Source organism: Desulfovibrio sp. (assembly GCF_034006445.1).
Classification (GTDB): Bacteria; Desulfobacterota; Desulfovibrionia; order Desulfovibrionales; family Desulfovibrionaceae; genus Desulfovibrio.
Genome location: NZ_JAVESS010000001.1, coordinates 114926 through 172596, shown reverse-complemented (window position 1 = coordinate 172596; position 57671 = coordinate 114926). Strand labels below are relative to the sequence as shown.

Below are 57671 nucleotides of genomic sequence, written 5' to 3'. Positions count from 1 at the left end.
GGGCCGAAGGTAGGGATTGACTTTTTCCGCCAGATCGCCGGGCAGAAAACCCAGACGTTCCCCTGCTTCCACCGCTGGACGGGTGAGCACGATACGTTTGACCTTGTGCTGCTGAAACATGGACAGGGCCATGGCCACAGCCAGATAGGTTTTGCCCGTGCCAGCCGGGCCAACGGCAAAAACCAGCTCATGACGCCGTAAAAGATCAAGATAGGTGCGCTGGGCCACATTGCGGGCTGTGACCGTTTTGCGGGGCGTGTTCACAAAAACCGCGTCGCGGAAAATCTGCGACAGGTTCAGCCCGGAGTCCGCCCTGAGCATCTCGTACGCGCGCGCAAAGTCCTGCTGACTCAGAACAAGCCCGCCCCGCAGCAATTCATACAGTTGCACAAAAACATTGCACAAGACCTGACGAACATCCGCATCCGACGATTCGATCAGAATGCGGGCTCCACGGCTTGAGATGCGCGCCCCGCTGGCCACAGCCAACAGATCCAGATGCGCATTGTGGGGCCCAAATAGCTGATTCGCCAGAGCTGAATCGTCAAATTCAACGGTTTCATTCATGGACGATTGTACTGCCATGCTCGCTCTCTAGCCTATTTTATGTGGGCTGTCCATCATTGCAAGGGATACGCGCCATCTTCCCGTACGGCAAGTTTTTCCTGCGCACGCGCGCAGCGTCCCATTTGCGTGGCCATACATGGTAAAAGCTCAAAATGGCCCATATTATGCATCAGATTCAGGCAGATATTATACGGCAAGCATTACCGGGAGGAACCATGAGCATATCCAGCATCAGCAGCTATAACACGGCCTTACTGCAATGGCAGGGGCAGCAGTTGAAGAGCACAGGAACCAGCAGCTCCTCCAGCAGTTCGTCCAGTAGCCTGAGCAGTCTCCTCAGTTCCAGCAACTCCATGACCAGCCAGCTTTCCAGCATGGTTGAACTGACCAAGTACGCCATGGAATCCATGGGGCTTTCAGACAACAGCCGCGTGACGTTCAGCCAGATAACCAAATATCGTGAACAATTGCTTTCAAGCTTCAACGACAGCGTCAAGAGCGGGCTTTCGGAAATTGGGGTCAGCAACCCCGAAAACATTACCTTCACGCTGGATAAAGACGGCAAGCTGACCGCCTCAAGCTCTGACGCTTCTGACCAGAAAGCAGCCCAGGCATGGCTTGACGCCAATCCCAGCATCGGCACGGACCTGCGCTCGGCCCTTACTTCCGCCGGTGTTGACGCCAGCACCTCTGTGAATATGAAAGTAAGCAGCACAGGCAAGCTTACTGTGCTCAACACCGCTCAGACCGCCATACAGACGGCCCTTGATTCAAGCAGCGACCTGAGCACGAAGCTGCGTGCCGCCTTGAAAGAAATGGGCGTCGACCTGTCCACTCCCATGAATTTTACGCTTAATGCCGACGGACAGCTTGAGGTCAGCGGTGAAAGCGAACAGGCCGACGCAATCAATGAATGGCTTAAAAAAAATCCAGATCTGGCTCAAAAACTTACGGCCCAACTGAAAACACAGAATGTGGATTCTTCTGCCGTCAGCCTCAGGCTGGGCGCAACGGGCAATGTTCAGGTCTCGGTCAGCAATAGTGAACTCACGAACGCCCAGGCGGTACTCAGCAAAAGCACCCTGGGATCCACTATTAACAGCGGCCTGAACAGTCTTGGCGTGGACGCCGATGTCAAGTTCACCCTTCAGGTTAATACCGACGGCAGCGTCACCGTTGTCAGCGACAGCGCAGACAAGGCAAAGATACAGCAGTTTTTTGACGACAACCCTGCCCTGGTCAAACAATATCAGCAAATCGAGGCACTTTCCGGCCTTGATGACGCGCGTAAGGCCATGCAGATAGCACCGTCAGAAATGCGCAAACGCATAGAGGTGGAGTCCATGGCCGCCTGGTGGTCAGGTTCGGATAGCTCAAGTTCATATTTCGGCAGCTATTCAGACGGCAGTATGAGTGTTCTTGCAGGTCTCAATCTCAGCGTGTGACCCAAAAGCGCCCCTGTCAGTCTTTCAGGCAGCAGCGCCAGGCAAAATGTCTGGCGCTTTTTTATGGCTCGAGGTGCGTTGCCGCCCCCCATGCGCACTCTGATTTTCTTGCGCTTTGCTGGATAATTACGGCCCGATTTGCCGGTCAATTTCATAACTTGTTGACAAGAGGTTCATTATTTATAAAACTAACTAGGTTATAAGGGGCGATAACACAGATTTCTTGCCAATTTAACCTGTGCTCTTCATGGGCGGCAGCCTGCGGACCCCCCCCCGAACAAGCCGTCAAGCAATGAGGCCATGCCGACAGTGCCTGCCATGGGCGCGCTGCCGGCAGCGGACGTCTTTCCTTTTTTGAAAGCACCCTCAGCGCTTGACCGTGCAAATCGGCAGCCCTCTATATTGGTAATTTCCGCCAGTTTCCGGCCGTGCGCCGACGCTGACGGTTTACATTGGTTAAGGACCACAACTTTTCCCGCAAGGGATTTTGGGGACGTTTATCGAACAAATCCAAAGTTTGCTCCCTGCAATGCACCTTTTTAGGAGGAAACCATGACCCTGAAAAAAATCCTTTTGTCCGCGCTGGCAGGCTTGTTGCTGCTTACCGCCACCCATGCCTCTGCTCAGGCGGAAGAACTGACCGGCACCCTGAAAAAAATCAAGGAAACCGGCGTAATCGTTGTAGGGCATCGCGAATCCTCCGTACCTTTTTCGTACTATGACTTGCAGCAGAACGTCATTGGTTATGCGCAAGACTACTCCAACAAGGTTGTTGACGCTGTGAAAAAGCAGCTCAACATGCCCGACCTGAAAGTGCGTTTTGTCCCCATTACCTCGCAAAACCGCATTCCCCTGCTCCAGAACGGCACCTACGACTTCGAGTGTGGTTCAACCACCAACAATCTTGACCGCCAGCAGCAGGTGGATTTTTCCAACACCTTCTTTATTGTCGGCACCCGCCTGCTTACGCACAAAAACTCCGGCATCAAAGACTTTGACGACCTCAAGGGCAAGAATGTGGCCGTCACCGCCGGCACCACTTCCGAAATGCTGCTGAACAAGATGAACGACGAAAAGAAGCTCGGCATCAACGTCATCAGCGTCAAGGACCATGGCGATGCCTTCCGCACGGTGGAATCTGGCCGCGCCGTGGCCTTCTTTATTGACGATGCCCTGCTGGCTGGCGAACGCGCCAAGGCCAAAAAACCTGCCGACTGGGTCATCGTGGGCACCCCCCAGAGCTTTGAAGCCTACGGCTGCATGGTTCGCAAGGGCGACGCCCCCTTCAAGAAGCTGGTGGACGGCACCATTGCCGAACTGCAACTCAACGGCGAGGCTGAAAAGTCTTACCAGCGCTGGTTCAAGCAGCCCATCCCCCCCAAGGGCATGAACATGAACTTTGACATGTCCGACGAAATGAAGAACCTGTTCAAGGCCCCCAACGACAAAGCCCTGAATTAATCTTTATTTTACCTTTGATTTGCGATGCGGAGCGCCAGCCGGACATCCCGCTGGCGCTCCGCTATCAGACTTGCCGTATGCCACGCGGCAGAATGAATCACGCTTTATCTTTATGGATGGAACTTTCTGATGCAGGCTAACTGGAACTGGGGCATTTTTTTTGAACAAGCGCCGTTCGGAAACGTCACCTACCTCAACTGGTTGATTGACGGTTTTCTCACTACTGCGGCTCTTTTTATCTGTGCCTGGATTGTAGCCTTCATAGCAGGCTCTTTTTTCGGTATACTACGCACCTTGCCCAGCAAATTTTTTCGGAGCGTGGGGGCCACGTATGTTGCCATTTTTCGCAACATCCCCCTGATCGTTCAATTTTTCATCTGGTATCTGGCGGCCCCCGATCTGCTGCCGTACGACCTCAGCGTCTGGTTCAAGTCCGAGTTGAACCCCAATGCGCAGTTCTTCATTCTTTCCACCTGTGCGCTCGGGCTGTTTACAGGCGCACGCGTCTGTGAACAGGTACGGTCTGGCATTCTGGCTCTTTCGCGCGGGCAGCGCTACGCGGCCCTTGCCCTGGGCCTCACCCTGCCCCAGACCTACCGCTACGTGCTGCTTCCCAATGCCTACCGCATTATCATCCCCCCTTTGACCTCAGAAATGCTCAATATGGTCAAGAACACGGCTGTGGCTTCCACAATCGGACTGGTGGAGCTCACGTCACAGGCAAACCGTCTGCTGGAATTTTCGGGCTTTGCCTATGAATCCTTTATTGCCGTTACCCTGGCCTATGTATTTCTGAACTTTATCGTCATGCGTCTCATGAGGATGCTTGAAAAGAAAATGCGGCTGCCCTCCACAGGCATGGGAGGCAAAAATGTTTGATTTTGACTGGAGCATCATTGATCAGAGCCTGCCCCTGCTGGGTCAGGGCGTTATGGTCACGCTCAAGATAACGCTGACTTCCATTGTGCTTGGCATGGTCATCGGCACCCTTCTGGCGGTGGCGCGCATATCCATTTATGCCCCCCTGCGCTGGCTTTCGGCGGCGTATGTCAACTGCTTCCGCTCTGTGCCCCTGGTCATGGTTCTGTTGTGGTTCTACCTTATCGTACCACAATTTCTGACCAAATTTCTCAATCTTTCGCCCTTGACGGACATACGCCTTGTTTCGGCCATGGTTGCCTTTACCGCGTTTGAGGCCGCCTATTACGCTGAAATCATTCGCGCGGGCATGAACAGCGTGTCCAGAGGGCAAAACTATGCGGCCCTTGCCCTTGGCATGACCAAGTCGCAAACCCTCACCTATGTCATCCTGCCGCAGGCTTTTCGCGTCATGACGCCCCTGCTGCTGACCCAGGGCGTGATTCTGTTTCAGGATACGGCCCTCGTATACATTATAGGCCTTGCAGATTTTTTCCGCACTGCCACCAACATTGGCAAGACCACCGGCTATGAAATAGAAATGGTGCTCTTTGCGGGCGCTGGCTACTTCGTGGTCTGCTTCTGCGTTTCCCTGGCCGTAACCGTGGTAAAAAAGAGACTCAAGCTATGAATACTCCTACCGAAGAAGCAATGATTGTTTTGAACAACGTATCCAAGTGGTACGGTGATTTTAATGTGCTGCGCAACTGCACCACCAGCATCCACAAGGGCGAGGTGGTGGTTGTATGCGGGCCTTCCGGGTCGGGCAAATCAACGCTGATCAAGACTGTCAACGGGCTTGAACGCGTGGAGAACGGCCAGATATTCGTCAATGGCACTGAAGTGACCAGCAAGCGCACCAACCTTGCGGAGCTTCGCAGCCGCGTGGGCATGGTCTTTCAGCACTTTGAGCTTTTTCCCCATCTGAACATCATTCACAACCTTGTTCTCGCGCAGGAAAAAGTGCTCAAAAGAAATCGTGAAGAAGCCAGAGAAAAGGCTCTTGCCCTGCTGAGCCGGGTGGGGCTTGACCAGCATACGGAAAAGTACCCCTCGCAGCTTTCGGGCGGCCAGCAGCAGCGTGTGGCCATTGCGCGCGCCCTGTGTATGGACCCCGTGGCCATGCTTTTTGACGAACCGACCTCTGCCCTTGATCCTGAAATGATCAATGAAGTTCTGGATGTTATGGTGGAGCTTGCCTACGAGGGCATGACCATGATGGTGGTCACGCACGAAATGGGCTTTGCCCGCAAGGTTGCGCACAGGGTGCTCTTTATGGAAGAAGGACTCATTCTTGAGGACACGCCCAAGGAGCAGTTCTTTGACAGCCCGCAGACCCAGCGCGCCAAAGAATTTCTTGCCAGCATCATCTCGCACTGATTTTCGTAGCGGCGCAGCCCGTTCATGACGGAATGCGCCATATATCCAAGAGTTTCCCTCAATTACAGGAAGGCCGCCCCTCACGGGGCGGCCTTCCTGCAATTTTGTTGCGGCGCGCTGCACTCACGAGCAGCGCAAAAGCACAATAAGAGTTTTAGGGGGGGCATGGGGGAGGAGACCCTTTTGCAAAAGGGGCCCTCCCCCACAAAGACTGGCCTTTCGCCGTGAAACGACGCTAAGCCACGCTAAGCCACGCTAAGCCACGCTGGGCTTGCGGGCCTGGGGATTCAGGCAGTTTTGCGGCAGCCTGCCGTCCAGAGCGTCAAATATTTTTTGCGCCGAGGACTCGCCCATATCCACATGCGAGTCGATGGTGGCAACGCCCCGGTGCGGGGTCATGAGCACTTTGTTCATGGTTCGCAACTCTGGATGCGCATGCGGTTCGTGCTCAAAAACGTCCAGTCCGGCTCCGGCAATGCGGCCCTCTTTCAGGGCGACCACCAGCGCTTCTTCATCCACTACCGGGCCGCGCGCGGTATTGATCAAAATGGCATTCGGACGCATGAGCGACAGCTCCGGCGTACTGATGTAATGCCGCGTTTCATCGGTCAGGGGAATGTGCAGGCTTACAAAGTCGGACGAAGCCAGCAGTTCTTCCTTGCTCAGGTACTGCGCGCCGGTGGCGGCTTCAAATGCTTCATTTCTGTGGCGGGCCGTATAGCTGAGGCGCATGTTAAAACCCTGCGCGCGCTTTGCCACAGCAAGGGCTATGCGCCCGCTGCCCACAATGCCCAGAGTCTTGCCGCTCACCCGCAGGCCCATATGAATGGTGACGCCCCAGGGAGTCTCGTCATTGCGTACCGTCATATCCCCATCGCGCAGCTTGCGGGCCACGCCAAGCATCAGCGCCCAGGCGAGATCGGCCGTATCGGTGGTGACGGCATCGGGGTTGTGCGTCACCCATATACCAAGGCGTGTGGCCTCTGCCACCGGGATATGGTCATAGCCAACGCCATAGCTGGAAATGATTTTGCACGTGGGAGCAAGGGCTTCCATAACGTCAGTGTCAAGATGCTGCAATGTGGCGACAACGGCGTCCACCCCTCGCACGGCGTCAATCAGCGCTTTTCCGGACAATCCTTCCGCAGGCCCCACATCCACCTGGCAACGTGTGCGCAAAAGGTCCAGAGCTTCAGGCAGTACACTACGGGTTACAAATACGCGAGGTTTAGTCATAATTTCTCCATTCTTGGCAAAAAGGCATGAAGTACCGTATTAGGCGGCTTTGAGAGGAAATGCAAGATTTGGGGGGGGGCGCTTACCCATTGATGGGTCCAGCAAAGGGGGCAATGAGGGCAATAGCGGTGGCTAGGGCATTTTAACTTTGAAAAAGTGTAAATGCGCTAAAATACAATAAAAATTTTAGGGGGTGGGGGCGTGGGGGAGGAGACCCTTTTGCAAAAAGGGTCCCTCCCCCACAAAAAAACTGTTTATCCACGCAGTATGACCTAGGGGCTGTTTCTAATTAATGATTTTGCGCCAAGGGCAAGGAAAAAGGCTTTTTTACGAAAGGAGTGTACTTTTGCGGTACATGACAAGAGTAAAAAATGGCCTTTTGACGCAGCCAATTGGACAAAAGAATTATTTAGAAACAGTCCCTAAAGAGATCTCCCCAAAAGCGGCCTGGTGCTTAGCGATTCCATATCCGCCAGCATTTTGTTTTTCAGCGCCGTGGCCCTGTCTGTCTCCAGCATGATCATATCCACCTGGCGTGTGTGGATGAGCAAATAGCCCAGAAGGCGCGTCTTCATCAATGTTTCTGTGGCGCTGTAGCCTTCGGCCACGGCAAAGACCGAGTCGTCCTTCACATCGGCGCGGAACCCGTGCTGCTCCAGCAGGTCAGCCACCATGCGGGCGCGCAGCCGACGGCGTTGCCTGTCCGCAGCTCCGCCCTTGAACTGAAAGTTCACGAAATTTTCGTGGCTTTGCTCACCCGCAAGGCTTTCTACTGTGCAGAAGTGATAGCCATAGCGAGCCTGCAAGATCATATAGTTATCAGAAATGATAAAAAAGTTTTTGTTGGCCATGCTGTTGGGCGCGGTACTTTCAAGCTCTGGCTTCATGGTGCTCTCAAGCATGATGGTCATGAATCCCGAAGCGCTGGCCGCAGGCGGCCCGGCCCACGGCACTGCGACCATACCGTCCCAAAGGGCAAGCATGGGCGCACTGGCAATCACATCAATATCCACGATGGGGCCGGTCACGCGGTGCTTGAATCCACCGCCCATGTCCACAATCCAGTATTGCAGCTTGGCTCCGGCCCGCAGTTGTTTGCCCATGCGCCTGCTGACGTCGGCGTCTTCCTCTTCAAACATGAGCCGGACGGACTTTTCATGACAGAAGCGGGTAATGTCGTGCAGGGTACGGCAATGGGCAGGCGTGAATTCCGGCGCGTCGGGGTCCAGAAGATGCAGGGGCACCATGAGCTGGCTCAAAGCCTGGAGTCGTTGATGCACGGGACTGCCAGCCATGAGATTGGTCGGCTCCACCGCTGTGGAGGCAAGTTGCGGCTGCCTATCGGCAAAAACGGCGCAGCGCCCGGCATCCAGCGTGGCTTCGCCTGCGCCGTGCAGCAAGAGGCAGGCGTCGGGCAGGCTGAAGACGGCTGGCAGCTGGTATTCGCGCGCTACCGATGCCAAATGCCCGGCCATGCCCCCTGTTTCACTCACGAGCCCGGAGGCGCGCGAAAGCAGCGGCGCCCAGCGCGGCAAAGCCCGTTCCACCACCAAAATGCCATCCTGAGGAAAGGAAAGCATGTCCGCTTCCTTGCGGGCCACAAAGACCGGCCCCATGCCAACGCCGGGGCTTACGGCCACTCCGCCTGCGGCCAGCACCTTGAGCCCGGCGGGCAGGTCAGCAAGCACAAAGGCTTCGCCTGCCTCCTCTCCTGCCCCCTGATGCTCGACAGTACTCTGCTCCGTGGCGGAATTGGCCTCACGCAGTGGGCGGCTTTGTAAAACAACGATGCGCCCGTCCTCGGCATCAAGGGCCCACTCCACATCCTGTGGCTCGGTATAGTACGCTTCAAGGGCTATGGCCACTTTTGCGAGGTCAGCCGCCTGTTTGTCGGTAAGACTTGGGGGCGTGCCCTCGGGCCCGGCCAGCCGTTTGTGGATCAGTTCCGGCGGAACCTTGCGGCTGAAAATATACACGTCAGGGGTAACCACACCGTCCACAACGGCTTGCGGCAAGCCGGGAACGGCATTGAGAAGAATCTGCTCGCGGCCACGGCTGGCGGCCACGGGATCGCGGCTGTAGGCCACGCCCCCGGCTGCGGCGGGCACCATGGCCAGCACCCCCACGCACATGGGCGCTGCATCGTCTGGAATGCCGTGCTGGTATCGGTAGCTCATGGCCGTAACCGCATACTTGCTGGCGATGATCTCCTTCCACACTTCACAGGCTTCTTCAGGCGGCACATTGAGTTCAGACCTGTACTGCCCGGCAAAGGTGACGCCCAGGGAATCCTCGCCCACTGCGCTGCTGCGCAGGGCCAGTTTTAGCCCTGGCCCGGCCTTGGCGCGCATGGCGTCCACGGCTTCGGTGATGCTTTTTTCAAGCTCGGGCGGCAACGGGGCCGTGAGCACAGACTTTTGCAAGGCGGCGGCAAGGCTGAAGACTTCATCCAGGCTCTGCATGTCCGTGGCCTGAATGCGCCGGTTCAGTTCGCTCTGCAGGCCGTTATATTCCATAAAACGGTAGTAGGCGCTGACGGTTACGGCAAAACCGTCCGGCACGGTAAGACCAGCATTGGCGGCGACTTCGCCAAGATTGGCCATTTTGCCGCCAACCAGGGTGAGGTCGCTCAGGCTGATCTGGTCAAGGTGCAGGATGAGGGGGCCGTCCTGATGGGGCATTTCCTCCAGCATGGATTCCATTTCTGAACGGATGCGGTCAAAGGAATCCTGCAGGGCGGCATAGGCGTTGTCGGAAAGTGCGTTGAGATCGCGCACCATCTGAAAGACGGCGGTAACGGCGCGCGTGCTGACGGCATGCACATAGTCCATGCCAAACGGCCTCGCGCCCGTAAGGCGGTCTTCCACCTCACTCATGGCTTCAAGGGCGCGCTTGTTGGCCGAGAGCAGACGGCGGAACCGGGCGCAACGCTCGCGCAGCCGTGCCTTCAGTTCTTCCTCCCGGGCCAGTACCGCCGGATCCGGCTCCGAGGGCTGCTCACGCCCCAGCCAGTGTCGCAAGTATTTGAGCAGAGCCATGCTACACAGCGGAACGAACCGCTTCCTCCATCTTGATGATGAGCTCGCTGATGGCAACGGGCTTGAGCATGTAGTCGTACGCACCAAGGTCAAGCCCTTCCACGGCCACTCCCATGCAGGCATGTCCGGTCAGCAGAAGGACGGGCAACTTGGGCGCTTTCTGCTTCATGTGGCGCAGGGTTTCAAGGCCGTCCATACCGGGCATGCGCACGTCCATAACAACGATGTTGAATGGGTCCCCACCGGGGGCCAGCGCTTCATCGACCATGTTGAGGGCGGTCTGCCCATCGGGCGCAGTGGCGACCTCCATTCCGCGCCTGACAAGACGCTTCTGCATCAACTCCAAAAATTCCAGTTCGTCGTCCACAAACAATGCGCGCATGGGGCCTCCTCGGTTACAGGCAGTGCCGCGGCCAGGCCGGGCAGGTTGCCGATGCGTTGTTTCTTGCCGCCGGTGGCCGCCGGAATGACAATTTTTCCGCGCGGCCATTCAATCAATATGCTGTCTGGCGCGTACACGCCCCAAAATCAGGATTCAAGCCACATGCGCCTTGCGCTGCCCAGGCGCGTGCATGTGCGCCTGCATGCGCAACGCCGGAGCGCTCTCAAAGGGGTACTGCTCCTGTGCGCTCAGGCTGTTCGTCAGCCTTGCCGCGCCCCGTCTTTTCGCGACCGCGCCAGATCGCTCTAGACCGCGCCCCCGTCTTCCGTCGGCAGCTGCGGCGGCTCTGGCGGCAGGGTTACGCTGAACGTGGTGCCCTGCCCAACCTGGCTCTGCACTTCAATGCGCCCGCCCAGTTTTTCAAGTATGGTATAGCAGATGGCCAGCCCAAGCCCTGTTCCCTCGCCAACCTTCTTGGTGGTGAAGAAGGGATCGAAAATACGCGACATGGTTTCCTGATCCATGCCGGGGCCGGTGTCAGTAAACAGTATGCGAACGCCCTTCTTCCACGCAAGCGTGCGGATGGTCAAAGTGCCGTTTTTGCCAATGGCGTCAACGGCATTGTCAATGATATTGATAAATATCTGCTCAAGCTGCGCCGGATCGGACAGGATAACCGGAACTTGCGGATCATAGTCCCTGACAATGGAAATACTGCGGTTGGTGGCTTCGGTTTTGAGCATCTCCGCAGCCTGGTCAGTCAGGGAATTGATGAGAATTTCGGTGCGCCCCGGATTCATACGGCGGCCAAAGCCCAGCATGCGTTGCGTAATCCCCTTGGCCCTTTTGACATGCTGGTCTATTTTCTCGGTACTTTCGAGAATTTCCTGATAATTTTTCATGCTGGTCTCGTCTTCGTCTTCCAGCAGGTCGCGTATCCACCCGGCATTTTCCTGAATGAGCATCAGGGGATTGTTCACCTCGTGCGCCACGCCAGCGGCCATCTTGCCGAGAGCCGCCATCTTGCTGGACTGGAGCATGCGGGCATCAATATGGGCCTGCTTCTGATCCGACTCTTCCAGCGAGGCCACAAGCCGCCGCGTACAGAGGTCAGCCCCCATACAAACAAGCCCGCTGCCCAGAACCATAAAGAAAATGATCAGCGCCTTGAGCTGGCGTAAAGGCCGCAGACTGTCGCGTACATCATCCAGCACAACAAGCCGCCAGGGCATGGACTCCAACGACATCACGGCGGCCAGCATTTCCTGTCCTTCGGGCGTCTTGAGGTACTGGGTGACAACAGTTTTGCGCGTCAAATCGGGCAGGGCAACATCGAACGTATCCATGCTCTTGCCGTGATAACGCGAATCTGTTTGCAGTTCGCCCTTGGCGTTGATCAGAAACGCATCGCTGTGCGGCCCGGAATACACGCGGCGCAACAGAGCCACCACGGCGTCCATATCAATGGTGGCCCGCACGATGTAACTGCGCCCGCCCTCATGCCGCAGCACGGCAATGATGAAGTGCGGCTCGTTTCTGTAGCCCATGAACACATCGCTGACATGCACGCCCTTGCGCAACACCTCCCTGAACCAGGGAGTATCGGAATAGTTGTTGTCCCTGAGATCGTACGGCCCCACATAGGAGACGTGCCGCCCGTCCATGCCGATAACGCCCACATCCACAAAGGAACGGCTGTTATTCTGCATGACGCTGAAAATTTCACTCAGGCGCGCGGGATTGCTCAGGTCGGCATACGGATGGGTAAAGGCCAGATTTTTGATCTGGGCCACGCGCTCCACCATAAAGGTGTCCAGCGCGCGGTGCTTGCTGCTGGCCACAGCCTCAATGCTCGCACTGATCTTCTCGTCATAGATGACGCTCAGCCTGTCTATGCAAAAAAGGCCCAGGGCCACCAGCGGCGTCAGCGCCATGAGCAGCAGGGTAAGCAGCAGGCGACGGTAGATGGCCTTGTAGCCACGATGTGGTGTGGGCGCGGTTACGGACATGCTTGCTTCTCCTCCACACCGGGCGCGTCCTGTGCCAGGCTCTCGCCCCGGAACAGCATACGGCAGTGGTTCAGCATTTCTTCACGTCGTGCGGCCACCTGCGCTGCGTCCTGCATGATCATGTCCAATTGCCTGGTGTGGATTGTCATATACCCGGCAATGGCCAGCAGCAGTTCGCCCTCTTCGCGGTCCATGCCCTTGAGGGTGGCGCTGACGGCGTCGTTGCGCACCGTGGGAGCGAACCCAAATTCCCACAGGATTTCAGACACAAAGCGCACGCGCAAAATGCGCCGCTCAATGTTGGCCGCTCCGCCGCGCAGATGGAAGGTGAGGTAGTTTTCCGGAGTGCGCTCGCCAAGGCGTGCCTCCACGGACACAAAATGAAAGCCGAAGCGCGAATGCAGGCTGCAATAGTCGCGTGAAATCATGAAATAGTTTTTTTCTGAAAAATACGCCGTTTGCGCCGCAGGGTCCAGATTGGGATTGGCCGTGGCCTCGAAGAGCACGGACAAAAATCCCTTGCCGTCCACGGGCGGCGGCCCCTGCCAGGGATAGGCGTTCATGCCGCGCCAGAGCGCGCGCATGGGTACGGACGCTATCTGGTCAATATCAATCACAGGGCCGGGAGGGGTCACGGCGAAACCGTCACTGAGATTAACCACCCAGAACTGCTTGAGCACCTTGTCGCGCAACTGTTTTACCCGCTGCGGCGCGTATTTTTTTTCCGCTCCAAGGGAGAACATGGCGCTCACGGCCCTTTCATGGCAATAGCGGGCTATGTCGTGATAGGTCTGGCAATTGGCCGCCTTGAATTCCGGGCTGTCCACGTCCATGGTCAGGGGCAGGATGCGGGCCGAGGCTTTTTGCAAAATACGGTACACCGGGCTGCCCGGCATATAGTCGCGCCCGGGCGGCACGTTGGGTAAAAGCGACTCCTGCCTGTCCGCATACACCTGGCAGATGTCGGAACACAGGGTGATGCTCTGCCCGTTTTCCAGCGTGTCCAGTGCCCCGGCCATGCCAAAAATGGCTGGCTTGCCGAATTCCCGCGCCAGCGAGGCCAGGCGCGAACCGGCCAGCCCCTCTTTGGCAATGATGCCAGCAACGCGGTCCATCAAGGCGCCCCAACGATAATTGTCATCAGGCACAACCAAAATGCCGCCAGGCGGAAAGCGCCGGGCGTCCTCCCAGCGGCGCGCCACGCAGACAGGCCCCGCCACCCTGCCGGGACTGACGGTATACCCGCCCGAAAGACGCAGGCTGGGGCCGACTTCAGGCAGCACTGGCGGCATGTCCACGGCGTCCACCGGCAGGGGAATGGGCCGCACCAGCAGCAAACGCAATTCTCCTTGCGGCGTCCGCACCCAGGAAAGGGAAACCGGGCATGCCAGAAGTTCTTCAAGCTCAAGGGCCAGAGCAGCCACATCCCTGGCCGTGTCGGCGTCAAGAACAAGACATGCCGCGTCATCGGGGCCGGCAAGACTGACGATTTCGCGGGGCGGCTGCCTGTCCACCGTGGCGTGATCGGCAGGCAGCACCGAATAATCCAGTTCTTGCGGCAGGCCCTGGCAGGCATAGACGTGAACCAGTTCTCCGTGAGCGCGCACAGGGCTGCACGAATGGGCAAGTCCGCCCCAGGAGCCTTCTTCCACTGCCATGCAGGTTATGCACACGCCCGCCCCGGCATCGGTGAGGCCCCGCGCGCGACGGTACACAAGAGCCTGGGCGCGCTGCTTGCGCGCCAGCGTCAGCTGTACCGCGTGCAAAATTTCCTCGTCAGACGCGTCCAGAGGGACGGAAGGCCCCCAGAGGATCAGGCCGGGATCGTCGCTGCCACGCGCTTCAGGCGGCCACAGCCGCCCACGCAGCACCAGCCGCATGGACTCGTGCTGGCAGGAGGCGCGCAAATGTGCCAGCGCTGCACGGATTTCCCGTTCCAGGTCAGGCGGCAAGGGCGTATCTTCAACCAGTTGGCCGAGACTGCGCGACAGCTTGGCCAGATGCTTTGGCGCAAGCCCCCCTGCCGCCTGAATACGGCGGTTGACCTCGCTTTGCAGGTCACCACTCTGTAAAAAATGCTGGCACCCGGCCATGGTGATGACAAAGCCTCGGGGCGCCAACTGGGGATGCCGCCGCCGCACCTCTTCAAGGCGCAGGGTTGCCGGGTCCACCAGAGGAAAACCGCCCTGGCCGGAAAGCGCCTCGAGATCGGAGTCCTCACCAAGGGGCAGCACCAGCGGGCCAAGAAGGCACACTTCCGGCTCGTACACATCCTCGGCCACTTTTTTCTGAAGCTCGCCAAAACGGGCGTACAAGGCCTGGCACGGGGCCGGATCGAGCCTTTCAAGCTGCTTGACGCACTGAAAAACCTGGGTGGCCATGCTGGTGCACAGAGCGCGCACCCGATACAGCCCGAAAGGATGGTCGCAACACAAGGTGTATTCAAGGGCGGTCATGGTTTCCTGAAAGGTGTTCCATGCCGTTAAGAAGAGCTTGAAGGAATGGTGCCGCAGTGCAAAGAAGTGCTCGGCCTCGCTGTCGGAAGCCGTGACACTGGCGGCGGCGCGTCTGGCGGACCGCGTAAAAAAGCCCAGAAGGCGTGAGAGAGACATGTCGGCTCCAGAACTCGTGACAAAGCCCCGGATACATACGGGACCTGTGCGCCAGCGGCGGTATCGCCGAACCGCAGACACGGAAATACGGCATATGCCGGAATATCGCCCCGATATGGCCGCCCATTCCCGGTTGTTGCCGCTGCCAGATGGCAACGCAGGCAAAACGGGGGCCTGCCAGAACCAGGGCCAGCCGGACACAGCCACACGCCAGGAGCATACCGGGTACAAACCGGGCGCAGGCGCTGTCCATGCGGATATTCTGCGGATTCCGGCTTGGGCGAAAAGCAGGCTTTCTATTACGAAAAAGCGTGCTTTACTGGCGCATTACAGAAACAATAAACACCGTTTTATTCAGCCGCAAGTCAAAAACGCATGTCAATTCAGCCTAGCATAAGCACATACAGCCTTCAAGCCGCATGTGACAGAATTCGCAAATATAATCCGCGCGGCTGTTGCTGGAGCATTTTAACTTTGAAAAAGTGCAAATGCTCTAACGCTGCACTTTCGTGCAGCGCGCCACAACGTGGCGTGGATTCAGCCGGAAATCGTATTTTTCGGCTGAATGAAAACTTTGAAATGCTTCTCATTTCAAAGTTGATCTACTCTAGAGGTCAGCCCCGCTGCGGGGCCACGCCGTTCTGGCCGGAGGGCACGGGAGGCTCGCCCTGCTGGGCTGCCGCCCCTTCCGCCAGTTGGGCCAGAGCGCGCAGTTGCTGCATGCTCTGCTCCAGAAACTGCGGGTCGCCAACGTCCTGGCGCAAAAAGTTGTTAATGGCGGGCATGCTGGTGATGGCAGCGTCGATTTCGGCATTGGTGCCCCGCGCGTAGGCTCCGATATTGACCATATCTTCAACCCTGCGAAAGGTGCTCATATTGCGCGTGACCACGCGCCCGGCCAGGATGTCCTGCCGCTCGCAGATGTCCGAGCGCAGACGGCTGATGGAGCGCAGCACGTCAATGGCGGGAAAGTGCCCCTGGTCTGCCAGATCGCGCGTAAGCACAATGTGGCCGTCAAGAATGGAGCGCACGGCGTCGGCAATGGGTTCGTTAAAGTCGTCGCCGTCCACAAGGACGGTGTAAATGCCTGTAATGGTTCCCTTGGCAGAACGCCCGGCCCGCTCAAGCAGCTTTGGCAACTGGGCGAAAACTGTGGGCGTATAGCCCTTTGTGGTCGGCGGCTCGCCCACGGCCAGGCCGACTTCGCGGGCGGCCATGGCAAAACGCGTCACCGAGTCCATCATGAGCAGCACGTCCATGCTCTTGTCACGAAAATATTCGGCCACTGCTGTGGCCGCGTAGGCAGCGCGCATGCGCACCAGCGGCGACTGATCGGAAGTGGCGATGACCAACACCGAGCGGGCCATGCCCTCGGGGCCAAGGTCGCGCTCCATAAATTCCACAACTTCGCGGCCGCGTTCGCCTATGAGCGCTATGACGTTGACGTCGGCGCGCGTGTACCGCGCCATCATGCCCATGAGGGTGGACTTGCCGACGCCGGAACCGGCCATGATGCCCACGCGCTGCCCCTTGCCAAGAGTGAGCAGGCTGTTGACCGAGCGAACGCCGACATCAAGGATGTCCGTAATGCGGGGGCGCTGCAAAGGGCTGGGCGGATCGGCGTAAATGGGCGCAAGCTCGGGATGCCACTGCTGGCGGGCCGCCTCCGCCCATTCCGGCACAAAGGGACGCTGCTCTTCCACCTGACGGGCAAAATCGGCCTTGGCATTGTCGCCCATGGGCAAGGGAGAGGAATAGAGTTCCGTACTGACAGGCGGGCCCGCGTCCAGGGGCGTGCCAAAAGCGTCAAAGGCGCGGCCCAGAAGCTCCGGCCCCACGGGAAAAACCGGCGGCAGGCTGGTATTGCGGATGCGGCTGCCGGGACGGATGCCGCGCATATCACCATAGGGCATGAAGAGCAGGTTTCCGTCGCGAAAGCCCACCACTTCGGCGGCGATGCCGTCGTCCGCATCATCGGGCAGCATGTGGCAGACAGCCCCCAGAGGGGCGCGCAGGCCGCTGCCTTCAGCCACAAGGCCCACGACCTTGTTGACCTTGCCATACAGGCGGACGGGGTTGCTGGCTTGCAGCAGCTTGATGCAGGCTTGGGGGTCAAGTTTCATGGCAGAACCCCGGATCAGCGGCCTTTATCCGCACCGGGCAGAAAACCGCCCTGCGAAAAAACGTCCTGGTCGTCATGGCCGCCCTTTCCATCAGGCCCGGCAGTCCCGGAAAGCCCGGAGCCGTCAGAGGGGGCAAAAGCCCGGGCTGAAAGATGTTCCGTCAGGCCGGATTCCTCCGCTTCAACTTCAAGGGGAAAAAGCTCGTCTTCCAGTTCCGCCAGCGTCGGGTTTTCGGCCTGGCCGGACGGGTGAGCCTGGGCGGCAGCCGTCATTTCCTGGCTCGCATTTTTTGGGCTCGCATTTTTTTGGCCCGCATTTTTTTGGCCCGCATGTTTTGGGCCAGCCGGGGCTTGCATGGGGGCAGCGCCGTGAGAGGATTCGGCCGACTGCGCGGGTGCGGCGGGGGCATAATCTTCGCCTTGCTGTCCGGCAGGCGCGGCAGTTGCTGCGCCCGGCTCCTGACCAGGCGATTCGGAGCCTGCCTGCTGATTCACGTCCGCAGCGCTTGGCACATGCCTTTCTTCAGAGGGCCAGCGCTCCGCCGGGGCAGAAGCGTCGGCCTGCGCGGCAGTCCATTCCGGCTCCTCCACCATCAGGGCGTCGGCGTCGGATATGAGGCCATGGTGATCTTCCGTCAGCGCAGGTTCGTCCGTGGCGGGCAAGTCCTGACGCGGGCTGTCCTGAAATGGGCTGTCCTGAAATGGGCTGTCCTGGCCCTGGGGCGCGACAGCGGTTCCGCCAGCCGGTTCGCCTGCCCCAGTTTCGGGCACGGTTTCGGGCACGTGAGTGGCCTCGGCGGCAGTCAAATCTTCGGGCAAATCAGCAGGCAGGTCGCCCGGCAGCCCTTGCGACAAATCTTCCGGCAGATCTTCCGGCAGATCTTCTGGCAGACCAGGGGGAAGTTCGACATCCAGAGGGTCAGCATGGGCAGGGCCTGCGGGCTGTTCATCGTATCCCGCTACGTCCGGTTGCCCAGCGTGCCCATCCACATGCGCCCCATGTGCTGATGCCTGCTCCATCTCGGGAGACAGGGCCGCAATGCGTTCGGCCTCCTGACGCACCAACTGGCTGACAGCCTCACCCTGGCGCGGGTCATCCTGACCTGGCCCCAGAGTGAGGCAGGACAAAACACCGTTGACCAGTTCCGTATAGAGTTCGCGGCGGCAATCAACGCTGCCGCTGACGCTTTCGGCCAGCAGACCGCCCCGCCCCACCGAGGGATCGCCGCTGACGACCCACTGTTGCAGTTCGGGCACGCGCTCGCGCGCTGCCATAAACATGTCGCTGACGGTTTCTTCGTCGTCGGGGTGCACGCGCAGGGTGATGGTGGCACGGTCTTCAAGAAGATTCAGCGCTTCAAAGACCAGAGACTGCAATATTTTTTTGTGCTCTTTTTCCAGCATCCAGCCGATGCCAGCGGTAACGGCCTCCTGCGTGAGCAGGGCCAGTTGTTCACGCCAGGATTCGCAAATGGCGTGACGCTGCCTGTCCAGAGCATGAAGCACCGTGCCAAGGGCCTGCCCTATTTCAGCACGAAATTCCTTGAGTTCCTGCCCGGACTGATCCATTCCGGCCTGAAAACCATCGGCCTGCCCGTTTTCACGCAAGACTTGCGCTTCTTGCCGCAAGGCCTGTGCCTGCGCCAGTTCCGCTTGCGCCTGGTTTCTTTCTTCCTGGGCCTGCGCCTTTATGGCTGCGCTTTCGTGCGTGAGCCGCTTATTCAGTTCTTGCGCTTCAACCCTGGCTTCTTCCAGCACTTTCTGGCGCTCGGCATAGGCCGCGCCAAGTATTTCGCGCGCACGCTCCTCTGCCTTGGCCCGCACCCGGTCAAAATAGTCTTCCTGCTGCTGTTGCTGCATACGTTCGCGGCGCAGGGGCTCCTGCATGGCGTCAAGCTGCTCCACGGTGGCTTCACGCTCACCCATGAAGACAGTTCCCCATTTTTTGCGCAACTGATCTGACGCCATGACTTTTTCCAGCTTGCAGTTTTTACAGAAAACGCGGTTCGGGCAAGAGTGCCGTCATATTTCTCAAGGGCTTCAGGCCGCCAGGCTTAGACGAAAACTTCGCCCGCGCCCCTGCTGACAACCAGCTTGCTCTCGGCCTCAAGGCGGCGCACGATCTTGACGATATTCTGCTGTGCGGCTTCCACGTCCGAAAGCTTGGTGGGGCCCATGTACTCCAGTTCTTCGCGAATCATGTTGCCCGCGCGCTCGGACATGTTCTTGAAGAACTTTTCCTTGAGATCGTCAGTGGCGCCACGCAGGGCCAGCGTAAGATCCTCATTGGAAATTTCCTTGAGCATTTCCCGCACGCCCCTGTCGTCAATATTCTTGCAGTCCTCGAACACGAACATGAGGTTGCGGATATCTTCGGCCATCTGGGCGGAATCTTCTTCGATCTCGGACAGGACTTCTTCTTCGGTGGCGCGATCCACGGCATTGAGGATTTCGGCCACGGACTGGACGCCGCCCACTTTTTTGCCTTCCTTGCCGCCCATGGCGATAAGCTGGCTTGTGAGCACCTTGTCCACTTCCATAAGCATGTCTTCAGGCACGGCCTCAAGGCGCGCCAGACGCATGAGTACCTCGGCGCGGACGCCCGCAGGCAGGCTTGTCAATAAATTGGCAGCCTGGTCGGGATGCAGATGACCGAGAATGAGGGCCAGGGTCTGCGGATGCTCGTTACGCAAAATCTGTGAAAGAAGGCGGGGGCTCACCTGCTCCAGTTCGCGGAAGGGCGCTGGCCCGGTTTCGAGACTGAGCGAGTCCATGATGTACTTGGCGGTTTCAGGATCAAGGTTCTTGACCAGCATGCGCTTGAGAATATCACTGCCGCCTGCGATCATGTCCACGCCTTCCACAAGGGACTCATGAAAGTCGCGCAGCACTTCCTCCACATCCTCACGCGGCACTGGCTCCAAGTCCACAATGGCTTTGGAGATTTCGGCTATTTCCTGCCTGTCCATGCGCTTGAACACGTCGGACGTGAACTTGTCGCCCATGGCGAGCAGCAGCACCGCTATGCGCTGTTTGCCGGTCAGCTCCATCTCAACTCCTTCACCTCGGCCCTGGGGCAGAGGGATTTTAGAAAACTCTGATTAAAGATCCTCTTAAAAACGCGCAGGTATTTCCTTAACAAGGCCCGATCTTTTAAGGCGCGATCTTTTTATGAAGCAGGAGTGGACCCTTCCGCCCCCGACTGTTTCAAAAAAAGTGAAGCAAGGCCGCCAAATGGAATACATCAGCGTTTTCTTTAATCCTTGTCAGAAAGCCAGCGCTTGATAAGCCGCACGGCCTGATCCATATGCTGCTCCGTAATGCGGAACAGCCGCAGCTTCAACTCTTCAACCCGTTGATTTGTCTCTCTTTGCGCCCGGCGCAAGGTCTTGAGCTGGGCGAGGGAAGACGACGCGGGGCCGCTTTCATTCCCTGTCTGCAGGCTTGGTCGTGACGGGCTAGGCTTTAACTGTTTCATCTCTCTTCATCCAGCCGCGCACCAGGCTTACCACCTGTTCCATATGGTTGTCCGACAGGCTGAAGATGTGCGCTTTCAGTGCTTCAATGTCCTTGAACATCATATCGTCCTCGTCATCCCCACCGCCCAGCAACGATTCGTCTTCAGTTCTGGCGGCCTCTTCCAGCGCCTCATAGAGAGCAAGCTGCTCTTCGGCGGCAGGCAGACCTTCCAGACCTTCGACCATTTCGCCCGCTTCGACCTTGGGGCGGATAAGCGCCAGCACCACAGGCCGCACAATGAGCATAAGGAACAGGAACGCCAGCAGCGCATTGAGCAGGGGCTTGCCCAGGCGTTCGGCGTAGTCGGCCAGCATGTCGGCGAAGTTGGGATCCTTGGGCGGCTCCGAGTCGGTAAAGGGCGCGGAGCTGACCTCCAGGGCATCGCCCCGGGCCGTGTCCAGACCCACAGCGTTGTGCACCAGCTGGCGCACCCGCTCAAGCTCTTCGCTCTTGCGCGGCATAAAGGTCCAGGTGCCATCGGTCTTTACATACGTGCCATCAATGAGGACTGCAACCGTCAAACGACGCAATTCACCCACATTTGAAACAATCTGCTGTTCTTCTTTGTTGATTTCATAGTTGGTGGTACGTGATTCACGTGTGCCGGTCTGGTCTGAAACCGAACCGGTGATGCCGTCGCCACGAAAATTCACATCCGGCGCGCCCGCTTCAAGGTTGGCGCGGCCCTGCTGGCTTTCTTCCTGACGGTATTCGCTGCGAACCGCTGTTTTTTCAGGATCAAAAAGTTCGCGGCGTATGGTTTTCTGGCTGAAATCCATATCGGCATTGACCTTGGCGATGACGCGGCCAGAGCCGAAAAGGGGCTGCAGCATTTCTTCAATGCGGCGTTCAAGGTTGCGCTGCACGGTCTGGCGGTATTCCATCTGGGTGGTGGTGATGCCCGCCAGGCTGTCTTCTTCCGGCTGGTAAAGAACCTTGCCGCTGGTGTCGGTGATGGAAACATGTGCTCTGTCCAGCCCTTCAACGGACATGAGCATCATATTGAGAATGGCGTTGATTTCTTTCTGGTCAATCTTGACGTTGGCCCTGGTAAGCTTGAGAACCACCGAGGCCGAGGGAGACTGGCGCTCTTCGACAAAAAGGCTGCGGCGCGGGATGACCAGGTGCACACGGGCGCTTTCAACACTGGGAAACTGGCTGATGGTGCGGGCCAGTTCCCCCTGGAGCGCGCGCGAGTAGTTGATCTTCTGCACAAAGTCGGTCTGCCCGACCTTGACCTTGTCAAAGATCTCAAATCCTATGCCCTGCCCCACCAGGCCGCCTTCGCCAGCTATCTTGATGCGCTGGTCGTAAACCACTTCCTGCGGCACCATGATGGTGGCGCCGTTGTCGGTGATGCGGTAGGCCACCTTGTCGCCCTGCAGAGTCTTGATGACCACGCTGGCGTCTTCAGGGCCAAGGTTGGAATAAAGAACCTTGTATTCGGGGCGGCTCAACCAGATGGACAGACCTATGACCGCAGCCAGCAGTCCGACAGCCCCGCCAACGGAAGCAATGCGTTGCAGTGGGCTCATCTTGGCCCATATAGCCGCAAGGGCGTTGACGAATTGTTGAATGAATGCAGGCATGTTCCGCTCCTGTGCGCTTGAGCGCTGGTTTTCCGACGCCAGGGCCGGGCTTTACTAGCCATAGCAAGAGCTATGCCACTATATAAACATGCGGTTTTGACAGACCCATCAGGCAGCGCGCCCCGCCGAAGGCGCTCAAATTTGTGACGCCATAAAAAAACCTTTCCCCAGCGGCAGGGCCACATGGGGAAAGGTCGTTCAGGAGCGCGAGTTTAACTAAAGCCACACCGCCAGACGGAATAAATCAGCGTTTCCCCAGACAGAGTCGTCACGAGATGAATTTTCAGTCATATCAAGGAGAACGAGCCTTTTATGCAGGGAGTGTACTCTATTGATACTCGACAGGAATAAAAGGCGAAGTTCGACGCAGAGATGCCTGAAAAGGCGCTCGTGACTACACTGTCTAGAGCATTTAACACTTGAAATGCTCGCGTACGGCAGGCAAAAGCCCGCCTACTCGCATTTCGTGGCAAGGATTTTCAGAAAAATCCTTGCAGAGCATTTAACTCATTTCATTCGTAAACTGCTCTAGAACTGCATCTTTGAAATTTCTTTGTACGCTTCCAGAACCTTGCCGCGCACGGCGGTGGTCAGCTTCATGGCAAGGCTGGACTTCTGCATGGTGATCATGAGTTCCTGCACGTTTTGCGTACGCCCGGAAGCGAAGTCGTCGATGGCGTTATCCTTCACGTTCTGCAACTGACTGACCTTGTTGAGCGAGTCCTTGAGCGTTCCCGTAAAGCTGTTTTCGGGCATCACCGGCGTTGAAGCCTTGCCGGGGAACTGCATCTTGTCCACCTGTGCGCCGAAGTTTTCACCGGTATCCACCTGGCTGCGGGCAAGGCTCTGATCCAGAGTGCGGGAAAAAAGCGTCTGCCCGCTGACCGGCGACCCTTGCTGCAAGCTGCCTGAAACCTTGCTGAAATGCTGTATGGCTTCGCTATAGGCGCGCATGCCCGTTGCCTGAATGCTCATGATGTTCTCCTGACGCTACCCGCTGGTTCCATTTGCCCGTAAAGACGGATGCACAGTGCTATTTGCCGATCTCAAGAGCCTTGACGTACATGCCCTTGACGGCGTCCACGGTGGTGACGTTGGCTTCATAATTGCGCTGGGCCGTCATGAGGTTGGCCATTTCCTCCACCACGTTGATGTCGGGATACATCACGTAGCCTTCGGCGTTGGCATCGGGGTTGCCCGGCTCATACACGCGCTTGAAGGGGCGGTTGTCCATTGTCACGGCCATAACGCGCACCCCTTTGACCGATCGGTCAAGGGCCGATTGCATGTGGACAGAAAATGGGTCGTCCACATCAGCCGTCTGCTGCACAACGGTGCGCCTGCGGTAAGGACCGCCCAGGGGCGTGCGCGTGGTCTTGGCATTGGCCAGGTTCATCGAAATGGTATTGATGCGCGTACGGTCGGCCGCAAGGCCCGATGCGCTTATGTCAAATGCTGTCATGAAATCCATGACGTCCTCCTGATACGCAAAAATCCGTGAAGGCCGCCCGACCTGCCCTGCATTTCCTGCAAAGCGAGCCGGACTGAGCGCAGCCCGTCAACCGGACGGCGTTTTTTAGAGCATTTTCGCATTGAGAATATCTATTCTCAATGCTTACGAGACGCTCGCTCCGGCGTTCAACCGCGCAGATAAACTGCGCTTACGCCTCCGCTGCGGGCGTCTGCTCACGCATCCGCCAGAGCAATTTCAAAGAGAAATTGCTCTAGGCCTGCTTGCCGTCCTGTATGACGTTATTCACGCCTTCAAACGTTTTTGTCAGAACTTGGGCCAGAGCCGTAAACTGTAACTGGTTCTTGGCGTGCTTGGCCATTTCCTTATCAAGGTTCACGCGGTCTTCACCGTGAATAAGTCTGGGCTTGAAAGCCTCCGACCACTCGGGCCTGAAGGATGCAGGATCAAAGGTCAAGGGAATGTGCTCCTCGCTGGTGCGGCTCATCTGCCCTTCCATATTCTGCCCGAGAGCGGTCTGAAGCTCTTTTTCAAAGCTCAATTCACGCGGCTTGTAGTTGGGGGTGTCAATGTTGGACAAGTTGCCCGCAATGACATTCTGCCTTTGAAGCTGCATGTTCATGACCGTGCCGACCAGGCCGACCTGACTGCTGAACAAACTTTTCATGATGCCTCCCGCAGTCCTTATGGATTGCTGACAAGGCGCAAGCAAAACCTGTTCCATTTTTATTTATTATAATAAAAACAGTATATTACTTGAAATATTACAGCGCATAAAAACCTCTGGCCCGGACATCGCCATTTTGTTGACGAGGCCGGGCCAGAGGTTTTCAGGCCCCGGCGTACCCTGGCGGGCACGTTCGGGGCAAAGGAACTTGGGTCAATGCGTTGCGGGACTCTGCGGCATTATCTACAGGCGCATCTGGCCGTCAGTGACGCCCAGGGCCCGCAAGCGCAGATAGACCTCAGCGCAGGCCGCAGCGTCAGATTCGGCGTTGTGGTGGTCAAGGGCAATGCCGAAATGCTCGCAGACATGGTTGAGCTTCTTGGAAGGCAGGGGCAGGCTGCGCCGTGCGCCCTTGAGCGTGCATAAAAAATGGTATCTGGGAGCTTCGGCCCCGGCCTCGCGGCAGCAGGCCTGCAACACGCGCCTGTCAAAAGAGGCGTTGTGCGCCAGCAACGCGTCGGCCCCGTCCATGAAGGCTTCCATTTGAGGCCAGACTTCGGCGAAGGTGGGCGCGTCTTTGAGCATGGGCCAGGTAAGCCCGTGGATTTCCGTAAACATGACCCGGGAAGACGGCGGGCGGATGAGGCTGTAAAGCCGATCCACAACGTGTCCGTCCTCAATACGGGCAAGGCCCACAGCACAGGCGCTGTGGGCCGCGAACCCGGAGGTTTCAAAATCTATGGCCACGCAGGGCGCGGCATGTACAGTGAGCATGTTACTCCACGTTTTTATCGGCGTTGCGTGCGGCTTCGGCCAGACGGGCCATGATGTAGTCACGCATGTGGGCGTCGTCGTTTTCAAGGTTGAAGCAGCGGGCGTCCTCGTCCATCAGACCATCGGGCACAAAGTCGCCCTTGTCTTCAGCGTCCGTGACCATGTTGTTGTAAAAGCAGACAGACAGCCAGCGGTTATCCGGTTCATCGTCCACCACGTCAAGCAGCACAAAGAGTTCACGTTTGGTCTGGGCGGCGTGCCGGGCACGCAAAGAGTAGCTCACGCCGGGTCTGGCCTTGAAGGTAAAACTCATGCCGCTGTGCGCGGCCACAAAATCCATATAGGCTGTAAAAGCCGCCTTGGCGTTCTGGGGGTCAATTTTCCAGCCATCAAGAAATTCCCGCAATTCCTGCGAACCCGTGACGTTCATATCTGCTCCGGTTGTTTTATCTACCCCACTGCCAGGGCGGAGTGCCTATTTTCAGGCCCCATACGCCCCGCTTTTCTACAACGGCCTGGTGTTCCTGTATCATCCAGCGGCGGCAAAAGATAGCCCTGCAATTTTGTCTGTCAATCCAGGCCAGCCCTTCCATCACCAGCTGATAGTTGACAGATGCGCCCCCAACCTGAATAAGCGCGCTTATGGTGCCCGACTCGCTCTCGCCCACGGGTTCCACCGTTACCCTTGTGCCGCGTGGCATGATCTCGGCAAGGCGTTGGCGTGCCTCGGCCCCGAAGGGCTGGCTCAGGGTCGGGGCCTCTATGCCATAAAACCGCAGCACCACCTCAGCTTCGCCACTTTTGCCTGTCTTGCTGACGGAAATGGTGTTGCCATCCTCCACGCGAACAACCCTGGCGTCCCAGGCAAGGGCCGGGAGGCTTCCCCAGGCAAGACAGATGGTCAGACAGAAACAAAAAATCCGGATCAGCATACTCCCCCCGGTGCGCGTCTTGAGTGCCTTCGCCATGCTGTGCCCAGGCGGCCGCATGGGCAGGCAAACGCGCCAAAAATGCAAAAAAAGTCTGGATGTTAGAGTGTTTTACTTTAAAAATGGCTACATGCTCTAACGCTGCACGACCGTGCAGCGCGCCGCACTGTCGCGTGGATTCTGACGAAAACAGTATTTTTCGAAGGTGAAATCGCTCCAACCACCGGGGATATATGCTCCCAACGGCGCTCTGCGCAAAAATCCAAAAGCGAAAGCCGGTTATACAGGTACCGATACCCCAAAAACAATGCCCGTGCCGCAAGCCCTTTGTCAAGGCGCGGCACGGGCATATATGGATAGACTGACGCTCTGTTACGAGGGCTTTTGTCTTCGGGCGGCGCGGGTTGCGCCCCGCCCCATGCCGTGCAAAAGGCTCAAACGGCCCTGGCGCGGCAGGCAGGCAACATAGGCCTGCGTCACGCTATCCCCCCCAGACGGAACGGCCCACCTGATAGGCCGCCAGGGAGACCACGTAGGCTACGCCAGTATTGAAGATTATGCTGAAAATCAGCCAGCCCCAGCTGCCCGCCTCCTGCTTGATGACAACGAGCGCCACAAAGCAGGGAGAATACATAAGCACGAACAGCATGAGGGAAAGCGCCGTGGCTTTTGACCAGTTGCTGTCGCTCTTCAGGCGTTCGGCCAGGGGAGCGGCGTCTTCGGGATCCTGTGCGCCAATGGCGTAGGCCGTTCCAAGGGTAGCCACAATGGCTTCCTTGGCGGCAACGCCAGCCAGCAGGGCAATGTCGGTGCGCCAGTCAAAGCCCACAGGCTTGGTGGCAGGCTCGACGGCCTTGCCCAGGCGTCCGGCAATGGAATAAGCCAGTTCTTCTTCACCCAGTTCGTCACGCACGCCGGTGAGCTCTTCCTCAAGAGGGGCACGCTCTTCAGCGCCTTCAGGGAAGGCGGCTATCTGAGTTTCAAGCTGCTCGATCTTCTGCTCATAGGGCGCGGCCATATCTTCGGGCATCTTGGGGAAGGTCATGCCAGCCCAGATGATGATGGAAATGGCCACCAGCACGGTACCGGCCTTTTTGAGGTACATCCAGGCGCGTTCCCAGCAGTGCAGCAGCAGGCTGAGCAGGGTGGGCATGCGGTACGGCGGCAGTTCCATAACAAAGGGCGTCGCTTCGCCCTTGACGATGGAAGAACGCAGCAGGCGCGCCACCAGCAGGGCCATGACCCAGCCGACGAGCATGATGATGAACATGACCATGGGCGCATCATCGGGGAAGAATGCGCCAGCCAGCATCAGAAAGACCGGCAGTTTGGCGCCGCAGGCCATGTAGGGCAGGGTCAGCAGGGTCGCCAGTTTTTCCTTGGGGCTGCGCAGGGTGCGGGTGGCCATGGCGCCGGGGATGGCGCAACCGCCAGCAATGCCGCCGGAAATGATGTAGGGCATGACCGAAGCGCCGTGCAGGCCGAAGAAACGGAAAATGCGGTCCATCATGTAGGCCACGCGGGCCATGTAGCCGCTGTCTTCCATAAAGGAAATAAGGACAAACATGATAAGAATCAGCGGCACAAAGCTCATCACGCTGCCGACACCGGCAACAACGCCGTCCACGATCAGGGATTTGGCAAGACCTTCAGGTATCACGTCGCCCAAAAATCCGCTAAGCCAGGCAAAGCCGTCTTCAACCCAGCCCTGAGGATAGGCGCCCACCTCAAACGTTACGTAGAACATGAGGTACAGCACGCCAATCATGAGCAGCGGGCCAATCAGCGCGTTGGTGAGCACTTTGTCCAGCTTGTCGGAAAGGGCCAGGCGGTCTTTGCCGGGGTCCTGCTGGAAAACGCCGTCCCGCAGGATGCTGCGGATATAGCCATAGCGGTGGTCTGTGATGAGGGACTCAAGATTGGCGTTGAGCGTGGCACGCGTATGGTCGGCGATTTTTTTGCGCATGCCTTCAAGTTCGGCAGCGGTTTTGGGGTCGGCCTTGCGTACTTCGTTCAAAATGACGTCATCGCCTTCAAGCAGCTTGAGGGCCACCCAGCTTGGCAGGTAGCGCTCTGTGAGCAGCTTGGTGGCCACGATGCGCTTTTCAATCTCAAGCAGAGCCTCATCAAGCTCAGCGCCGTAAGAAATGCGCATGGGCTCGCGTTTGCCCTTGCCGCTCAGTTCAACGGCGGCTTCCATTGCTTCCTTGAGGCCTTCGCCGGTGCGGGCCACCATGGGCAGCACCGGAATGCCAAGAAGGGCACTCAGGCGATCCATGGCGATATGCACGCCCGAATTGCGCGCTTCGTCCATCATGTTGCAGGACAGCACCACAGGAGTGCCCATTTCAAGCATCTGCACGGTGAGAAGCAGGTTACGCTCAAGGGCCGAGGCGTCGACCACGTTGATGACAGCCTGCACGTTGTCGCTGGCAAGCTCCTGCCGGGCCACGAGCTCTTCCTGCGAATAGGCAGTCAGGGAGTAGGTGCCGGGCAAGTCCACCAGGATTACGCGCGTGCCATTTACATTAACGTGGCCTTCTTTTTTATCAACGGTAACACCGGGATAGTTGCCCACATGCTGGCGAGCGCCAGTATAGCCGTTGAACACCGTGGTTTTGCCGCAGTTGGGGTTGCCAGCCAGGGCGATACGCAGGGCATGGCCGTGGTGGCCATGCTGCGCATGCTGGCCGTGGTGCTCATGCTGACCGTGCGCTCCCGCGCCATTATCCAAATCTTTCGTCTCACTCATGCAAGTGCCCTCCCGCTCCGCTAAAGACGCAAAAAAACCCATGCAGACCACTGTTCATGATCGTGCCGGAAAAATTGCTCATACTAGCCGTCCTGGAGCTTCTGATTGTGACAGTCCCTGGGCGGGCACCATTTCTGTCCTGCGCACGCCCGCCACCGCCATTGAATGACGTCTGGGTCCCCCGGAAAAAATGAAAATGAATTCCAAAGTCCTAGCGGGTTTAAATGGTTGCCGCCAAAAAGTCAAGCGGCCAGAAATTTTTTTTGCCCGTTCGCCACCCATTCAACCAATACATAAGGATAGTTATACGACGCATAAAACATTCGCCCGACTGAGAAGCTTGCTTCCACAGTCGGGCGATTCACTGGAGCCATGAGGACTCTCCTCTCGAAGGGTGATGCAGTCAGACCCTGAAATCACCTCTGCCTATGCGTCACGCAGACATTCGCGCAGGGAGGAGACGCCGCAAGAATGCACCATTTGCAGGGGTATGTTGCGTGAGCGCGCAACCTGCACGGCCTTGCGCTTGGCTTCATGAGAAACCTTGTTGGTAAAAACGATCAGGGCGTCGGGGTTGCCGATCTTGTCAACGAAATTCCGTTCATTGCGGCTGATGCACTTGAGGGAATGCCCATTTTCCTTGGCCGCAGCTATGTAATCTTTTTGCAACCTGTCCATGCCGCCTATAAGTGTTACGCACATGTTCTGCTCCTTGCTATGTCGGGCCCGCCGAAGCGGTCAGCGCCGGTATGGGTGAATCGCGTTGACTTATTTGTAATTGAAATTCAATTTCAATGTCAAGGCCATTTCTCCTTTTTCTCCAACATTTTAAAAAATAATTTTATTAATATAATAACAGACTAATATTATATGTTATTTTACCCAAAAAAAGCCCCCATCATGTTTTCAAAGCTTAAGCCTAGTGGCCTTTTTTGCTTTGTCTACCTGATGGGGGTCATAGCAGTGAAGGGGGCTTTTACGGCAGAAAAAGGGAGGCTGAAGCATGCGGCCTTTTTCAAAGACAGGAGCGCTCCCTCCTCCGCTTTAAAACCTTGCAGAAATGGTAACACACTATATTCATTACTGTTACAGATAGGAAACTTCGTGGTACCACGCTCAACTAGAGTAAAAGTTTTAGGGGGTGGGGGCGTGGGTGAGGAGACCCTTTTACAAAAGGGTCCCTCCCCCACAAAGCCTTTCTTCCCTCCCCACAAAGCCTTTCACAGCGTAATCGCTCTATCCATAAGCCGCATGTTATTTCCAGCGGGCCATGAACTCTTCGGCGCTCTTGCCTTCGTCAAGGTGCTTGAGCAAGGCGCTGCCAAACACCACGGCATCGGGCCGGGCATCGGCCGGCAAATCTTCCAGCTGTGCCGGTTCGCGCAGGCCGAAGCCCAGGGCAAGGGGCAGCTTGAAGACAGAGCGCGCCCGGCGCATGGTTTCCGCAACCTTGGGGGCCACATTGCCGCGTTCGCCGGTAATGCCCATAACCGAGACCACATAGACATAGCCCTCGCCATCGGCCGCATACAAAGCCATGCGTTCGGCGCTGGTGTTGGGGCCAACCAGGGGGATAAGCGCTATGCCCTCTTTTTTCAGGGCGCTGCGCAGCGGCTCTGCCTCCTCATGGGGCAAGTCCGGCACGATAAATCCGTGAACGCCGCCCCTGGCCGCGTCATGCGCCAGCTTTTCATAGCCGTACTGCAAGAAGGGATTAAGGTAGCCCATCAGCACCACGCCAGCCTGAATGAGGCCCTTGCGCTGTATGAGATCCATCAGGATGCCGCGCAGGTTTACGCCGTCGCTCAGGGCGCGGCGTGAGGCTTCTTCAACCACGGGACCGTCGGCCACCGGGTCGGAAAAAGGCACGCCGATTTCAATGATGTCCGCGCCGTTTTCATCCAGTTCCATCAATGTGGGCCAAAAGTCCGTCTGATTGGGGAAACCGGCGGTAAGAAAGGGAATCAGAGCCGGACGTCCTGCGGCAGTGGCCTTACGAATTTTTTCTTCAAGCAGGTTCATGACTACACCTCGCCCTGCCCCTGGGCAAAACCCAGGGCCTTGTTGATGATGCCAAGGTCTTTGTCTCCCCGGCCTGAAAGATTGATCACCACCTGCTGCCCCGGCTTGAATTCCTGCGGATGGTCAAGCACCCATGCCAGCGCATGGGACGACTCCAGAGCGGGCAGGATGCCCTCGGCGTGGCACAGGCGCTGGAACGCGGTCAGGGCGTTGGCGTCCTTGACCATGCCGTACTGCGCGCGGCCGGTCTTGTGCAGCCAGGAATGCTCGGGGCCCACGCCGGGATAGTCCAGACCGGCGGAAATGGAATGCGAAGGCTCCACCTGGCCGTCGTTATTCTGCAAAAGCATGCTGTACGCGCCGTGCAGCACGCCAGGCGTGCCCAGGTTAAGGGGAGCGGAGTTGAAGCAGCCCGGCTCGCCGGTGCCTGCCGCCTCCACGCCTATAATGCGCACGCTCGCATCCTCAAGGAAGGGATGGAACATGCCTATGGCATTGGAGCCGCCGCCAACGCAGGCCACCACGGCGTCTGGCAGCTTGCCGGTTTTTTCAAGCATCTGGGCGCGGGTTTCGCGGCCAATGACGCTTTGCAGTTCGCGCACCAGCAGGGGGAAGGGATGCGGCCCGGCAGCCGTGCCGAAACAATAGTGAGTGGTTTCCTGGCTGCTGATCCACGCGCGCAGGGCTTCGTTAATGGCGTCCTTGAGGGTGCGGGTACCGCTTTCAACAGGGTTGACGGTAGCGCCCAGAAGCTTCATGCGCATGACGTTGGGGGACTGGCGCTCCACGTCTTCAGCGCCCATATAGACCGTGCATTCCAGCCCCAGACGGGCGGCGGCGGCGGCCGTGGCCACGCCGTGCTGCCCTGCGCCGGTTTCGGCCACAAGGGCCGTCTTGCCCATATGCTTGGCAAGCAGCGCCTGGCCCAGCGTATTGTTCACCTTGTGCGCGCCCGTGTGCAGCAGATCTTCCCGCTTGAGCCAGAGATCGAAGCCCAGTTCACGCGACAGCGTGGGACAATGGGTCAGAGGGGTTTCACGTCCGGCATAATTGTGCAGCAAATCCTGCAACTCGGCCTGAAAGGCCTCTGTGGGATAGATGCTGTGCATGGCCGCTTCCACTTCCATAAGCGGCGGCATGAGCAGCTCAGGCACAAAGCAACCGCCGAACTCGCCAAAATATCTGTTTTTCATGACAAATACCCATTGCCTTTCTGTTTGGAGGCAACCCCGAGAGCGGCTGCCAGCTTTTGCGCATTTTTCAGGCCAGGCGCATCTTCAACGCCAGAATTCAAATCAATGCCGTCAGGTGAGCAGAGACGTAGGGCCTGTTCCACAGTATCCGCACTTAAGCCCCCTGCCAACAGCCAGGGATGCGGGGCAGGCAGATGGCTCAGATCCTGCCAGTCCAGGCGGGTTCCACTGCCGCCCCCAGTGAGGCCGGCGTCAAGCAGATAGCAGGCGCAGGCCCCGGCATGTTTTTGCAGTTCATTATAGAGCAACGCCCTGTGACAATAACGGCCGGGCCAGATGACCCGTATGACCCTTTGCACCCCCACGGCCATGGCGCAGTCCTTGTCCTGTCTACCGTGCAGCTGGGCCATGTCCAGCCGCGCCTCAGCCATTATGCGGCATATCTCGTCCGCGTTCTGGTTCACAAAAACACCCACACGCAGCATTGTTCCGCTTTCAAGGGATGCCACGTGGGCCGGGGTCACGTTCCTCGGGCTTGGGGCGTGAAAGATGAAGCCGCACATGCCCGCTCCCAGTGAGGACGCCATATCAAGATCCTGCTGGCGGGTGAGACCGCAGACCTTAATGAGCATGACCGCTGCCCTCCCCCGGCTTTTCCCGGCTTTCACCAAGGGGGCGCGCGCCCTTCGCCGCTTCTTCCAGCAGGCCCGACAACGCGCGACCCGGCTGCGCTCCCTCCATAAGGGAACTGCCCACAAGGGCGGCGTGGAAGCCTGCCTTCGCGGCTGCCAGCAGATGTTCGCCCCTGCCGATGCCGCTGGCGGCTATCCACGTTTCGCCATCCTGCGGGGGGCAGGCGCGGGCCAGATCAAGAGCAGCGCCCCTGTCTGTCTTCAGTGTTTCCAGATCGCGGGCGTTGACCTGTATGATGCGCGCCCCGCTTTCACGCGCCAGCCGCAGGTCTTCGCGGTCAAAAACCTCGACCACTGCCTGCATGCCGTGGCTTTCAGCCTGTTCACGCAGTGCCCGCAAGTCGTTTACGTCCGGCGTAAGCCGCACGATAAGCAGAAGGGCCGATGCCGGGGTAGCCGCCGTGGCAGCCACCTGCAAGGGGTCAAAGATGAAATCCTTGCGCAGCAGGGGCGGCCGTGCCCCCGTATACAGGCCAGCCTCCGCCGCCCGCTCCAGATACTCCAGGCAGCCCCGGAAATGCGCGGCTTCCGTCAGGATGGAGAGGCAGGCGGCTCCTGCTGCAGCATACTGGCGCGCCACCTCTTCCACCTCAAGGCTTTCGCAGATAATGCCGCGCGAGGGCGAAGCCCTTTTGTATTCCGCCACCACTGTCAGGGGACGGCCCTCAATGACCACAGGGGAACCGGACGCGCCGCGCAGGGCCGCCAGAAAATCCGGGCGCGGCCCCTCAAGAGGAGCGGGCATGCCGCCCTGGCCCGCCAGCAGGCGCAGGGCGTCCACCTCTGCCTGTTTGGCCGTGCGAAAGCGCTCAAGCAGCATGCAGCACCTTCCTGCCGAAACCACCGCTCACGGCTTCGCGGGCACGGGCCATGCACAGGGCCATGTCCATATTTTCTTCCAGCAGATAGATGGCCATGCCCACATTGAGCGTGACCATGTCCATCATGGCGCGTGGCCCGTTGCCGTCCAGAATGTCCTTGAGCACTGCCACGGCCTCATCCTTGCCGTTGACCGACAAGTCTTCCACCGTGCAGGGTTCGATGCCGAAGTCCGCAGGGTCAAGGGTCATCTGCGTCATGGTGCCCGCGTGCAGCACGGCCATCTGGGCAGGGCCAATGGGCGTTATTTCATCATAGTTGCCAGCACCGCAGACCACGGCGGCCCGGTAAAGCGGCGACTGAAGGAGGGTTTCGGCCACAAGGTTTACCAGTTCCGGGCGGGCCACCCCCATCAGCAGATGGCTGGGGCGGGCCGGGTTGATCATGGGACCGAGGATGTTGAAAAGCGTACGCACGCCGAGTTCCTTGCGCACAGGGCCGATGTTGGCGAAAGACGGGTGAAAGTACGGCGCAAACAGGAAGGCGAAATTGCGCCGCCTGACCATTTCGGCCACTGAGGCCGGATTGTTATCCAGAGCAATGCCCAGGGCTTCCAGGGCGTCGGCGCTGCCGCATTTGGACGAAACGGCGCGCCCGCCGTGCTTCACAACCCTGTAGCCCATCCCCGCCAGAACGAGGGACGTGGCCGTGGAGCAGTTGAAAGAGTTGCGTCCGTCGCCGCCGGTACCCACCACGTCAATGGTCGTGCCGGAGATGCCGTCCACGCGCACGGATCGGGCCAGGGCGGCGCGGGTGGCGTGGGCCAGCTCAAGGGCGCTTTCGCCCTTCATGCGAAGCCCGATGAGAAAACTGCCAGCTTGAGCCGGACTCATCTTGCCGTCCATAAGGGCGGCAAAACCGGCTGCCGCCATCTCCGCACTGAGGTCTTCTCCACGGGCCAGGGTGTCCAGAATGGTCGCAAAGTCGCTGGCGTCGCTCCCCGCGCCCATGACGGACTGGGGGAAGTTGCCCAGCAGCCGCAGGCCATCGGGCGTGAGCACCGATTCAGGATGGAACTGCACCCCAACCCAGGGGCGGTCATTGTAGCGCAGGGCCATGACTTCGCCTTCCGGGCCGCGGGCCGTCACCGTAAAACGGGGATTTTCCGCGTCCTCATCGGCCCGCACCACCAGCGAATGGTAGCGCCCCACCCGCATGGGGTTGGGCAGGCCCGAGAACAGGCCCATACCGTCGTGCACGATTTCCGACTGTTTGCCGTGCATGATGCAGGGGCCGACCTCTACCCGCGCCCCTGCGTGCAGGCCGAGCAGCTGATGGCCCAGGCACACGCCCAGCACGGGAATCTTGGGACTCAGACGTTTGAGGAATTCGGGGCAAAAACCCGCATTGGCTGGATGCCCCGGCCCCGGCGAGATGCAGACCATGGCAAGTTCCGGGTTGGCGGCCATTTCCAGCACAGCCGGGTCGTCATTGTGCAGCACCACAGGCTTGTGTCCCAGGGCGTAGAACGCCTGCACAAGATTGTAGGTGAAGGAATCGTAGTTATCTATGAGCAAGAACATTTTCTTCGTCCTCCGCACGCAGGGCCAGGCGCATAATGGCTGATTTATTGCACACTTCTTTCCATTCCATATCCGGGTCCGAGTCGTGGACAATGCCTCCGCCCGCCTGCCAGAAAAGCCTGTTGTCGCGCAGCCACATACTGCGGATGGTGATGCCCATATCCAGATTCACGCTGTCCTTGTCGAGTCCCAGCCAGCCGATGCAGCCCGCGTAGGGGCCACGGCTGCGGCCTTCAAGCTCGCGGATGATCTGCATGGCGCGGATTTTGGGCGCGCCGGAAACCGTGCCAGCCGGGAAAGTGGCGGCCAGCACGTCCAGAGCGTCCAACCCGGCATCAAGACGGGCCGAAACCCGGCTCGTGAGGTGCATGACGTGGGAGTACCGCTCCACTTCCATGTAGCGCTCCAGAGTCACCGTGCCGGGGCGGGCCACGCGGCCAAGGTCGTTGCGTCCCAGGTCCACCAGCATGACATGCTCCGCGCGTTCCTTGGGGTCATCGCGAAGCTCGGCAGCCAGGCGGGCGTCTTCCAGATCGTCCGCCCCGCGCTTGCGCGTGCCGGCGATGGGCGAAAGCTGCAGGCAGCCCGCAGTGCAGCGCACCATAACCTCGGGCGAAGAGCCGAAAAGCGTCAGTTCAGGCAATGACATGTAGAACATGTAGGGCGAGGCGTTGAAACGGCGCATACGCCTGTAAAGCTCAAAGGGATTGCCCATGAAGGGAGTGGAGAACCGCACCGAAGGCACCACCTGGATGGCCTCGCCCTGGCGCAGCATCTCCTTGATCCTGCGCACGAAGTCCTTGTAGCCCTCTTCGCCGGGTTCTGCGCACACCTTGTCAGGGTCGATGTCCGGCCCGGAGCCTCTGGCGGCGCGAGGTTCCAGAGACTGGCGGGCGCTTTGCAGGGCGCGGTGCTCGCCAAGACTCACCTGGCAGAGACGGTTGTACAGATGGTCAAAAACCAGCACTGTCGCTGGCAGCATGAGTATGCAGTCGGCCTCGTTCTCGGGCATGATGCTGGCCAGGGTGGGATTGAACAGCCCCGCCATGCCGAAGCCAAGGTAGCCGTACAGGGCGCGGGTAATGGGCGGCAGATTGGCTATGTTTTCCGGCGGCGCAATTTCAAGGCTGCCCATAAGTTCCCGCAGTCCGTCCACAAAGGGGCGTCCTTCAAAGGCTGCGACGGAGGCCAGCCTCTGATCCTTCACGTCCACAACCAGCTTGCCCTCGCGGCAGAAGATAAAGAGGGCCGGATCGCAGGCAAGGATACTGTAGCGGCCCCAACGGCCATCGACCTCGGCGCTTTCCAGCAAAATGCCGTTGCCCGCGCCCACCATGCCCATAAACAGGCTGATGGGCGTATCCATATCCGCTGGCAACCAGCGGGCAGACTGGCGCAGCGTAAGCGAGTGCAACTTGTCACCGTTCTCTTTCATCTGCCGCATCCTTTGGGTTTTAGGGAACCGCTGATCAAATGGCTCCCATAATCTTGTAAGCAATACCTGGAAATGCTGAGTTTTCGTGCTTGGCTAGGCGCGAGCCTTTTTTGAGGGGGGGCTGGACTCTTCGTCCTGCCCCCCCTCAAAAAAGGCGAAGCAACAACGCCAAACGCGAATAAATCAGTATTTCCTCAACATACAAAAAAAAGCGCCGTCTCCTGTGGGGAGACGGCGCCTGAATACAGCTATGCCAACGTATCGGAACTATTTAGCCCGCACGTCTCCCCCACGCAGTTGATTGCGCCACCACCAGCCCTGAAGGCTGCAAGAAATGGTGTTGGGGAATGAGTTCATGCGAATACCTGAGTCCTTTTACTTTTGTGTGATCCTACACATGTCCCCGCCTGCTGTCAACAGAAACATGCCGCTTTTATGCGCAAAAACCACAGGCGGGTTCAATGCCGCCCACAAAACGCCTACTTTCCGAACAGGATTTCCTGATAATTGGGCAGGGCCCACAGATCGTCCGCCACGCGGGTTTCCAGCATGTCCGCATGCTTCCGAACCCTGGCCATGTGCGGCAGCACTTCGCTGCAATAGTGGCGGGCGGCATCAAGGCCCACGCCCAGGGCGTCAGCCTCGGCCACCACGTTCTCAAGCGCAGCGATGGCGGCCTGCATCTGGCGAAGCTGCTCGGTCACCTCTTCAAGGGTAATGGTTTTGGCTTCCAGTCCCAGAGACCGCATACTGGCGGCGGTGCTCGCAAGCTCGCCCTGATAGCGCATGGCGGCGGGGAATATGATTGTGCGGGCCATGCGGATAATCAGGTTGGCCTCTGTGCGCACGGTCTTGCAGTACTGCTCCACATAGATGTCCTGCCGCGCCCGCAGTTCCGACTTGTTGAGCACGCCAGCCTTTTCATACACTTCCACCACTTCGGGGCTGACAAGCACGGGCAGCGCTTCAGGGGCGGTGCGCAGGTTGGGCAGCCCACGCCGGACAGCCTCTTTGTGCCAGATTTCGGAGTATCCGTCGCCGTTGAAAATAACGGCGCTGTGCTCCTCAATGACATGGCTGATGAAGGACTCCAGAGCTTCGGTGAAGCTTCTGCCCTCACCCATTTCCTTTTCAAGCCAGTCGGCGGCAAAGCCCAGAGAATCCGTCATGATGACGTTGAGCGCCGTGATGGAACCCGCCGCAGACTGGCTGGATCCAAGGGCGCGGAACTCGAAACGGTTGCCGGTAAAGGCCACGGGGCTTGTGCGGTTGCGGTCGCCGGGGTCGGCGGGCAGCGGAGGCAGGGTGTCCACGCCGATGTTGAGCGCCCCGCGCTTTTTGCCGTTGGCGGCATCGTCGATGCGCCCGGCGCGAAAAGCCTCAAACACTTCGGTGAGCATGTCGCCGAGGAAGATGGACATGATGGCCGGGGGGGCCTCATTGGCGCCCAGGCGGTGGTCATTGCTGGCGCTGGCCACAGTGGCGCGCAACAGGCCGCCGAACTTGTGCACGCCACGGATCATGGCCGCGCAGAACACCAGAAACTTGGCGTTGGCGTGCGGCGTTTCACCGGGATCAAAGAGCGAGCCGAGATCCGCGTTGCCGATGGAATAGTTCACATGCTTGCCCGAACCGTTGACCCCGGCAAAGGGCTTTTCGTGCAGCAGGCACTTGAGCCCGTAGCGCTTGGCCACGTTACGCAGGGTGGACATGATGATGTGGTTGTGGTCCACGGCCAGATTGCTGACCTCATAGAGGGGCGCTATTTCATACTGGCTGGGGGCCACTTCATTGTGGCGGCAGCGCACGGGCACGCCCAGCTTGTACAGCTCGCGCTCCACTTCCATCATATAGGAAAGCACCCGCTGGGGAATGACGCCAAAATACTGGTCGCTGAATTCCTGCCCCTTGGCCGGACGCGCTCCAAAAAGGGTGCGACCGGCTATCTGTATGTCGGGCCGGGCAAAATTGAAGTTGTGATCAATGGCGAAATATTCCTGCTCAAGCCCGGCATACGCCACCACCGGCAGTTCCGTTTCCTGCCCGAACAGGCGCAGCACGCGCTTGGCTTCGCGATTGAGCGCCTGACTGGAGCGCAGCAGCGGCGTTTTTTTGTCCAGAGCCACGCCCGTCCACGAAAGGAACATGGTGGGGATGCACAAAAAGGTGCCGTTGGGGTTTTCCATAATATAGGCGGGGCTGGTCACATCCCATGCCGTGTAACCACGCGCTTCGAACGTCGAGCGCAGGCCGCCGGACGGAAAGGAAGAGGCGTCGGGTTCGCCGCGAATGAGCATGGAGCCGGAAAATTCGGCAATCACGCCGCCGGAGCCGTCGGGCATGAGAAAGCTGTCGTGCTTTTCAGCAGTCTGCCCGGTAAGCGGGTAGAAAATATGGGTAAAGTGAGTGGCCCCTTTTTCAATGGCCCAATCCTTCATGACTGCGGCCACGGTGTCGGCGATGGAGGGGTCCATGCGCTGGCCGAACTCGATGGTCTTGCGCAGGGAGCGGTACACGCTCTTGGGCAGGCGCTCGCGCATGACGCGGTCATTGAAAACGTTGCAGCCAAAAATGTCTGTGGGCCTGGTATCGGCGAAATTGAGAGGGGCCGCTTCAGGCTTGTAGGTGGTAATGGCCTGAATGGCATTGTGTCTGGCGGTTTTGCTGCTCATATACAACCTCGCGTCGAAAAGGGGCTGACGCACCAAAAAAAATCGTTCTGAAACTCTTCCGCCGACGGGCCGGGCCGCAAAGAATCCGGACAGCCACATGGCGCAATGCCTTGAAAAAGGCCGGCAGACTGTCGCCCACCGGCCTCATGCCTGATCTAGTTGACGCCGACAATCTCGATTTCAAACGTGAGGGCCTTGCCCGCCAAAGGATGGTTGGCGTCAAGGGTCACTTCATCAGCGGTCACTTCAGTAATGGTCACATCCATCTGGCCCTGTTCATTGGACAGCTGCAGGGGCACGCCCACATTGAGGGGGATGTGATCCGGCACCTGGGCGCGGGCCACGGTGAACACCAGTTCCGGGTCGGCTTCGCCATAGGCTTCGGCCGGGGCGATGGTCACGGTGACGGTTTCACCGGCTTCGCGTCCTTCCACGGCAGTCTCAAAGCCGGGAATGAGCATGCCTTTGCCCATGACGAATTCCAGGGGGTCGCGCTCGCGCGAAGAGTCAAACACTGTGCCGTCTTCCAGGGTTCCCGTATAGTGCGCGCGCACCGTGTCGCCTTTCTTGATAGGCATAACTACTCCAAATGGTGGTCTGTGGGCGATTGGCGGGTGCCCTGCCGCATGGTTCCATATGCGCGGCCCTGCGGCACAAGCGCATGAAAAGCGCCCGTTGTCAAAAAAAGAACCAAAACACGGCAAGCTTTTTATGTCAATGTGCCAGTGCCTACGCGCACTCCTGCGCCGGGCCAAGGCTTGACAGTGCGTACCATGACCGGGATAATTGTAAATTACCCCCCAGAGGTGATCTACTGCCCGGGCGCGGGCAGCAACAGAAATTTTTGAGGCATCCCCAGAGGTATCTATGTCCGACATTCGCTCCAGTTATACTGATAATCAACACTTTTACGGCCGCCACACACCGCGCGAACTGGCAGAAACCTTCGGCACTCCGCTCTATGTGTATAACGAGGACGTGCTGCGCCAGCGGTGCCGCGACCTCATGGGGCTTTCGAACCATCCGGGCTTTGGCGTCAACTATTCCATCAAGGCCAACGCCAACCCCGTGCTTCTGCGCATGGTGCGCGAAGAAGGCCTGGTCGTGGATGCCATGAGCCCCGGCGAATTGTACATGGATCAGCTTGCCGGCTTCACGCCCGAACAGATCCTGTATATTTCCAACAACAATTCGCGCAGTGAGCTGCAAAACGCCCTTGGGCACGGTCTGCTTGTCAGCGTGGACTCACTCTCCCAACTGGACGACCTCGGCGCCATCAACAAGGGCGGCAAGGTTATGGTGCGCTTCAACCCCGGCATCGGCGCTGGCCACCACGCCAAGGTCGTGACCGCCGGCAAGGAGACGAAGTTTGGCGTCAACCCCGGCCAGATGGACGAGGTTTTCGCCCTGCTGAAAAAGCACGACATGACCCTGGCGGGCGTCAACCAGCACATAGGCTCCCTCTTTATGGAGGCCGAAGGCTACCTCAATGCCGCAGAAGTGCTGCTGCATCTGGCCGAACAACTGCCCAAGGGCGCACTGGACACGCTTGAAGTCATCGACTTCGGCGGCGGTTTCGGCATCCCCTACCACAAGTACGAAGGGCAGGCCCGCCTGGACATGGCGGAACTTGGCAGCCGCCTGCACGCCCTCATCAGCACATGGGCCGAAAAAACCGGCTATACCGGGCGCTTTCTTGTGGAACCGGGCCGCTATGTGGCCGCCGAATGCAGCGTGCTGCTTGGCAGCGTGCATGCCGTAAAAAACAACGGCGACAAGCGCTACGTGGGCACTGACCTGGGCTTCAACGTTCTGGTGCGCCCCGCCATGTACGATTCCTTCCACGATGTTGAAATCTACGGCGAACCCGGCGGAACTCCTCGCAAAACCATGGTGCAGACCGTGGTGGGCAATATTTGCGAAAGCGGCGACATCCTTGCCAAGAATCGCGAACTTCCGGAAATATGTGAAGGTGATGTGCTTGGCATACTTGACGCGGGCGCATATGGTTTTACTATGAGTTCCAATTACAACCAGCGCCAGCGTCCGGCTGAAGTGCTCATACAGAGCGACGGCACGGCAAGGCTCATCAGGCGGCGCGAATCTCTTGAAGACCTGGCCCTTTGCCTTGAGGGTCTAGAATAGTCACATATAACTTCGTAACGGACTGCCGTGACGGAACTGCGATTCTGCCGTGATTGAACAACGCGGTCTGTCCGCTCCTCAGAGTCGGCCCACACCTGATCTGAGCACCTCGCCCCGCGCCGTATGGCGCCTCACATGGCCACAAATGCTCATGATGTACCTTGTGTTCTTCATGGGCCTTGTGGCCGTGTGGGTCGCGGGGCAGATCAGCGCCGAGGTTCAGGCCGCCCTGGGCATGGTCAACCAGTGCGGCATCCTGCTCATGGTGGTTGCCATGGCCATCTCCAGCGGGGCCACCGCCGCAGTCAGCCAGTCGCTTGGCGCGCTCAAGGTGGCGCGCGCGCAACGCTACGTTGCCACCACCGTTTTGGGCTGTTTTGCCCTGGGCTTTGTGGTGGCGCTGTTTGGCTGGTATTTTGGCGACGCCATTCTGGGCGTGCTCATGGTTCCGGACAGCATCAAACCCCTCACAAAAGAGCTCTGGCAGGTCGGCATGCTGGCCCTGCCCGCCCAGTATGTATACGCGGCCACGGGCGTCATGTTTCGCGCAACGCGCCAGGTCATCCCGCCCCTGTGGGTGGCGGCCGTTGTCTGCGTCGTCAACCTGTTTGCCTGCCTTGGCTTTGGCCTGGGCTGGTTTGGTCTGCCCAACTGGGGCTATATGGGCCTGGCGTGGGCCACTGTAGGCTCACAGTGCCTCGGGGCCATATGCAACTGCGCCCTGCTCATGAATTCCGGCTATCTGCAACGCCGCACCCTGCCCACGCTGCGCTGGCTCAAGGCAGGGCTGCCCTATCTGTTCAAGGTGGCACTGCCCGCCGGGGCCGCGCAGGTTGTCTGGCAATCCGGATACCTGACCCTTTTCGTTCTGGTGGCCTCCCTGCCTTTTGACAGCGTCAACGCCCTGGCCGGGCTCACCGCCGGTCTGCGCGTGGAAGCCCTGTTATTTCTGCCCGGCATGGCCTTCAGCATGAGCGTTGCCGTTCTTGTGGGCAACAGCCTTGGTGCTGGCAAGCCCAAGGAAGCAAAAAAGGTCGCCCTTACCATGGTGACCGTTTCAGCCCTGGGCATGAGCCTTGTTGCCGCCCTGCTCTGGCCTTTCAGGCAGGATATCGCCCTGCTGCTGTCGCAGGAGCCGGGCACCCAGGCCCAGATTGTCAACTACCTGACCTATAACCTGCTCTCCACCCCCTTTTCCATCGCCAGCACCGTCATGGGCGGCGTCATGACCGGGGCAGGAGCAACCAAGTACAATCTGATGATTTTTGGCGGCACCTTCTGGCTGGTGCGCCTTCCCCTCGGCTGGCTGCTTGGTCATATCCTGTGGGGCACGGCCTCTGGCGTCTTTGTGGCCATGCTTGTTTCCCAGTGCCTGCAAACCAGCATCATGCTTTACGTGGTTCTTCGCCGCGACTGGATGCGCTTTGTCATGATCCGCAGCCGCCAGCCCAACCATGCCTAGAGCATGTACGCTTTGAAAAAATGTAATTGCTCTAGACAGTGTAGTCACGAGATGAATTTTCAGTCATATCAAGGAGAATTGGCCTTTTATGTAGGGAGTGTGCTCTGATGGCACTCGACCGGAATAAAAGGCGAAGTTCGACGGAGAGATGCCTGAAAAGGCGCTCGTGACGACACTGACTAGGCTAATCTGCTCTAGACGCCCGAAAGGGCCCCCCGGCAGCAGACACTGCCCCCCTCAAGGAGAATATCGTGAGTAAAAACTTTCTTCCCGTAAGCCTGGATGACAGCCAGGCATATTATGATCTCTGGCAACGCACCCCCCAGCGTTCGCTGGACTATACCCTGGCCAACCTTTGGGGCTGGCAGGATTATTACGGTCTTGAATGGTGCTTTGACGATAACTTGTGCTGGATACGTCAGACCCGCCCCTACCAGATCTGCTGGGCCCCTGTGGGCGACTGGAATGCCGTGGACTGGAAAAGCCTTCTGCCCTGCTCTTTCAGCGAAACCGCCCATACCATAGTGCGCGTGCCGGAAAAACTTCTGCACACATGGCAGGAACACCTGCCCGGCCTCGTGGATCCCGAAGAAGACAGGGGCCAGTGGGAGTATCTTTACAAGCAGGAAGAACTGGCGGATTTGCCGGGCAACCGCTATCACAAAAAGCGCAATCACTATAACAGCTATATCAAAACCTACGGCGAGCCAGACTACCACAGCCTGGACGACGCCATGGTGGAAGACGTGCTGTCCGTGCAGGACGACTGGTGCCAGTGGCATGAATGCGAGGACTCCCCGTCGCTGCGGGCCGAAAATGAGGCCATCAACCGCGTGCTGAGCCATTGGAACAGCTTTCGCGGGCTTGTGGGCGGCTCCCTCTATGTTGACGGAAAAATGGTGGCCTTCAGCGTTGGCGAAAACCTGGACGGCGAAAGCCTCGGCGTTCATTATGAAAAAGGCCTCAGCGGCTTCAAGGGCGTGTACCAGACCATCAACTGCACGTTCTCCCGCCGCGCCGGAGAGGGATTCACCTATATAAACCGCGCACAAGACCTGGATGAAGAAGGTTTGCGCCAGGCCAAAATGACCTATTTGCCCGCCGATTTTCTGCGCAAGTACAAGGTTAGCATCCGCAAAGCCTGATGCCCGGGTTTTTTGCCAAAATCTGATGGAATGTCCCGATCTTCTGGGGACGCCGCCAAGGGATCAATCCCCCCTGGCCCGTATCATGCGGGCCAGGGGGGATTGGCGCTTCTGCCCCGGCGGTACACACTTTCTCAGGATCAAATCCTCAAAGCCGCTCCAGCGGCAGTGGCTGCCGGCGTTGACACCATTGTGCTGAGCCGGGCGAATAGTGTTGCAGTTGGGCGAGTACACCCTGATAACGACAGAAAGTCGTTGACCTCTCTTACATGAACGAATATTTTTCCAATTTGACAGGCGTATTACGAGTTTCGCCCCAACCGCTTGTACGCTCGGAGGACAGATGCAATACGATTTCGACACGGTCGTGGAAAGACGAGGCACAGGCAGTGACAAGTGGGACAGTTATGGCCCCGACATCCTGCCTATGTGGATTGCTGACAGCGATTTCAAAAGTCCACGACCCGTGATTGAGGCCATCCGGGCGGTGGCTGATCGAGGCATTTTCGGGTATAGCAAGCCGGATGGAAAATTTGAGGCCGCCTATGCCGGATGGATGCACAGGCGTTTTACCTGGCAGGCCGACCCTGCCTGGGTGGAGTGGTGTCCTTCGCTCGGCAACGCCCTGGCCATGACCATCCGCGCGTTTACTGTGGCGGGGGATAATGTGGCCATGCTCAGCCCGATTTATCCGCCGTTTATCAATCTCTGCCGTCTGAATGATCGCATCCCCGTGCAAAGCGCTCTGGTGGGTGAAACCTTTGCAATTGATTTCGCAGACCTTGAAAAAAAACTCGCCTTGCCCGCCACAAAATTACTTTTGCTGTGCAACCCGCACAATCCCACTGGCCGAGTCTTCCGGCGAGACGAATTGGAGCGCATCGGCGAACTCTGCCTCAAGCACGGTGTTATCGTCTTTTCTGACGAAATCCACTGCGATATCACGTTCAAAGGCCGCCATATCCCCTTTCCGTCCCTTTCCCCGGCCTTGGGGGATATTTCCCTTGTGGGGCTAAACGCGAGCAAAACATTCAATCTGGCAGACCTGCGTTCCGGGGCCGTACTTTCCTCCAATCCGGAATTACGACAGCGTTTCGCGGCCGAGCGCGACAAATGCAAACTTGGCCGCTGCTCCCTGGGCGTGGCCGGTGTCACCGCCGCCTATAATGATTGCGCGGATTACGCTGACCAGTTGCTGGGCTACCTTTCCGCCAACATCGCTCTGGCCGTGGATTTCTTTGCAAAGCACACCCCTAAAATCAAAGCCTACCAGCCCGAGGCCACGTTTCTGCTGTGGTTGGATTGCAGAGCATTCGGCCTGGACCAGAGTGGAATAGATGACTTTTTTCTCTCCAAGGCCAAAGTGGCCCTTAATTCGGGCGCGAGTTTTGGCGAAGGCGGCAATGGTTTTGTCCGCATGAACCTGGCTTGCCCCAGAAGTCTTGTGCAGGAAGGGTTGGATCGGATCAAAGCGGCCTTTTAAGGCATTCCCCGCATGAGTACAGCCGGAAGAGACAATGGAAGCAGCGTCTTTTTATAACAATGCTTCAAGACAGAACAATTCCTGCATCAAGTCCAACTTCCAGACGGATAATGATGCAGGTATCACATTTTCAGACCAGTCATCTTCCTGGTCGTAAAATCACTACTCCGCCTTTATTTCAGTTTCGACACATACTGAGCCAAAACGCGACTCAGTATCTACGTCTCTTCCCAGGCTTCTGCGCAAAAAAGCTGCTGTTCGCGGATTTTGCGGCTTCTGGAAAATCATGTCCGGGCTGCCGTGTTCGACGATACGCCCGGCTTCAGTAAAATATATTCTGTCGCTCACTTCTTCGGCAAAGCGCATTTCATGCGTAACCAGCACACATGTCATGCCTTCATGCACCAGATCGCGGATAACGTTCAGCACCTCGCCCACCATCTCGGGGTCCAGCGCAGAGGTTACTTCGTCAAAAAGCACGAGTTCCGGCTGCATGGCGAGAGCCCGCGCTATGGCTACGCGTTGTTGCTGTCCGCCGGAAAGTTCCCCCGGATAGGCTGCAACACGCTGCTCCATATGCACTTTGGAAAGCAATGCATGCGCACGTTCCGTTGCTTCTGCCTTTGACAGACCAAGGACGCGTACAGGTGAGAGGATGAGGTTCTGCAAGACGGTTAAATGCGGAAACAGATTATACTGCTGAAAAACAAAGCCGACGTGCGCACGCAAAGCGGAAAATTCCCGTTCGCGGTGCAGCTTGTGAACCAGGGTATCCCCTATACGTATATAGCCCTGCTGCGGGCGGACCAATCCTGTCATGCAGCGCAGCACGGTAGATTTTCCCGAACCCGATGGCCCTATAATCGAAACGACCTGTCCGCTCTTGACGAAAAGATCAATGCCCTTGAGCACCTCTGTGTCGCCAAAGGCAAGGTGGACGTCCCGCAATTCTACCAGCGCTTTTTCTGCGGGCCCAGGCTGAGTGGCCAAAACATGGTTATTTATATTCATAGCGTTTCTCAAGCACACGCGTAAGACGTGAAATTGGATAACAATACAGGAAAAAAAGGACGACCAGCGCGGTATAACTCAAGATGGTAAAATCCGTACGCCCTGCGGAGTTGCTGGCTATACCCGCGGTAAGAACAACATCATTGACGCCAACCAGCGAAACCAGCGACGTGCTCATGGTAATGGCTGTGTAAACGTTCATCCATGGCGGCAACATGCGCCGCAAGCATTGGGGCAATATAATGAACCTCAATGTCTGTATGCGGCTTAAGGCAAGTGACTGCGCGGCTTCCCATTGTGTTGCCGGTATGGACTGGACTGCCCCGCGAAAAATCTCCGCAACTTGCGCACTGGCGGGCAGGCCCAGGCCAATGACAACTTTCACCCAGTCGGGAAAGGGGAAGGTATGGCCTGCAAAATACAATTCAAAGGGGAAAACGTAGGCGCAAAAATAAATCAGAACAAGCGCTGGGGCATTACGAAAAAACTGTACATACACATTGACCATGGATCGGAACGGTCGGACGGGAGAAATGGAAAAGCCACCCAGTACCAACCCCAACAGGGTACCGAGCACCATTGCGACAAGGCTGATCTGAATGTTCACCCAAAGCCCCGACAACAGCGTCGGCATCCAGAGTATCAAAAGGGATGTCGCTTCGGGCCAGCTGGTGGCAACAGACAGCAGTCCCGCCGCGAGCAGGGCTGCGCACAAGGTGTAACATACAGCAGAATGCGTGAACCAGGCATTATTCATTGCCCGCCCCACCGCAACGCGAAAAAGCATGGAAGGGTACACTTACTGTCCATAACCGGGCATCCTTAATTTTTGCTCCAGCCATTTGCCGCAAAAACTCACCGTCAGGGTCAGCAGCATGTAAAACACCAAGATAAGCAGCAGCAATTCCAGGGCATTATCCCGTTGTCCCCAGATCATGACAGATTCATAGGTCACGTCGCCAACGCCGATGGCAGAAGCCAGCGTGGTCATTTTTACCAGATCGACAAGGTTGTTGATAAGTGCAGGTAGCGCGAAGCGAAAAGCCAGGGGAAGCCGCACATAAATCATGCTTTGCCAGGGATTCAACGCGGAAGCCCGGGCAGCCTCAATGATATTGGGGCTGATGGCATCAAGCCCCGCGCGTAAGGCCTCGGCATTGATTGCCCCTTTGTGGAGCGCTATGACAAACACTGCCCAGGCGAAAGAGGGAATGATATTCCCAGGGATACCAGCATATTGCGTCAGCAGCATATTGAGCACCAAAAAGGCGAAATAAAGCTGAACAAGGGCTGGCGTGTTCCGGGTAAACTCTACAAAAGCACGGACAGGCAACATGAGCCACTTGTGCCTGCTGGTCAGCGCCATGGACATCAGCACGCCGACCAGCAGACTCAAAGGGATAATACAAATGCTCAGTTCAACAGTCACCAGCATTCCACGCATGAAAGCCTCACGGTCAATCATGTCCAGAACAAAACTGTAGTTCAGCCCCAGCGCTTTCAACTGGGTCAAACACCATTCCAATGACTGCTGTAGCACGATATTGCCGCCTCTTACTTTTTATCTGCAAATTTATTGTGCAGTTCCACAAGAGCGGCGCTGGGGGGTTTAAGGCCAAGTTTGCTTTCAAGATCTATCAGCCAGCCGCTACGGTGCCATTCTTGCACAATGCGATCGACAGCGGCAATGGTGTCTGCTTCGCCCTTGCGAGTCCAGATAACAGAGTTGCCTGGCAGGAGGTCTTCTGTAATGGGTGTATGGTACGCTTCCCACTCGCCTCCTTGCTGCACCAACGGGTAAATAAAGGTTGAGTCATGCACTGCGGCGACGCATTGGCCACCTTTCAGAGCCAGTATGGATTCCGCAGAGGTTTTGAAGCCTTTGGGCTTGGCGCCATATTTTTCGGCCAAAGGACGCGCATAGCTGCTGCCTTGGGCAAGGCATACAGTTTTGTCACGCAAGTCTTCCCATGTTTTTATCCCGCTGTTACGGGGTGTCAGCGCTACGCCGTCAACGCGGTAAAAAGGTGTCGGCGCATAGCCAAGGTTTTCTGCACGGTCAGGTGTCAGTTCCATATTGGCGATCAGCATGTCGACTTTACCAGAGGTGAGAAACTGCACCCGCGTTGCTGTGCCCACTTCCACCAATTCTATTTTCACCCCAAGGTCTTCCGCCAGTTTTCGCGCAAGGGCCGGGTTCCAGCCGGTAAGCTCTTTTGTTACGGGATCAAGGGCTCCGAAGGGGCCGCCAATAGCCAGGACACCAACGGTTACTTTGCCGCGGGATTTTATTTTGTCCATAGTGGCATCGGCATGGGCTACGGTCCCAATGGCAAGGACCATCAGCGCAGTGAGAACAAATTTTCTAAGCATACTACACGCTCCTGAATCAAGTGTTACAAGTGCATACGTTATTTCCGCGAGCGCCCATGCGGAAACATGTTTCCGACCAACAAACACTTTTTAGGAAGCCTTGATTAACGAGCCTCCTGAGAAACGCGCTGGTATTTTGTTTGGCAAGGCGCGATCTTTTTTTGAAGCAGGAGTGGACTCTGCCGTCCTCGACTGTTTCAAAAAAAGTGCAGCAACGCCGCCAAACGAAATAAATCAGCGTTTCCTTCAAGCGGGAGTGTGGAGAGTAAGAGCCGTGCGTCTGTAGACGTATCAGAACGTATTTTCTCCAGTTCGCGCAGCCATCAGCGATATCCCGCAGAAAAGCAAAAAAAAGCCCCGCGAATCTGCGAGGCTGCGCTATGAGGAGGATTGTCCGGCGGAAAGTCTGAACCGGACGAAAAAGAAATGATGACGCCGGTCAGAAATCCTGGCGGGACGACCTGCCCCACAGCGCCTTCAGTCAGGTTACCACAAAGGCCATAAGGTCTTGTGGCTTTGTAAAAAGACCACGGGCACCCGTGGGTGCTGTGCAATACGGCAGGAATGAATATTCCATCTTTTCGCGCACCCCCCGCCGTGTCTTCATTAGCTGCTCCATGAGTAATAACATGTGAAAAACTATCCGTAAAAAAACGCTCACTGTCAACCTGGATATAAGATCGCCGGGAAAAATATTTTCCCATACCCCCCGATAAAATACACAAACTTACGCGTTACATGACACCATCTAGTCAATATACTCCAAAGAACACATATACTGCCCGTCTTGAGCACAAAATCCTGTGAGCATGTTTCTATATTTTGAGCACGCGGTTGGAACCGGCTTTTCCGCACGCCAGATTTGCGCCCGCAAAGCCGCTGCGGCCTCGACCGCGGCCCCGCATTCTGTCATGCTGCCGCCGAGGGGTTTCGCCAACCGCGCAGCGCGCAAAATGCTCCAAAGAAGAAGCCGATGATTCTGAAAACATTTCTGTTGTTTGTGGTAACGGCCATTGCCGAAATTGTGGGCTGCTATCTGCCCTATGTATGGCTGCGCAAGGGTGGTTCCCCCTGGCTGCTTGTCCCGGCGGCGCTGAGTCTTGCCCTGTTCGCATGGCTGCTGACCATGCACCCGGCGGCCAGTGGGCGCGTGTACGCGGCATACGGCTGCGTGTACGTCGCCACGGCCCTTTCATGGCTCAAGTTTGTTGACGGAGTGTCCCTTTCAACCACAGACATGCTGGGCGGCGCAGTGGCTCTTGTCGGCATGCTCATCATTGTTTCCGGCTGGGGCAGCCCTGCCTGAATCCCGCCTCACGGTCGCGGCAGGCATTCGCCATGAATGCGCGGTACGATTTAGCGGCACGATGTATCCATAAAGAAAGGCGCAACAATAGTGGGCGTGATGCACGCCTTGTGAACAGATATTCCCAAAGTTGATTCGCTCTGTGTTCTCAACGCCGCCCCGTTCATGCTCACAAGATGAAATGGCGCGTCAATGGATGCACTCAGCAAGGCGGCCATGCCACCGGCTTCAAACCGGCTCACCCCACCAGAGCACGCTGCAGCATGTCTGCCAGGCGTACGGCCAGATCGTGATCGTCACTGGTTTTTCTTCCGCTGACACCAAGCCCGCCGACGCACCGACCATTGACGGCCATAAGCGGTATCCCCCCTTCCAGGGGCGTAAGGGAAGTATCGCAAAAATCCGAGGCGGCAAGCTGCTCGCGTTGCAATCTTTCCCGAAAGGCCTTGGTACTTGTTCCCATACGCATGGCAGTATATGCCTTGTTTTGCGCGATGGTCACCACCCTGTCGGGTGTGCCGTCCATTCCCCAAAAGGCCGCAAGCTTGCCGCTGGCATTCACGACAGCCACGCAAACGGGGGAACCTTGACCAGCCTCATTTTCAACTTTTCCTAGCAATTCAAGTAATTTAAGTGCTGGCAACGTTTGATGCATGAGGAATCTCCTTTACGGGATACGGCTTCGGCTCATTTTTTGGCAATGCCGTGCTTTTTCATTTTTTCATAAAGAGTAGCACGAGAAATACAAAGATATTTCGCTGCCTTGGTCACATTCCAACGCTGTTCTTCCAAGGCGCATGTGATCAGATGCGCCTCGCTTTCAGCAACACTCTGAGCAAGATCGCTCTGCCGCAAACCCTCTGCTGGCGCACTGCGAGATTCGGCCTGCCGGGTGGCTGCTGATTCCACATTCAGCCCCCATTCGAGTTGGGCGGCGCTTCTTTCGTTGCGGATATCCAGAGGCAGGTCCGCTGCGCCTATGGTATCGTGATTGCATAAGCTCAGGGCTCTGATCAGGATATTTCGCAGTTCCCGTACGTTGCCTGGCCAGGAATAGGCCATCAGAGCCTCCATGGCCGTTTCTGTAATGCGCACTTCAGTACGGTTCATGCGCTCCAGAAGGTGCCGGGTCAGCAGAGGAATGTCTTCCCGCCGCTGATTCAAGGGGGGAACGTTGAGTATCAGGGGGCTGATGCGATAGTACAGATCCTCCCTGAAGTGCCCCTCGGACATCATTCCCTTGAGATCCCGGTTGGTAGCCGCAACAAGCCGAAAATTGGCCAAACGCTGCTTGGTTGAACCCACGCGGCAAAAGCTGCCATTTTCCAGCACACGCAAGAGTTTGCTTTGTACGGCCAAAGGGGTGTCGCCTATTTCATCAAGAAAAAGCGTGCCGTTATCGGCCAGTTCCAATTGGCCCACCTTGCCATCCTTATGCGCCCCCGAGAAAGCGCCGGGCGAATATCCAAAGAGTTCAGATTCAAAAAGCTCCTTGGGAATGGCTGCGCAGTTTATGCACACAAAAGGTCCTTCGCGGCGATCGCTCTCGCAATGAAGAGCCCCGGCAGTCAGTTCCTTTCCCACGCCCGTGGGGCCGAGAATCAAAACAGGGGAGCCGGTTCGCGCAAAACGGCTCAACATGTTCTTGTAGTGACGGATGGTTTCGCTTTCGCCGATAATGGATTGCAGGCTGTAGCGTGAAGAAAGCGCGCTCTTGATCTTTTTGGCATAGACAGAAATTTTTTTATCTAAATCTTCCAGCCTCTTATGCGTCTCGCCCAATTCTTCGTGCGAATTGAAAAGCGCCTGGGAAATCATGCCTGTTGAACCATCGTCCGCCTTGAACGGAATGCGGTTAACAACTATGCACCGTTCGCAATCCTTTCCCTTGACTCTGCATATATTGCCCAGTTCGGGCTTACCGTGCTCTATGACCTGCGGCGCGCGACTGTCGGGGATGAAATCTGTGATGCGCCGTCCCACAATTTGTTCGCGGGTAAAGCCCAGGTAGTCGGCATACGCCTGATTCATAAAGCGTACGTAAAGATTGCTGTCACAAATAAATATACCTGTCGTCAGGGAATTCAGGACAAACTCAAGGTCCAGATCAAAGGGGGGAAGTTTTTTTGACATGGGCACTCCTTGTGCAGGCCGTGCGCATCGGCCATATCCAAAGGGGAACACAGAGCAGATATACTCTGCATGCGCGAGTACGCGGTAGGAGGGTTATACCCGCATCTTCCCATCTCTTCCACAGGATTCCATCCTGCCGTGCTTCAATGCCTGCATGCCCTGTACAGGAGCCGCTACAGTCCGTAGCGGCTCCTGTCTTTGTTGAAGCCGTTAGTGGTTAAAAATACTTTTTGTCCAGATGTTCGTACTTGGGCAAATAGCGTGTGGGGAGCGCCAGGGCATCACGGCGGAACGGCGGGGCAAGCCGGGTGCCGTCAGTCATGATCTCAATAACGGCCGGCCGGCGCTTTTGTCTGGCTGTTTCAAGGGCATTGGCAAGGTCTGCCTGCGTATTGACGGTATACCCGTCAGCGCCCATGGCCTCGCCTATCTTGGCGTAGGATTTTGACCAGATGTCGGCCCCTACAAAACGGTTATTGTAAAAATCCACCTGGTTCTTCTTTTCCGCGCACCATGCGCCGTTATTATAAACAGTCGCGATAACAGGCAGATTATACTGCACTGCTGTAGGCACCTCAAAAAGACTCATGCCCCATGCGCCGTCGCCAGCGATGGAAAGCACAGTATCTTCCGGGCATGCCAGCTGCGCGCCCAGGCCAGCCTGGTAGGCAAATCCCGTGTTCCCGAAGGTGAGGGTGGCCACATGCCTTTTGGGGTTTTTGAACCTCAGGTAGCTGTTGGCCGTAGAGGACGTATTGCCGATGTCAGTAGTGGCAATAACGTCATGTTCTGTGATGAACCTGCCCACCACTTCCAAAGCCTTGCGCGGGTGCATGCGCCCTTCCAGAGTTGGCTCTTGGGCTATCTGGGCTATTTCGGCATACCAGACGTCCAGTTCAGCCTTTACCTTGTTGCAGACGCTGGTCAGATCGCGGGCTGGGGCCATGTTGGCCTTGAGGCGCTGAAAGAGTTCATCGGAGGCGTCCTTGGCGTCAGCGCAGAGCCCCACGGCCACGGGATGGGTTTTGGCAATGTGCATGGGATTGATGTCCACCTGCACAATTTTGAGATCCTTGTGGAAATAATTGATATCGTCTTGCGGCAGCGTGCCGAAATACGAAAGGCGGGTTCCCACAGCCAAGACCACATCAGCGTCGCGAATGGTGCGCATGGCCGCCTTGGAGCCCATGTAGCCGATGGGGCCCAGCCACAGGGGATGATCGCAAGGGAAAGCATCGTTGTGCATATAGGTGGTGGCAACGGGCGCGCCAAGAAACTCAGCCAGCATCTTGATGGTTCCCACACAGTTGGCGTCCACCACTCCACGTCCAGCCAGGATCACGGGATGCTTGGCATTTTTCAGAACCTCCACAGCGGCGGCAAAATGCTCGGGCTTGCCGATGCCGCCGGGGGACACGCGGTACTGGGAAGGATGCAAAATTTCTTCATCAATTTCGCCATAGAAGTAATCGCGCGGAATATCGACAAGAACGGGGCCACGCATGGCGTATGCCGCGCGAAAGGCCGTGCGCATGATGTCGGCGGCGCGTTTGGGGTGCGGCACGCGAAACGCCGCCTTGGTGATGGGCTTGAAAAGATTCCACGTATCGCATTCCTGAAAACCATCCCACCCCACCGAAATGCTGCCTGCACTGGGAGAAAGCACCACCATGGGCGAATGCGCCATGTTGGCTGTTGCCACGGCTGTCACATAGTTGGTGATGCCAGGGCCATTTTGGCCGATGACCACTCCCGCTCTGCCAGTAAGACGGCTGTAGGCGTCTTCCATATGCCCGGCGGTCTGTTCGTGGCGAACTGAAATAAAGTCAATGCCAGCAGCGGGATAAAGATCCAGCATATCCATAAAAGCGGAACCGAGGATGCCGCTCACATGGGTAACCCCTTCCTGAACCAGAACTTCCGTCATGGCCTCACTGGGTGTCATCTTGGGCATGTAAATACTCCTTATAGGGTTGCAGCATGGACGCACGATGCCATGTCCAGTCAGATTACGAGATGTAAATCTGATTTTTTCATCCTGGTTTGAGCAAATACTGATCCAACCCCGCGCGCACCCGTCCCAATCTCCCGACAAAGAAAATAAACCATTGTAATTTAGCTAGATACGTGAACTTTTTATTTCACCGATCGCATCCTGCCCGCGCAGAAAGCCGCCAGACGTCCCTGACATTTTACTCAGGGCAAGACAAATCGTCTGGATATCAAGACGATGGTAAAAAGTATGTCTAATCTTTCATACATATTCCTGGCCGCCTGCGATATTTTTCAGAACGGTTTCTCCCAATACACAACAATCATTGCTGATTAATGATGTGGCATGCTTTGTGCTGTTTTGCACAAAACTGACTTTGCGTTCGGACGTGTGGCAGCCGTGACAGCAGCCACCACTATTTTGATAATTAAAAAATGTTTTGCAGTGCCAAGGGGAATCGAAGAAAATTGCAACTATACCCGCATCGTGCGGGGAGGACACAAGGAGGACAAGGAATATGGGTGCCCAAATCAGTGATGCTGCTCAAAAAAACCTACGCCGTGTTGTACTATCATCCATCGTGGGGGCTCTTATTGAGTGGTACGATTTTTTCTTGTACGGCGTTGTGGCGGGTATTGTTTTTAACAAGCTGTTTTTCCCTGCGGTCAGTCCTGTGGTGGGCACCATCATGGCATTTGCCACCTTTGCTGTGGGCTTTGTGGCCCGCCCGTTGGGCGGCATCATTTTTGGGCATTTTGGCGACAAGATAGGCCGTAAAAAAATGCTCATCATCACCCTGGAAATCATGGGGGTAGCCACCGTAGCCATTGGCTGCATCCCCTCATATGACAGCATAGGAATATGGGCGCCCATTCTGCTGGTCGTCTGCCGCCTGGCTCAGGGCATCGGACTTGGCGGCGAATGGGGTGGCGCAGTTCTTATGGCCTTTGAATCGGCCCCGGCAGAAAAAAGGGCCTTCTATGGCGCTCTGCCCCAGATTGGCAATCCTTTGGGCCTTATGCTGGCCACAGGCATCATCGGGATCCTGTCCTATACGCTTTCCAATGAAGATTTTCTGGCCTGGGGTTGGCGCATTGCCTTTATATTGAGTGCGATCCTTGTTTTTGTCGGCGCTTATATTCGTAACTCAGTTGAAGAAACGCAGGATTTTTCCGCAGTTAAAAAAGAAGTGGAAAAAGTGCGCTATCCAATGATTACAGCCTTCAAGCGCTACCCCAGAACCCTTTTTGCCTGCATGGGCGCCCGGTTTGTGGAAGGCATTGCTTTTAACGTCTTTGGGGTGTTCTCACTTTCCTATCTGACGCAGACGTGTGGAGTGCCCCGTACTCTGGCATTGACAGTTGTTATGGCTGCGGCCTTTGTGATGGCCTGCTGCATCCCGTTCTGGGGAGCGTTCGCCTGCCGCGTTGGCAAGGGAAAAATATTTGGCGTCTCGGCCCTGCTGCTGGGCGTTGCAGCCTATCCGGCCTTCTGGGTACTGCACCACTACTCCAACACCAGTTTTATTCTTGTTTACCCTGCGGTCATCATTCCTCTTGGCGTTATTTACTCGGCAGCCTACGCCAGTATGGCCAGCCTTTTCTCCGATGCGTTTGACCCCACAGTACGTTACTCCAGTATTTCCTTCGTCTATCAGTTTTCAGGGATTTTCGCTTCGGGCATCACCCCGATGATTGCCACAATTCTTGTTCAGGCCAATAACTCCCAACCCTGGTATCTTTGCGGATATCTGCTGATAGCAGGCGTCATCAGTGCCCTGGCCACAGTCTGGCTGGGCAGCATCCGCCGTAACAAGGTCGAGCCTCTCCCTATGGGATAAGCCTGCTGTCGGCAGGCGGCCGGGCGTAAAACACCCTACATTTGTAAATTGTCAGCTGATTTAAACAGATAGCCACCAGGCTGTTTCGCCCTACTCATTGGACTTGCTGGATCGCATTAAATGCCGATCCATCAATACGAGTGAGGGTGAACAGCCTGGTGGACTCGTTTAGCGGGGCGGTGCCATTTGGGCACGTCAGTTTGAGATATGCAGGTGTAAAATTGTCCTGATAACTGCGAAATGCGGCGCGTTACGTGAAAACCTGCGAGTGGCTTATCTGCTGTGCGCATACACATATTCATGCATAACAACATAGCATATCAAATCCATTACGGCAGTATCAGAGCAGAATTACAAAGCCTAAAAAGTAAATTATATATTGGGAATACTAATAGAGACAAAATAAAAGGCACTTACAGCAAAAACTGTAAGTGCCTTATTGATTTGGCGTCACCAACGGGATTTGAACCCGTCTTAGCGGCTTGAGAGGCCGCCGTCCTAACCGGATAGACGATGGTGACAGCGAGACTCTTTTAAGAAGGTAATGAAGTAATGTCAATACGGCGGCCCGCTAAAAAGAATGCGTTGCCGTTTACATATTTGAAGTGGTAATGTGAAAAAAGACCGGATGTTCCCGGCAAATTCCGCCTGGAGGGCCCTCCATGTTTTCCTGCCTTCGTCTGCTTTGTCTTGCATCTCTTCTGCTTCTGACAGCCGCATGTGGCGGCAAGAACGTCCCCCCCCGTGACGGTACAGCCCCCTCATGGATGGGCACCATCGCCGATCTGCGCCAGTTCCCGCAGAATCTTGACGTGTACGCAAAAAATTCCGGACAAAATAAAAGGCTCATTTCCCAGGATGAACAGGGCCGCCAGGTGGCCCGTTTTGACCGCATTTTCTTTGGCCCCTGGGAGATGCGCAAAACATCCGTACGCAAGCGCGACGTGGCCGCCGTTTTTGGCAAGGCCAGAGGCTACAAACAGGGCAGTGAGCGCTGGACGCAGGTGGAATGGGACGCCATGGCCCGCAACGCCAACCTCAAAAATTTTCCGTCCCGGGCGCAGGCCGCCATTACTGTGCGCAATACCGACCTGAGAGAAATGCCCACGCACCTGACGCGCTTTTCAGAGCCAACGCCTGATCCACGCGCCAATCCTTTTGACTATTTTCAGTACTCCTTGCTGCCCCTGGGAACGCCCGTACTTATTGCCCACACCTCCAGCGATGGCAGATGGCACTTTGTGGAGTGCCCCATCGCGGGCGGATGGGTTGATGCCGAAGATCTGGCCCTTGTGGACAGCAGTTTCGCCTCTCTGTACCGCAACGCCTCGTTTGCGGCCATTGTGCGCGACAACGTGCCCCTTGCCGGTCAGCCCAACCAGTATGGCGCTTCGGCCCCGGCACAGCAGAGCGTAAGCATAGGCGCCATCCTGCCCATGCTCGCCGGCGGTGCCGCCGAGGGCTCGGTGGTTGCCGGCAAGGCCGACGCGCCC

At 57.3% G+C, this 57671-nt stretch carries 49 protein-coding genes and 1 tRNA gene (2 of these 50 running past the window's edge); 13 read left to right on the top strand and 37 right to left on the bottom strand.

Annotated features, from left to right (window positions below):
- Positions 1-585 carry the 5' portion of a PhoH family protein gene (locus RBR41_RS00780; protein WP_320350214.1) on the bottom strand. It extends 414 nt beyond the left edge of the window, so 585 of the gene's 999 nt are visible here — the first part of the coding sequence; the start codon lies at positions 583-585; its stop codon lies off the left edge, out of view.
- Positions 586-782: 197 nt separating this feature from the next.
- Here RBR41_RS00780 and RBR41_RS00775 point away from each other — a divergent pair, with 197 nt between their 5' ends.
- From RBR41_RS00775 to RBR41_RS00755, 5 genes are all read left to right on the top strand, one after another.
- Entirely contained in the window at positions 783-2012 is a 1230-nt protein-coding gene (locus RBR41_RS00775) for a hypothetical protein (RefSeq protein WP_320350213.1), read from the top strand.
- Between the two features lie 552 nt (positions 2013-2564).
- The gene (locus tag RBR41_RS00770; protein WP_320350212.1) at positions 2565-3473 is read left to right on the top strand and encodes a glutamate/aspartate ABC transporter substrate-binding protein; all 909 of its coding nucleotides are present in this window, start codon (positions 2565-2567) and stop codon (positions 3471-3473) included.
- A gap of 129 nt (positions 3474-3602) precedes the next feature.
- Entirely contained in the window at positions 3603-4352 is a 750-nt protein-coding gene (locus tag RBR41_RS00765; protein WP_320350209.1) for an amino acid ABC transporter permease, read from the top strand.
- The gene (gltK, locus tag RBR41_RS00760) at positions 4345-5022 is read left to right on the top strand and encodes a glutamate/aspartate ABC transporter permease GltK (RefSeq protein WP_320350207.1); all 678 of its coding nucleotides are present in this window, start codon (positions 4345-4347) and stop codon (positions 5020-5022) included. The genes RBR41_RS00765 and gltK overlap by 8 nt, the downstream gene beginning before the upstream one ends.
- A 20-nt stretch (positions 5023-5042) precedes the next feature.
- Complete coding sequence (locus RBR41_RS00755; RefSeq protein WP_320350819.1) at positions 5043-5771, top strand: amino acid ABC transporter ATP-binding protein; 729 nt, start codon at positions 5043-5045, stop codon at positions 5769-5771.
- Positions 5772-6026: 255 nt separating this feature from the next.
- Here the strand turns inward: RBR41_RS00755 and RBR41_RS00750 are convergent, their stop codons facing one another.
- From RBR41_RS00750 to RBR41_RS00730, 5 genes are all read right to left on the bottom strand, one after another.
- On the bottom strand, positions 6027-7007 hold the full coding sequence (locus tag RBR41_RS00750; RefSeq protein ID WP_320350206.1) for a D-glycerate dehydrogenase: 981 nt from the start codon (positions 7005-7007) through the stop codon (positions 6027-6029).
- 422 nt (positions 7008-7429) lie between these two features.
- Entirely contained in the window at positions 7430-10045 is a 2616-nt protein-coding gene (locus RBR41_RS00745; RefSeq protein ID WP_320350205.1) for a PEP/pyruvate-binding domain-containing protein, read from the bottom strand.
- Between the two features lies 1 nt (position 10046).
- Entirely contained in the window at positions 10047-10427 is a 381-nt protein-coding gene (locus RBR41_RS00740; protein ID WP_320350203.1) for a response regulator, read from the bottom strand.
- A 305-nt stretch (positions 10428-10732) separates the two neighbouring features.
- Positions 10733-12436, bottom strand: a complete 1704-nt coding sequence (locus RBR41_RS00735) for an ATP-binding protein (RefSeq protein WP_320350200.1) — start codon at positions 12434-12436, stop codon at positions 10733-10735.
- The gene (locus RBR41_RS00730) at positions 12427-15048 is read right to left on the bottom strand and encodes a PEP/pyruvate-binding domain-containing protein (protein ID WP_320350198.1); all 2622 of its coding nucleotides are present in this window, start codon (positions 15046-15048) and stop codon (positions 12427-12429) included. Before RBR41_RS00730 ends, RBR41_RS00735 begins: the two co-directional genes overlap by 10 nt.
- Before the next feature lie 94 nt (positions 15049-15142).
- On the opposite strand from RBR41_RS00730, the gene RBR41_RS00725 reads away from it, so the two are divergent.
- Complete coding sequence (locus RBR41_RS00725) at positions 15143-15445, top strand: hypothetical protein (RefSeq protein ID WP_320350197.1); 303 nt, start codon at positions 15143-15145, stop codon at positions 15443-15445.
- A 217-nt stretch (positions 15446-15662) separates the two neighbouring features.
- On the opposite strand, the gene RBR41_RS00720 is transcribed toward RBR41_RS00725, so the two are convergent.
- The 22 genes from RBR41_RS00720 to RBR41_RS00615 all read right to left on the bottom strand — a co-directional run bounded on the left by RBR41_RS00720 (position 15663) and on the right by RBR41_RS00615 (position 39865).
- Positions 15663-17171 carry a FliI/YscN family ATPase gene (locus tag RBR41_RS00720; RefSeq protein WP_320350195.1) on the bottom strand — a complete coding sequence of 503 codons (1509 nt, stop codon included), beginning with the start codon at positions 17169-17171 and terminating at the stop codon, positions 15663-15665.
- Positions 17172-17185: 14 nt separating this feature from the next.
- Positions 17186-19138, bottom strand: a complete 1953-nt coding sequence (locus RBR41_RS00715) for a FliH/SctL family protein (RefSeq protein ID WP_320350193.1) — start codon at positions 19136-19138, stop codon at positions 17186-17188.
- 86 nt (positions 19139-19224) lie between these two features.
- Entirely contained in the window at positions 19225-20220 is a 996-nt protein-coding gene (gene fliG, locus RBR41_RS00710; protein ID WP_320350191.1) for a flagellar motor switch protein FliG, read from the bottom strand.
- A gap of 206 nt (positions 20221-20426) precedes the next feature.
- Positions 20427-20648 carry a flagellar M-ring protein FliF gene (locus RBR41_RS00705; protein ID WP_320350190.1) on the bottom strand — a complete coding sequence of 74 codons (222 nt, stop codon included), beginning with the start codon at positions 20646-20648 and terminating at the stop codon, positions 20427-20429.
- On the bottom strand, positions 20629-22278 hold the full coding sequence (gene fliF / locus RBR41_RS00700) for a flagellar basal-body MS-ring/collar protein FliF (protein ID WP_320350189.1): 1650 nt from the start codon (positions 22276-22278) through the stop codon (positions 20629-20631). Before fliF ends, RBR41_RS00705 begins: the two co-directional genes overlap by 20 nt.
- A 528-nt stretch (positions 22279-22806) precedes the next feature.
- Positions 22807-23253, bottom strand: a complete 447-nt coding sequence (fliE, locus tag RBR41_RS00695) for a flagellar hook-basal body complex protein FliE (RefSeq protein ID WP_320350187.1) — start codon at positions 23251-23253, stop codon at positions 22807-22809.
- Between the two features lie 58 nt (positions 23254-23311).
- Entirely contained in the window at positions 23312-23749 is a 438-nt protein-coding gene (flgC, locus tag RBR41_RS00690) for a flagellar basal body rod protein FlgC (protein ID WP_179981292.1), read from the bottom strand.
- 253 nt (positions 23750-24002) lie between these two features.
- A complete protein-coding gene (gene flgB / locus RBR41_RS00685; RefSeq protein WP_320350185.1) occupies positions 24003-24416 on the bottom strand; it encodes a flagellar basal body rod protein FlgB in 414 nt (137 codons plus the stop codon).
- Between the two features lie 243 nt (positions 24417-24659).
- Positions 24660-25190, bottom strand: coding sequence for a 3'-5' exonuclease (locus RBR41_RS00680; RefSeq protein ID WP_320350183.1), 531 nt, complete (start codon positions 25188-25190; stop codon positions 24660-24662).
- A gap of 1 nt (position 25191) precedes the next feature.
- Positions 25192-25620 (bottom strand): hypothetical protein, encoded by a 429-nt coding sequence (locus RBR41_RS00675; RefSeq protein ID WP_320350182.1) that lies wholly within the window; start codon positions 25618-25620, stop codon positions 25192-25194.
- Between the two features lie 16 nt (positions 25621-25636).
- Positions 25637-26122: a thermonuclease family protein gene (locus RBR41_RS00670; RefSeq protein WP_320350181.1), complete on the bottom strand. Its 486-nt coding sequence runs from the start codon at positions 26120-26122 to the stop codon at positions 25637-25639.
- A 478-nt stretch (positions 26123-26600) separates the two neighbouring features.
- Positions 26601-28871, bottom strand: coding sequence for a ferrous iron transport protein B (gene feoB / locus RBR41_RS00665; protein WP_320350179.1), 2271 nt, complete (start codon positions 28869-28871; stop codon positions 26601-26603).
- Positions 28872-29113: 242 nt separating this feature from the next.
- On the bottom strand, positions 29114-29245 hold the full coding sequence (locus RBR41_RS00660) for a hypothetical protein (protein ID WP_320350178.1): 132 nt from the start codon (positions 29243-29245) through the stop codon (positions 29114-29116).
- 52 nt (positions 29246-29297) lie between these two features.
- Complete coding sequence (locus RBR41_RS00655; protein ID WP_179981286.1) at positions 29298-29573, bottom strand: DUF2325 domain-containing protein; 276 nt, start codon at positions 29571-29573, stop codon at positions 29298-29300.
- Positions 29574-30125: 552 nt separating this feature from the next.
- Positions 30126-30893 carry a tryptophan synthase subunit alpha gene (gene trpA, locus RBR41_RS00650; protein WP_320350176.1) on the bottom strand — a complete coding sequence of 256 codons (768 nt, stop codon included), beginning with the start codon at positions 30891-30893 and terminating at the stop codon, positions 30126-30128.
- 2 nt (positions 30894-30895) lie between these two features.
- The gene (trpB, locus tag RBR41_RS00645) at positions 30896-32086 is read right to left on the bottom strand and encodes a tryptophan synthase subunit beta (RefSeq protein WP_320350174.1); all 1191 of its coding nucleotides are present in this window, start codon (positions 32084-32086) and stop codon (positions 30896-30898) included.
- Entirely contained in the window at positions 32083-32718 is a 636-nt protein-coding gene (locus RBR41_RS00640) for a phosphoribosylanthranilate isomerase (RefSeq protein WP_320350173.1), read from the bottom strand. The genes trpB and RBR41_RS00640 overlap by 4 nt, the downstream gene beginning before the upstream one ends.
- Positions 32708-33598 carry an indole-3-glycerol-phosphate synthase gene (locus RBR41_RS00635; RefSeq protein WP_320350172.1) on the bottom strand — a complete coding sequence of 297 codons (891 nt, stop codon included), beginning with the start codon at positions 33596-33598 and terminating at the stop codon, positions 32708-32710. Before RBR41_RS00635 ends, RBR41_RS00640 begins: the two co-directional genes overlap by 11 nt.
- Positions 33588-35180, bottom strand: a complete 1593-nt coding sequence (trpD, locus tag RBR41_RS00630) for an anthranilate phosphoribosyltransferase (RefSeq protein ID WP_320350171.1) — start codon at positions 35178-35180, stop codon at positions 33588-33590. The genes RBR41_RS00635 and trpD overlap by 11 nt, the downstream gene beginning before the upstream one ends.
- Positions 35161-36615 (bottom strand): anthranilate synthase component I family protein, encoded by a 1455-nt coding sequence (locus RBR41_RS00625; RefSeq protein ID WP_320350169.1) that lies wholly within the window; start codon positions 36613-36615, stop codon positions 35161-35163. Before RBR41_RS00625 ends, trpD begins: the two co-directional genes overlap by 20 nt.
- Before the next feature lie 479 nt (positions 36616-37094).
- Entirely contained in the window at positions 37095-39287 is a 2193-nt protein-coding gene (locus RBR41_RS00620; RefSeq protein WP_320350167.1) for a glutamine synthetase III, read from the bottom strand.
- Between the two features lie 155 nt (positions 39288-39442).
- Positions 39443-39865: a peptidylprolyl isomerase gene (locus tag RBR41_RS00615; RefSeq protein WP_320350166.1), complete on the bottom strand. Its 423-nt coding sequence runs from the start codon at positions 39863-39865 to the stop codon at positions 39443-39445.
- Positions 39866-40154: 289 nt separating this feature from the next.
- On the opposite strand from RBR41_RS00615, the gene lysA reads away from it, so the two are divergent.
- From lysA to RBR41_RS00595, 4 genes are all read left to right on the top strand, one after another.
- Positions 40155-41432, top strand: coding sequence for a diaminopimelate decarboxylase (gene lysA, locus RBR41_RS00610; protein WP_320350165.1), 1278 nt, complete (start codon positions 40155-40157; stop codon positions 41430-41432).
- A gap of 49 nt (positions 41433-41481) precedes the next feature.
- Entirely contained in the window at positions 41482-42894 is a 1413-nt protein-coding gene (locus RBR41_RS00605) for an MATE family efflux transporter (RefSeq protein WP_320350164.1), read from the top strand.
- Positions 42895-43145: 251 nt separating this feature from the next.
- On the top strand, positions 43146-44039 hold the full coding sequence (locus tag RBR41_RS00600; protein WP_320350163.1) for a DUF2156 domain-containing protein: 894 nt from the start codon (positions 43146-43148) through the stop codon (positions 44037-44039).
- 343 nt (positions 44040-44382) lie between these two features.
- Entirely contained in the window at positions 44383-45522 is a 1140-nt protein-coding gene (locus RBR41_RS00595; protein ID WP_320350161.1) for a MalY/PatB family protein, read from the top strand.
- Positions 45523-45684: 162 nt separating this feature from the next.
- Here the strand turns inward: RBR41_RS00595 and RBR41_RS00590 are convergent, their stop codons facing one another.
- The 5 genes from RBR41_RS00590 to RBR41_RS00570 form a co-directional block, all read right to left on the bottom strand.
- Positions 45685-46434, bottom strand: coding sequence for an amino acid ABC transporter ATP-binding protein (locus RBR41_RS00590; RefSeq protein WP_320350160.1), 750 nt, complete (start codon positions 46432-46434; stop codon positions 45685-45687).
- An 85-nt stretch (positions 46435-46519) separates the two neighbouring features.
- Positions 46520-47290 carry an amino acid ABC transporter permease gene (locus RBR41_RS00585; protein ID WP_320350158.1) on the bottom strand — a complete coding sequence of 257 codons (771 nt, stop codon included), beginning with the start codon at positions 47288-47290 and terminating at the stop codon, positions 46520-46522.
- A 42-nt stretch (positions 47291-47332) separates the two neighbouring features.
- Positions 47333-48073, bottom strand: coding sequence for an amino acid ABC transporter permease (locus RBR41_RS00580; RefSeq protein ID WP_320350156.1), 741 nt, complete (start codon positions 48071-48073; stop codon positions 47333-47335).
- A 14-nt stretch (positions 48074-48087) separates the two neighbouring features.
- A complete protein-coding gene (locus RBR41_RS00575; protein ID WP_320350154.1) occupies positions 48088-48906 on the bottom strand; it encodes a transporter substrate-binding domain-containing protein in 819 nt (272 codons plus the stop codon).
- A 323-nt stretch (positions 48907-49229) separates the two neighbouring features.
- Positions 49230-49610: a hypothetical protein gene (locus tag RBR41_RS00570; protein ID WP_320350153.1), complete on the bottom strand. Its 381-nt coding sequence runs from the start codon at positions 49608-49610 to the stop codon at positions 49230-49232.
- A gap of 269 nt (positions 49611-49879) precedes the next feature.
- Here RBR41_RS00570 and RBR41_RS00565 point away from each other — a divergent pair, with 269 nt between their 5' ends.
- Positions 49880-50212, top strand: a complete 333-nt coding sequence (locus RBR41_RS00565) for a YnfA family protein (RefSeq protein WP_413785118.1) — start codon at positions 49880-49882, stop codon at positions 50210-50212.
- A 238-nt stretch (positions 50213-50450) separates the two neighbouring features.
- Here the strand turns inward: RBR41_RS00565 and RBR41_RS00560 are convergent, their stop codons facing one another.
- From RBR41_RS00560 to xsc, 3 genes are all read right to left on the bottom strand, one after another.
- A complete protein-coding gene (locus RBR41_RS00560; RefSeq protein WP_320350152.1) occupies positions 50451-50867 on the bottom strand; it encodes a heme-binding protein in 417 nt (138 codons plus the stop codon).
- A 32-nt stretch (positions 50868-50899) separates the two neighbouring features.
- A complete protein-coding gene (locus tag RBR41_RS00555) occupies positions 50900-52345 on the bottom strand; it encodes a sigma-54 interaction domain-containing protein (protein WP_320350150.1) in 1446 nt (481 codons plus the stop codon).
- A gap of 217 nt (positions 52346-52562) precedes the next feature.
- Positions 52563-54299, bottom strand: a complete 1737-nt coding sequence (xsc, locus tag RBR41_RS00550) for a sulfoacetaldehyde acetyltransferase (RefSeq protein ID WP_320350148.1) — start codon at positions 54297-54299, stop codon at positions 52563-52565.
- A 556-nt stretch (positions 54300-54855) separates the two neighbouring features.
- Here xsc and RBR41_RS00545 point away from each other — a divergent pair.
- On the top strand, positions 54856-56178 hold the full coding sequence (locus RBR41_RS00545; RefSeq protein ID WP_320350147.1) for an MFS transporter: 1323 nt from the start codon (positions 54856-54858) through the stop codon (positions 56176-56178).
- A gap of 445 nt (positions 56179-56623) precedes the next feature.
- Here RBR41_RS00545 and RBR41_RS00540 read toward each other — a convergent pair.
- A tRNA-Glu gene (locus tag RBR41_RS00540) sits at positions 56624-56699 on the bottom strand.
- A 141-nt stretch (positions 56700-56840) separates the two neighbouring features.
- Between RBR41_RS00540 and RBR41_RS00535 the strand changes: the two genes are divergently transcribed.
- A protein-coding gene (locus RBR41_RS00535; RefSeq protein WP_320350145.1) for an NlpC/P60 family N-terminal domain-containing protein crosses the window boundary here: on the top strand, positions 56841-57671 show its 5' portion. The gene runs 585 nt beyond the window's last position; the window shows 831 of its 1416 coding nt (coding positions 1-831); it begins with the start codon at positions 56841-56843; its stop codon lies beyond the right edge, outside the window.

Coding starts and splice junctions, on each gene's coding strand:
- RBR41_RS00740 (WP_320350203.1), bottom strand. CDS start 10,427: ATGCGCGCATTGTTTGTGGACGACGAACTGGAATTTTTGGAGTTGATG.
- RBR41_RS00560 (WP_320350152.1), bottom strand. CDS start 50,867: ATGCATCAAACGTTGCCAGCACTTAAATTACTTGAATTGCTAGGAAAA.
- RBR41_RS00720 (WP_320350195.1), bottom strand. CDS start 17,171: ATGAAACTTGACCCCCAAGCCTGCATCAAGCTGCTGCAAGCCAGCAAC.
- RBR41_RS00575 (WP_320350154.1), bottom strand. CDS start 48,906: ATGCTTAGAAAATTTGTTCTCACTGCGCTGATGGTCCTTGCCATTGGG.
- RBR41_RS00635 (WP_320350172.1), bottom strand. CDS start 33,598: ATGCTGCTTGAGCGCTTTCGCACGGCCAAACAGGCAGAGGTGGACGCC.
- xsc (WP_320350148.1), bottom strand. CDS start 54,299: ATGCCCAAGATGACACCCAGTGAGGCCATGACGGAAGTTCTGGTTCAG.
- RBR41_RS00640 (WP_320350173.1), bottom strand. CDS start 32,718: ATGCTCATTAAGGTCTGCGGTCTCACCCGCCAGCAGGATCTTGATATG.
- RBR41_RS00545 (WP_320350147.1), top strand. CDS start 54,856: ATGGGTGCCCAAATCAGTGATGCTGCTCAAAAAAACCTACGCCGTGTT.
- RBR41_RS00680 (WP_320350183.1), bottom strand. CDS start 25,190: ATGCTCACTGTACATGCCGCGCCCTGCGTGGCCATAGATTTTGAAACC.
- RBR41_RS00775 (WP_320350213.1), top strand. CDS start 783: ATGAGCATATCCAGCATCAGCAGCTATAACACGGCCTTACTGCAATGG.
- RBR41_RS00725 (WP_320350197.1), top strand. CDS start 15,143: ATGCCGGAATATCGCCCCGATATGGCCGCCCATTCCCGGTTGTTGCCG.
- RBR41_RS00705 (WP_320350190.1), bottom strand. CDS start 20,648: ATGAAACAGTTAAAGCCTAGCCCGTCACGACCAAGCCTGCAGACAGGG.
- RBR41_RS00750 (WP_320350206.1), bottom strand. CDS start 7,007: ATGACTAAACCTCGCGTATTTGTAACCCGTAGTGTACTGCCTGAAGCT.
- RBR41_RS00565 (WP_413785118.1), top strand. CDS start 49,880: ATGATTCTGAAAACATTTCTGTTGTTTGTGGTAACGGCCATTGCCGAA.
- RBR41_RS00555 (WP_320350150.1), bottom strand. CDS start 52,345: ATGTCAAAAAAACTTCCCCCCTTTGATCTGGACCTTGAGTTTGTCCTG.
- RBR41_RS00735 (WP_320350200.1), bottom strand. CDS start 12,436: ATGTCCGTAACCGCGCCCACACCACATCGTGGCTACAAGGCCATCTAC.
- RBR41_RS00730 (WP_320350198.1), bottom strand. CDS start 15,048: ATGTCTCTCTCACGCCTTCTGGGCTTTTTTACGCGGTCCGCCAGACGC.
- fliF (WP_320350189.1), bottom strand. CDS start 22,278: ATGCCTGCATTCATTCAACAATTCGTCAACGCCCTTGCGGCTATATGG.
- flgC (WP_179981292.1), bottom strand. CDS start 23,749: ATGGATTTCATGACAGCATTTGACATAAGCGCATCGGGCCTTGCGGCC.
- trpA (WP_320350176.1), bottom strand. CDS start 30,893: ATGAACCTGCTTGAAGAAAAAATTCGTAAGGCCACTGCCGCAGGACGT.
- trpB (WP_320350174.1), bottom strand. CDS start 32,086: ATGAAAAACAGATATTTTGGCGAGTTCGGCGGTTGCTTTGTGCCTGAG.
- RBR41_RS00670 (WP_320350181.1), bottom strand. CDS start 26,122: ATGCTGATCCGGATTTTTTGTTTCTGTCTGACCATCTGTCTTGCCTGG.
- RBR41_RS00615 (WP_320350166.1), bottom strand. CDS start 39,865: ATGCCTATCAAGAAAGGCGACACGGTGCGCGCGCACTATACGGGAACC.
- RBR41_RS00765 (WP_320350209.1), top strand. CDS start 3,603: ATGCAGGCTAACTGGAACTGGGGCATTTTTTTTGAACAAGCGCCGTTC.
- gltK (WP_320350207.1), top strand. CDS start 4,345: ATGTTTGATTTTGACTGGAGCATCATTGATCAGAGCCTGCCCCTGCTG.
- trpD (WP_320350171.1), bottom strand. CDS start 35,180: ATGTTCTTGCTCATAGATAACTACGATTCCTTCACCTACAATCTTGTG.
- RBR41_RS00770 (WP_320350212.1), top strand. CDS start 2,565: ATGACCCTGAAAAAAATCCTTTTGTCCGCGCTGGCAGGCTTGTTGCTG.
- RBR41_RS00655 (WP_179981286.1), bottom strand. CDS start 29,573: ATGTGCGTAACACTTATAGGCGGCATGGACAGGTTGCAAAAAGATTAC.
- fliG (WP_320350191.1), bottom strand. CDS start 20,220: ATGGAGCTGACCGGCAAACAGCGCATAGCGGTGCTGCTGCTCGCCATG.
- feoB (WP_320350179.1), bottom strand. CDS start 28,871: ATGAGTGAGACGAAAGATTTGGATAATGGCGCGGGAGCGCACGGTCAG.
- flgB (WP_320350185.1), bottom strand. CDS start 24,416: ATGAAAAGTTTGTTCAGCAGTCAGGTCGGCCTGGTCGGCACGGTCATG.
- RBR41_RS00595 (WP_320350161.1), top strand. CDS start 44,383: ATGCAATACGATTTCGACACGGTCGTGGAAAGACGAGGCACAGGCAGT.
- RBR41_RS00745 (WP_320350205.1), bottom strand. CDS start 10,045: ATGGCTCTGCTCAAATACTTGCGACACTGGCTGGGGCGTGAGCAGCCC.
- RBR41_RS00625 (WP_320350169.1), bottom strand. CDS start 36,615: ATGAAAGAGAACGGTGACAAGTTGCACTCGCTTACGCTGCGCCAGTCT.
- RBR41_RS00715 (WP_320350193.1), bottom strand. CDS start 19,138: ATGGCGTCAGATCAGTTGCGCAAAAAATGGGGAACTGTCTTCATGGGT.
- lysA (WP_320350165.1), top strand. CDS start 40,155: ATGTCCGACATTCGCTCCAGTTATACTGATAATCAACACTTTTACGGC.
- RBR41_RS00570 (WP_320350153.1), bottom strand. CDS start 49,610: ATGGGAAAATATTTTTCCCGGCGATCTTATATCCAGGTTGACAGTGAG.
- RBR41_RS00755 (WP_320350819.1), top strand. CDS start 5,043: ATGATTGTTTTGAACAACGTATCCAAGTGGTACGGTGATTTTAATGTG.
- RBR41_RS00620 (WP_320350167.1), bottom strand. CDS start 39,287: ATGAGCAGCAAAACCGCCAGACACAATGCCATTCAGGCCATTACCACC.
- fliE (WP_320350187.1), bottom strand. CDS start 23,253: ATGAGCATTCAGGCAACGGGCATGCGCGCCTATAGCGAAGCCATACAG.
- RBR41_RS00660 (WP_320350178.1), bottom strand. CDS start 29,245: ATGGCTCCAGTGAATCGCCCGACTGTGGAAGCAAGCTTCTCAGTCGGG.
- RBR41_RS00675 (WP_320350182.1), bottom strand. CDS start 25,620: ATGAACGTCACGGGTTCGCAGGAATTGCGGGAATTTCTTGATGGCTGG.
- RBR41_RS00585 (WP_320350158.1), bottom strand. CDS start 47,290: ATGAATAATGCCTGGTTCACGCATTCTGCTGTATGTTACACCTTGTGC.